Consider the following 57,671-nt stretch of genomic DNA (forward strand, 5'->3'; position numbering starts at 1 on the left):
ACTGGGCCAGGATGAACAGGCGATCACCCAAGGCCCGCGTCCTTCAGCCACTGAAGCGTTGCGGTGGGCGATAGACCTCAAGGGCGTGCGGCGGTTTCGCCGTGTCGCCACCCAGCAGAGCCTGGCGCCAGAACACGCCTAACCGGCGAAGCCACCGGCCTTGAGGAAGGCGAGTTCTTCATCGGTGCTCGCCCTGCCCAACACCCCATTACGATGGGGAAACCGCCCGAACCGCTCGATGATGTCGGCATGCTCCTTGGCCCAGTGGTAGGTGCTGGCATCCAACTGCTGGTTCAGGGCCAGGGAGCGTTGCTGGTCCTGCGGGTCTTCCGAATGTTCAAAAGGCAAATAGCAGAACGCGCGCAACTGAGGTTCAACCTGTTGATCCAATCCCGCGTCCACCATCTTTCGCGCATAAAACCGCGCCAGCGGGTCGGTGGCGAACATATGCGCCGTGCCGCGAAAGGCGTTGCGCGGGTACTGATCCAGCAGGATCAATAACGCCAGCGCGCCATCCGCCGTGGTCAACCAACCTTCGAGTTCACGCCGTGCAGCCTGCATATGAGCCGCGTTGAATCTATCGCGAAAGTCCCTATCGAACCCCTCGTCCTTGGCGAACCAACGCTTGGGCCCCGCCTGTTTCCAGAACGCGATTACAGCTTCGGCCGAGTGTGGGGTCATGCTTGTCATCAGCGCCTCGCTTAATGTTATAGAATAACGTCAATGTTTTGCCTGCGTGTGATCCTTAACTTATGACTGACGCTATGACTTTACGCAAACGCCTGCTGTCCATCGACGCCCTGCGCGGCCTGGTGATCCTGTTCATGTTGCTGGACCACGTGCGTGAAACCTTCCTGCTGCACCGCCAGGTCAGCGACCCCATGAGCATAGACAGCACCGAGCCTGCGTTGTTTTTCAGCCGCACCCTGGCTCACTTGTGTGCGCCGGTGTTTGTGCTGCTCACCGGTTTGTCGGCTTGGCTGTACGGTCAGAAATATCAAGGTCGTCGCGACGTGTCGGCATTCTTGTTCAAGCGCGGGCTGTTCCTGGTGGTGCTGGAATTCACCCTGGTCAACTTCGCGTGGACCTTCCAACTGCCGCCCAGCGTGATCTACATGCAAGTGATCTGGGCCATCGGCATCAGCATGATCGCCCTCGCCGCGTTGGTCTGGCTACCGCGTGCCTGGCTGATCGGCTTGGCGCTGGTGATTATCGCCGGGCACAACCTGCTCGATGGGCTGCACTTCGCAGCGGGTTCGATGTTGCATGTGCCGTGGGCCATCCTGCATGAACGCACCTGGATTGAAGTCTCTGAAAACCTGCGCCTGCGCACCACCTACCCGGTGCTGCCATGGATCGGTGTGATTGCCCTGGGTTACGGCCTCGGGCCATGGTTTGCCAATGCCACGCTGCCGGCTGTGCGTCAGCGTTATTTACTGGTCGCAGGGGTGGGCGCGTTGGTGGGCTTTGGGTTGTTGCGAGCGCTCAACGGCTATGGCGAGCAGCCTTGGCAGGCGTATGACAGCAGCGTGCTGACGCTGATGAGCTTTTTCAATATCACCAAGTACCCGCCTTCGCTGTTGTTCCTGGCGTTGACCCTGGGGATTGGCTTGCTGTTGCTGCTGGCGTTTGAACGCGCCGGGCATAAGCGCTGGATCGGCGTGCTGGCGGTGTTCGGCGCGGCGCCGATGTTCTTTTATCTGTTGCACCTCTATGTATTGAAAATCCTCTATGTAGCCTGCGTTGCGCTGTTTGGCCTCAACCATGGCACTTACTTTGGCTTCGACGATATCGGTGCGGTGTGGTTGGCAGCGCTGCTGTTGCCGATTGCCCTGTACTTGCCCGTGCGTTGGTTCGCCGGCCTGAAAGCACGGCGGCGGGATCTGGCGTGGCTCAAATACCTCTGACCTGATGCACGGGGCGAATATTGCCCCCTCCCCTTGTAGGAGCGAGCTTGCTCGCGAAAAACTCACAGGCGCCACGTTCATTCAGAAGCTACGCGTAATCGTTGGCGTTTTTCGCGAGCAAGCTCGCTCCTACAGTTTGACTCAGCACGCAGTTGCCGAGCGGCGGTGACCATATGAATGAGCGCCGCCTCGGTCTCCGGCCAGCCCCGCGTCTTCAAGCCGCAATCGGGGTTCACCCATAAGCGCTCTGCCGGAATCCGCTTGGCGGCCTTGCGCAGCAAGTTGGCCATTTCCGAGGCATCCGGCACCCGTGGCGAGTGGATGTCGTAGACCCCCGGGCCGATCTCATTCGGGTAGGCGAAGGCTTCGAACGCGTCGAGCAGCTCCATGTCCGAGCGTGAGGTCTCGATGGTGATCACGTCGGCATCCATGGCGGCGATGGACTCGATCACATCGTTGAACTCGCTGTAGCACATGTGGGTGTGGATCTGGGTTTCATCGCCCACGCCACTCGCGCACAAACGAAACACCTCAGTCGCCCAGTCCAGGTAGTGCTGCCACTGCGCCTGGCGCAACGGCAAGCCCTCACGAAAAGCCGCTTCGTCGATCTGCACGATCTTGATGCCGGCCGCTTCCAGGTCCACCACTTCGTCACGAATCGCCAGGGCCAGTTGCCGGGCCTGCACTTCGCGGCTCAGGTCTTCCCGTGGGAACGACCACATCAACATGGTCACCGGGCCTGTGAGCATGCCCTTCATCACCTTGTCGGTGAGGCCTTGGGCATAGCGAATCCACTCCACGGTCATGGCGTTCGGGCGGCTCAGGTCACCGACAATCACTGCGGGTTTCACACAGCGCGAACCATAGCTCTGCACCCAGCCGAACCGGGTGAACGCGTAGCCATCCAGTTGTTCGGCGAAGTACTCGACCATGTCGTTACGCTCGGCTTCACCGTGCACCAACACATCCAGGCCGAGATTTTCCTGCACCTCGACAGCGTGCTTGATCTCACTGTGCATGGCTTCGACGTATTCGGCGTGGCTCAACTTGCCCGCCCTGTACGACTGACGCGCCAGGCGGATCGACGCGGTCTGTGGGAACGAGCCGATGGTGGTGGTCGGGAACAGCGGCAAGTTAAGGCCGGCCCGTTGCTTTTCGATGCGCTGGGCAAACGGCGACTGGCGCTGGCTGTCCCGTGCAGTGATGGCCGCTACACGAGCTTGAACGGCAGGCTTGTGAATGCGTGGCGATGCAGCACGAGCTGCCTGCACCGCGCGGCTCGCAGCCAGGGCGGTGAGTACGCCAGGGGCTTCGGGCTGATCGACGGCCTTGGCCAGTAGCGCCACTTCCGCGCACTTCTGCACGGCGAAGGCCAGCCAGCTTTTCAGTTCGGCACCCAACTGATCTTCCCGCTCCAGGTCCACCGGGCTGTGCAGCAGCGAGCAGGACGGCGCGACCCACAGGCGATCGCCCAACTTCTCATGGGCATGCTGCAAGGTGGCCAGGGCTTTTTCCAGGTCGCAACGCCACACGTTTCGGCCGTTGACCACGCCCAGGGACAGCACCTTGTACGCTGGCAGGCGGTCGAGAATGGTCGGGTACTGGTCCGGCGCACGCACCAGGTCGATATGCAGGCCATCCACCGGAAGGTTGGCAGCCAGGCCAAGGTTTTCTTCCAGGCCGCCGAAGTAAGTGGCCACCAATTTTTTCAGCGGGTCGCGCTGGATCAGGTTATAGGCGCGCTCGAAAGCGTTCTTCCAATCCTGAGGCAGATCGAGCGCCAGGATTGGCTCGTCGATCTGCACCCACTCAACGCCCAATTCGGCCAGGCGCTGGAATATCTGGCCATACAGCGGCAGCAGTCGCTCGAGCAGGTCGAGCTTGTCGAAGTCAGCGCCCTTGGCCTTGCCCAGCCACAAATAGGTCAGCGGGCCGATCACCACGGGCTTGACGCTGTGCCCCAGGTCGAGGGCTTCCTGGACCTCTTCGAAGAGTTGGTCCCACGCCAGGTGGAATTGCTGATCGACGCTGAACTCCGGCACCAGGTAGTGATAGTTGGTGTCGAACCACTTGGTCATCTCCTGGGCAAGGGCACCGCCGCAGCAGCTGTCACTGACGCCACGGGCCATGGCGAACAAGGTATGCAACGTGGCCTGGCCATCCGCCGGGCGGAACCGCTCAGGGACCACACCGAACATCAACGAATGGGTCAGCACCTGGTCGTACCAGGCGAAATCACCGACCGGCAACAGTTCGATACCGGCTTGCTGTTGCAGCGCCCAGTGGGTGCTGCGCAAATCACGGCCAACGGCGCGCAGGCCGGCTTCGTCGAGCTCACCCTTCCAGAACGCTTCCTGCGCTTTTTTCAGTTCACGATCGCGTCCAATGCGCGGAAACCCGAGGGAATGAGCGACTGCCATGACTTACAACTCCGATGGTGTGATTGATGGCGGTCATTGTCGGCAGAGGGGCGTCTTGAGACAAACTCATTCTGTTCTAGATCATCACAAGATTTACTCATGTTCAGGTAAGCAGGATATTCGCGGCGCTATTGTTGATGTGTGGGGTGCCAGGGGCGCCGTCATCGCGGCCTCGCTGAGGCTCGAGCGCTCCCACAGGAGGCGGCATGATTCTTATGAACGGTCATACTTACGCCCTATGCTTAACGTGGCGCGCAAAATCCGCCGGCTAACCTTTCGATCTGTTCCAAGTGCGGGCACAATGCGTGTCCTTTTTTGGCAGGCACCGCCGCAGGCTCTCAAAAATGATCAAAACGCCGTACTACCTCATCGATAAACAGAAGCTTCTGGTCAACATGCAGAAGATTGCCTACGTGCGCGAACAGTCCGGCGCCAAGGCTCTGCTGGCGCTCAAGTGCTTTGCCACCTGGTCGGTATTCGACTTGATGCAGCAATACATGGACGGCACCACCTCGTCGTCGCTGTATGAGCTCAAGCTCGGTCGCCAGAAGTTCGAAGGCGAAGCGCACGCCTACAGCGTGGCCTGGGCCGACGATGAAATCGAAGAGATGCTGGAGAACTGCGACAAGATCATCTTCAACTCCATCAGCCAGTTGCAGCGTTTTGCCGAACGCAGCGAAGGCAAGACCCGCGGCCTGCGTGTGAACCCGCAGGTGAGCAGCTCTGACTACCTGCTGGCCGACCCGGCGCGCCCGTTCAGCCGCCTGGGCGAGTGGGACCCGGTGAAGATCGATGGCGTGATCGATCAGATCTCCGGCTTCATGTTCCACAACAACTGCGAGAACGGTGACTTCAGCCTGTTCGACAAGATGCTCGGCACCATCGAGGAACGCTTCGGTGAACTGCTGCACAAGGTCAAGTGGGTCAGCCTCGGCGGCGGCATCCATTTCACCGGTGAAGGCTATGCACTGGATGCATTCTGCGCACGGCTCAAAGCGTTCTCCGAGAAGTACGGCGTGCAGGTTTACCTGGAACCCGGCGAAGCGGCGATCACCAACAGCGCCTCCCTGGAAGTCACCGTGCTCGACACTCTCTACAACGGCAAGAGTCTCGCCGTGGTCGACAGCTCCATCGAAGCCCACCTGCTGGACCTGCTGATCTACCGCCTCAACGCCAAGCTGGCGCCGAGCGAGGGTGAACACACCTACATGGTGTGCGGCAAATCCTGCCTGGCCGGGGACATCTTCGGCGAGTATCAATTTGATCGTCCGCTGGCCATCGGCGATCGGCTGTCGTTCATCGACACCGCAGGCTACACCATGGTCAAGAAAAACTGGTTCAACGGCCTGAAAATGCCGTCCATCGTAGTGAAACAACTCGACGGTACAGTCGAGGTGGTTCGTGAATTTGGTTACGACGACTACCTGTCCAGCCTGTCCTGAGCTGGCGGATAAAGGAGAGATAAAGCAATTGAAAAAGAACGTTCTTATCATTGGTGCAGGAGGTGTCGCCAAGGTGGTGGCCCACAAGTGCGCGCAGCACAACGACGAACTCGGTCGTATTGCTATCGCGTCGCGCAACATCTCCAAATGCCAGGCCATCATCGACAGCGTCAAGGCCAAGGGTAGCCTCAAGGTTCCCGCCGATATCCAAGCCTTCGCGCTGAACGCCCTGGACGTGGAAGCGACCAAGGCCCTGATCCGCGAGACCGATTCGCAGATCGTCATCAACGTCGGCTCCGCCTTCCTCAACATGTCGGTACTGCGTGCCTGCATCGACACGGGCGTGGCTTACCTCGACACCGCCATCCACGAAGAGCCGGGCAAGGTCTGCGAGACCCCGCCGTGGTACGGCAACTACGAGTGGAACCACCTGCAAGAGTGCAAACAGAAGAACATCACCGCCATCCTTGGCGTGGGCTTCGACCCAGGTGTCGTCAACGCGTATGCCGCGCTGGCGCAGCAACAGCATTTCGACCGCATTGATTCGATCGACATTCTCGACGTCAATGCCGGCTCCCATGGCAAATACTTCGCCACCAATTTCGATCCGGAAATCAACTTCCGCGAATTCACCGGGCAGGTGTGGAGCTGGCAGAACAGCCAGTGGACCAGCAACACCATGTTCGAAGTCAAACGCACCGACGACCTGCCGGTAGTCGGTTCGCAGAACCTCTACCTCACCGGCCACGATGAAGTGCACTCGCTGTCGAAAAACCTCGACGTGCCCAACGTGCGTTTCTGGATGAGCTTCGGCGAACACTACATCAACGTGTTCACCGTGCTGAAAAACCTCGGCCTGCTTTCCGAACAGCCGGTCAAGACCGCCGAAGGCCTGGAAGTGGTGCCGTTGAAAGTGGTCAAGGCCGTGCTGCCCGACCCGTCTTCGCTCGCCCCGGGCTACACCGGCAAGACCTGCATCGGTGACCTGGTCAAAGGCACCAAGGATGGCCAACCGCGTGAGATGTTCATCTACAACGTGGCTGATCACGAAGAGGCCTATGCCGAGACCGACAGCCAGGGCATCTCCTACACCGCAGGCGTACCACCGGTAGCCGCTGCGCTGCTGGTGGCGCGTGGCGAGTGGGATGTGAAGCATATGGCCAACGTCGAGGAACTACCGGCCGAGCCGTTCCTCAAGGCGCTGGATGTGATGGGCTTACCGACTCGGATCAAAGACGAAAACGGTGATCGGGCCTGGGATGCGACGGCCTGATAGGCCATAGCTGACCGAGCAAAAGAATGCGCCCCAAGGGGCGCATTTTTTGTTTTGGCTCACCTACAGTTCGAAGAACAATGAGGATCAAAATGTGGGAGTGGGCTTGCCTGCGATGGCGGCGTGTCAGTCAAGGATTCTTCAACTGAACCACCGCTATCGCAGGCAAGCCAGCTCCCACACTGGTTGTGGGTTGCCCACAGAATCGGCACCAGGCATAGATCCCTGTGGGAGCTGGCTTGCCCGCGATGGCGACCTGTCAGTCAATGATTCTTCAACTGAACCACCGCTATCGCAGGCAAGCCAGCTCCCACACTGGTTGTGGGTTGCCCACAGAATCGGCACCACGCATAGAACCCTGTGGGAGCGGGCTTGCCCGCGATGGCGGCGTGTCAGTCAATTAATCTGTAACTGAACCACCGCTATCGCAGGCAGCCAGCTCCCACAGGGAGAACGATCTCAAAACACCGACCACCCAATCCGCTCACTCAACAATTCCAACGCCTTCATCCCCGCCAGCGAATTACCCGCTGCGTTCAGCTCCGGCGACCATACGCACACCGTGAACTGCCCCGGCACCACCGCGACGATCCCGCCGCCGACCCCGCTCTTGCCCGGCAGGCCCACGCGGTAGGCAAAATTGCCCGCCTCGTCATAAAGCCCGCTGGTGGCCATGATCGAGTTCACTTGCTTGGTCTGGCGCGCCGTCAGCACCTGCTCGCCACTGTGGGCACTCACGCCTTCATTGGCCAGGAAGCTGAACGCTCGGGCCAGGTCCAGGCAGCTCATCTGCAACGCGCAATAGTTGAAATAGCTGTGCAGCACCGCGTCCACATCGTTATGAAAGTTGCCGAACGACTTCATCAGGTAGGCCATGGCCGCATTGCGCGCACCATGCTGGGCTTCAGATTCGGCCACGACGCTGTTGACCAGGATCTGCGGGTTGCCCGACAGGCGCCGTACAAAGTCGCGCATCGACAGAATCGGCACGGCGAAGCGTGACTGGTTGATGTCGCAGATCACCAGCGCGCCAGCGTTGATAAAGGGGTTGCGCGGGCGGCCACGCTCGAATTCCAGCTGCACCATGGAGTTGAACGGCTGCCCCGAGGGCTCGTGGCCCAAGCGCTCCCAGATGGATTCGCCGCCATGGTCGATGGCCTGCACCAGGCTGAAGACCTTGGAAATGCTTTGCACCGAAAACAGCGTGTCTGAATCTCCAGCGCAGTAGGCCGTGCCGTCGTTGCCGTATACCGCGATGCCGAGTTGGTTGGCGGGCACGTCGGCCAGCGCGGGAATGTAATCGGCGACTTTGCCGAGGCCGATCAAGGGGCGCACTTCGTCGAGGATCGACTCCAGCAGCGCCTGCATAGCTTGTCCTGTCATCTTTGTTCGAATCAGTGGTAAACGAGGCGCGGAGGATACGTCAATGGGCGCGCAACACCCACACAATCTCTACCACCCGCTCGGCAATCACCACGTAGATCAGGATCAACAACAGTTGCAACGCCAAGTGATAACGCAACTTGGCCAGGCGGCGGATGCCGTCGCTGACGTTCAACAGCATCAGCACCGTGGACAGCACAATCAAGCCCCAGCCCGCGACGCTGGAGGCGAAGATACCGATCAGCAACTCGCGCGGTCCCACCAGCGCGTTGGTCCCCGCCGCAAACAACAACGCGCAGACCAACAGGTTTTTAACATTGTCGAAAATCTGCGTGCTCAGGTCGTTTTCCAGCAACGCCAGGTACCGCGTCCATAAAGTGCGCATGCTTGAGTACCGAGTGGGAAGGCTCGTCAATCAAGGTAGTTCAATTGTGGACGCTGTCGAGCTTTGGCCAGGCTCAGAAATACGCCACATCCGACACTTCTGCATCCAGCACATCCTGGGCCAACGCCCAGGCGCGATCCTTGGACTCCACCACCAGCAGCGGGTAACCCCAGGCCTTGCCGAACGTCACGGCAAAGGGCTTGAGGGCCAGGCGCTTGGCAGCGCTGGGCTCCACCTGGATCATGCCTTTGACGTAAGCGCGCAAGGCAGCCTTGTTTTTCTTCATCCAGATAGAAGCGCGCTTGCGCTCTTCGTGGGCGTGTTCGTGATTGTTCTCATCCACGGCTTTTTCGTGCAGCAGCAAGAAGGGCTGCTCACGCGCCAGCAGACGTTCGAATGTCAGGAAGGCGTCTTCCGGCGCTCCCTCGCTAGGCGCGTCGAAAAAGATTTTCACCACCGGGAAAGTTGAACTGTCGAGTCGCATGGCAAAGCTCCTTTGATGAGATTGGTTCTCATCATAGGGCGCGTGACGCTGGACAGCATTGCATAGAATAGCCAGAATATTTCGCAATCCAGCCAAGGCAGTTATCAGCATGGTTCATCACCGCCTCGACCAATACGACCCCTGCCGGGTCCGCGACGCCGCCGCGATCCCTCGCTCGATTGTTGCAGTGGGCGCCTCGAGTACGTCCGAACGCTGGGAACATACCCCTCACCACCATCAACACGGGCAATTGATCTACACCTTGCGCGGCGTGGTGCATTGTGTGATCGAGGCGGGTATCTGGATCGTGCCGCCGCAATGCGCATTGTGGATTCCCGGCGGTGTGACCCACGCGGCCCGTGGCGCTGGCGAAGCAGATGTATATTGCCTGTTGATCAGCCCGGACGCCGCCAGCGCCCTGCCCTGGCAATGTTGCACGCTGTCGGTGTCGCCATTGCTGCACGAATTGATCGGCAAGGCGGTCAGCTTCCCGCAGCTCTACGACGAAGACGGCGCCCCGGGCCGGCTGGTGGCGACGTTACTCGACGAGTTGGCCTTGGCCCCCCTCGAGGCCCTGCATTTGCCCATGCCCCAGGACCCTCGCTTGCATCGGCTGGCCACCAGCTTATTGGCCAACCCCGGCGACAAATCGACCCTGGGCGAATGGGCCGTGCGCATCGGCATGAGCGAACGCAGCATGACCCGCCTGCTGCTGGAAGAGATCGGCCTGAGCTTCGGTCGCTGGCGCCGGCAGTTGCATGTAATCCTTTCACTGCAGCGCCTGGCTAACGGCGAGAGTGTGCAGAGCGTGGCGCTGGACCTGGGTTATGAAAATGCCAGCGGGTTTATCACCATGTTCCGCAAGGCCATGGGCCAACCGCCGGCGCGTTACCTGGCAGACCGAGCCAGTACCGTCGGGCCGCACAGCAACGTGTCAACTATCGCCTTGACGTGAGGTTTTGATGATCGTTCCCACGCTCTGCGTGGGAATGCCTCGTGTGCCGCTCCGCGTCACGCTTAGGGACGCAGAGCATCCTGGGCTGTGTCCCCACGCAGAGCGTGGGAACAATCCACCCGACTCAGTTCTTGTAGTCGGTATCGGTACGCTCAAGCTGGCGCACCAGCGCATTCCAATGCCGCGCCACGCCCGGGCCTTCGCCATTGCTGAACACCTTGGCCTGCTGCTCGACCTTGGCCACCACCTCAGCCGGTGGGAAGATCAACGCGGCATTTCCCGCCGCCTGTGCCGCAATCTGGATGTTGCAGGCCCGCTCCAGGCTTTGTAGTTGCTGGAAGGCATGCTCGACGCTGACGCCGCCCGTCAACAAGCCGTGGTTACGCAGGATCATCACACTCTTGTCGCCCAAATCCGCCACCAGCCGTTCACGCTCGTCCAGGTCCAGCGCCACGCCTTCGTAACCGTGGTAAGCCACACGCCCCGAGAATGCTATAGCGTGCTGGGAGATCGGCAACAACCCCTGCTTCTGCGCCGACACCGCAATACCGTCGCGGGTGTGGGTGTGCAGCACCGCTTGCAAATCATGGCGTGCGCCGTGGATGGCGCTGTGGATCACATAGCCGGCGTAGTTGATCCCCAGGCCCGTAGGGTCATCGACAAGGGTGCCGTCCAGATCGACCTTGACCAGGTTGGAGGCGCTGATTTCGTCGAACAATAGCCCGAAAGCATTGATCAGGAAATGCGCCTCGGGCCCTGGCACCCGCGCCGAGAAATGCGTGTAGATATGATCGGTCCACTTGTACAACGCCGCCAGTCGGTAGGCCGCGGCCAACTTGACCCGCACCTCCCACTCTTGCGGTGTGACCCGCTGGCGCACATTGCTCAAGACACTGGAAATCGGCGTGACGCTACTCATGGCAAATCTTCCTGGATGACCTAAGGGACTTCCAGGCAAGACTAGGGGATGGTCATAAATAATAAAAAGCACATTTTAATCTAAGCTAATTATTATATTTTTTTATAAAAAGTAGCAGTGGCAGCTTTCAGGCCGCCACAGGATCTCGTTCCTTTTCCACCGATCAACTCAGAAGGTTCAACGCCCGTTGTTGAGTTTCTCGTTGATTGCATCCGTTTGCCGTTCAATGTCCTTGATCGAGGTCGGCGTCACGACTTTGTCGATGGTGTCAGTCTTGGGGTTCGCAGGTTCAAGCGTCTGCCCTTTGGTGGCCTGGGCATTACCTTTTTGCGCATCTTCAGAGCTGACGGGGTCGGGGGTTTTATCGGCGGTTTTACGATCAGTCACAGTGCAATCCTCCTGGCAGTGGCAGGCCCCTGAGATGGCGGCCCTATGCAGCAGAACCCTGCGAATCCGGATTGGTTCAAGTCAATTGCCTCGCCTCACCACTGGGCAAAAAAGCGCAAAAAAATTTAAACCTTTTACCCGCCTCTCGATTCAACAGTCAGGTAACGGCATCCCGCCATTTCCAAGGAGAGACACCATGAAAACTCGACTGATGAAACCGATGGGCCTTACCTTCATGCTGATTGCAGGCTCGATTTCCACCGCGATGGCGGCGACCTCCAACGACTTTGTCGACAACGCCGCCGAGGGCGGTATCACCGAGGTGGAAGCGGGCAAACTGGCCCTGGAAAAAAGCAGCTCGGCGGACGTAAAGACCTTCGCCCAGCATATGGTCACAGACCACACCAAGGCCAATCAGGAACTGATGGCCCTGGCGAAAAAACTCGATATCGAAGTACCCGATGATGCCGCGCTCACCGACCAGGCGAAGAAAGCCATCCTGGAAATGCGCGATGAATCCTTCGACAAGGCCTATGCCAACAACCAGGTAGCGGCCCATGAAAAAACCGTCGAACTGTTCAAGAAAGAAGCGGCCTCCTCGGACAATCCCGAGCTGAAAGCCTTCGCCACCAAGACCCTGCCCACCCTTGAAGCCCACCTGAAAATGGCCAAGGAACTGCAAACCAAATACGCCCATTAATCCATCCATGACCCAAGGAGACACTCGACCATGAGCTCGCAACTCAACGGCAAGCACATCCTCGTCATCACCTCCAACACCGGCATCGAGCGCGACGAGTTGCTCAAGCCTCTGGAGACGCTGCGTGGCTACGGCGCGACCGTAACGCACGCCTCCAGCAAAGGGGGCACAACCCAGACATTTGTCGGCGACACGGAAAAAGACCAGACCGTGGAATCCGACGTGCAACTGTCGGATGTTGTCAGCGCCGACTTCGATGCGCTGGTCATCCCGGGCGGTACAGTGAATGCCGATACACTGCGCCAGGATGCCGCCGCGCTGCGCTTGATCAATGAGTTCGTGCAGGCCGGCAAGACCATCGCGGCGATCTGCCACGGGCCATGGACCCTGATCGACGCTGGCGTGGTCAAGGGCAAAACCCTGACCGCCTATAAAAGCGTGCGCATCGACCTTGAAAACGCCGGCGCTGCCGGCGTGGTGGATGCCGAGGTTAAAGAGTGCCAGGCCAATGGCTGGACCTTGATCACCTCGCGCACGCCGGACGATCTACCGGCGTTCAATGAGGCGATTGCCAAGGCCGTCGGCGGCTGATCGGTTGACCGCAATGAAAACAGGCGCCCCATGGGCTAATGCCAGTCAGTTAAGAGCTCGAGCAGACAACCAGTGACTTGTGGCGAGGGAGCTTGCTCCCGCTGGACGCGTAGCAGTCCCATTTTTGGGGCCGCTTCGCGCCCCAGCGGGAGCAAGCTCCCTCGCCACAGTTACCGATTCTGTCTTAACTGACTGGCATTAGCCCCATGGGGGCCTGTTTTTTATCACTTACCGTTTCAGCTTTTACGCTGCTGCGCCATTTCACGCTTGGGTCCGAACATCGCCCACGCAATCAACCCCAGCAACGGCACGAACACCAGCACCACGACCCACAACCCCTTGGTCTCCCATCCGCCAGTGCTGCGCAAAACGATATTGATCGCCCAGAGTTCCAAGAGCAGCAGAACCACCGCCAATACGATCCAGATATATTCAATTTGCATGATTCACCTCCTGAAGTCTAAGCGTTAGGTCAAGCAGATGCCCCAAGGGTTCCATTAGAATTTTCCTGGCCACACTTTCTGGCCGCCCGTTGCGCTGGAGCGTCAGCAACCGGTTGTGCGTTGTGCAATCTCAACGCGGCCCGACCATGCAAGCTGCACGACCTCCAAGCATACAAAAAAATACAACCAACTGATTTATAAGATAATTTTTAACCATAAAAGTTGGTACGCCTGATGCAACCTTCCTCACCACGAGGCGTGCACTTCGACACGCCCGCATACCCCCCCGTGAGGTTACCTATGAATGCCATCGACCTGCTAAAAGCCGACCATGAACGCGTCAAGACCCTGCTGACCCAGTTAAGCGAATCCACTGAACGCGGGGTAAAAAAGCGTACCGAGTTGTTGGCCAAACTCGAAATGGAGATCACCCTGCATACCCAACTCGAAGAAGAGATCCTCTACCCCGCGTTCAGGAAAGCTGGTGGCAAGGAACAGGACATCATGTACCACGAAGCCAAGGAAGAGCACCGTACCGTCGACTCGCTGGTACTGCCGGACTTGAAGAAAACCGACCCCTCGTCCACCGAGTTTTCCGGTCGCGTCAAAGTGGTCAAGGAGTTGCTTGAGCACCATATCGAAGAAGAAGAAACCGAGATGTTCCCTCAGGCCAAGAAACTGCTGGGTAAAGCGCTGCTCGAAGAGCTGGGAGCCGAGATGGAAGCGATGAAGGCCGCGCACAAAAAAGCCATGGCGAAAAAACCGCTGGCGGCGTAACGGCTACCTCCTCGCAGCAAGGTTCGCGCGACAGTGACCCACAGGCCCTGTCGCGCTATCGATTTGCACCGATGATTTCTCCTCGCTCACTCAGCGATCCGGCCGACCGAGCCGGCCTGGCGCCCCATGCTAGCGTGCCATTGCCCTTGGCAGTGGCCGGGGGCTTTCAGGAGATTCATCACAATGGACACGCACTCCCCCACCTATACCCACCTGTTCAAAGAGGACTGGCCCCTGCTGTGTTCGGCCTCTTCCATGGCGGCAATCGACTCCCCGATCGCCTACCTGAAGGCGTTATACCTGTTTGCCCAAGCGCTGGAAAAAAGCGGTAAAGGCAAACAGCCCAAGATCACCCTCGACCGGCGACGCCCCGAACTCAAGACACTGCCCCTGGACGAACGCGGCCTCAGCGCTGTGATTCCTCAACTCTCGATGATCAACGAAACCCTGTCCCGCCAGATCGACGCTCATCTCAAACAAACCCGCCGTGAATACCGCGGCCGCTCCCTTGATGAGGTGCTCGGCAGGCAACGCTTCCCCTTCGTGCTGCCGTTCGAACGCGCGCATCGCCAGTGCTGGCTCGGTTTGTCCGGCGGCAAGCCACAATTGGGCGAACTCAGTTACCGCATCAGCCTCAAGCTGCCCACCAGCCAGCGCGCGCAAAACACTTACGGCGTGGTCCGGCACGAGGCCTATGAAGCGCAACGTTTGCTGTCCGGGCTGAGCCCTGCCCAGCAGGTGTTATTGACCGAGCCTTTGTTAATAAGAACGGGAGACGTACAGGCAGAAGATTTTTTTACCCAGCACTATGGTACCCAGGAGCAGCCCCTTGAGGAGTTGTCCCACTGGTTGCAGAAAACCGGACTCACCGCCGATCAGACCGAAGCGCTACTGGCCTGCGGCAAGTATGTGCCGATGCTGTCGAGCAATGTTCTGGCAAGCGCCCTGCCAACGCCGCCGGCCAAGCTGCGCCTGCACAACGGTGCCGCGTACGTGAACGGGCCGATCACCGAGGCCGGCGCGACCCAGTCGCCCCTGTCGATCAATGCGCAGGACAAGGATGGTGCGCGCCTGCTCAATACCTCATGGGAACGTTACCAGCGCCTGCACCGAATGATCCGCCTGCAACGCTGGACGCAATTGCCCTTCGACGCACTCGACGCCCTGTCGACGAGCGTGGTGCGGCGTGAACACGAGGGCGACCCGGCGCAGCCCGCCAACGACAATACCCTGCGCGCACTGGGCGTCTATCGCTATCTGGAGCGCCGCTACAGCCTGTCATTGCAAGCCTTTGCCGCCGTGCTGGATGAGATACCGGTGTGGGCACCCGGCACTCGTCTGTCGCTGTACGACCAGCTGTTCAATCCCGGCCCGTTGCCAGGCCAGGCATTGACGCTGGACAGGCCGACCCTGGCCTTGAGGGAGGAAATCCCGACAACCCTGCGCCACCAGCTCTGCACCGGCCTGCACCTGAGCGACACCCCGGCCTCGTTGCACTGGCTGATCAAGCAGGCCCGCCTGCATCTACCCGCTTCTTGCCCGACGCTTACGTTTTATAGCGCGCTGTATCGCCAAACCCGGATCGCGCGGTTGTTCGGGCTGTCAGTGCTCGACAGCTACCATGTGGCGGCGCTGCTGGGCGGTAAGGATTACACCGCACAACTGGTCAACCCGAGCCTGCGTCGCTCCGGCGTCAATGCCCCTGCCGACCTGCTCGATGTGCTGATGCAAATGGACTGGCTGGTCCGCTGGCTCAACGACACGGGTCAAACGGTTGATCAGCTTCGCCGCCAATTGCTATTGGATGCCCAATCTCCACCGCCCCACGTGCAGACGTACATCACCCAACTCGATGAGGTGGTCGAACTGACCCGGCATGGCCTGTTGGCGCAAGAAGACCTCGCTGACCTGTCATTGCCCCAGCCCGAGCCTGACACCAAAGCGGCGCCCATTGCCTGGCATGCCCTCATCGTACAAGGGCTGCTGCACAGCCAACCGCTGCTCAAGCCCGCGCCGCCCAAAGAACTGCCCAATGGGCTGGTGCAGCTTATCGAAGCCCAGACCCTGAGCCTCGACCCAGAAGGCAACACGGCTCTGCACAGCGATGCCAAACAGGCAGTGACCAAGAAGCTGGGCGCGTTCTACCAACAAATGCAGCCGCTGAAAGCAAAAATCGACACGCTGCTCAACGCTCCCTCACACCTTGCCGGTGACCCCGCCGCGTACCTGCAATGGCGCAAACTCGTGGTTCGACAAATTGCCCGAACCGCCACTGCCGAATCCACCACGGAGCTGCACAAAAATGTATTGCTGAGCCTGCCGGATGCCGAAGTGTCCTTGGGGCTGGCAGTGAGTCGTGAGGCCTTGCAGACCTTCGTGCTCCATCCGCACTGGCTGAGCCCGGACCACACCGCGGCCTCGCTGCTCAAGCTGACGCTGAGCACGCTGTACCTGCTGCAACGCTTTGCCCATTGCCTGAGCACCTACGGGCTGGCCCAGGACAGCGTGCTCGCCTATTTGCAGTGCGCCAATTCATCCTCCGTCGAAGGCTCCGCCGTAACTGACGATGGGGCTTGCACCTCGCAACTGGCCGCATTGCTCAAGTGGGATGTCGATGAAATCAACCTGCTCGTTGAATACCTGCCTGCCAAACAGGTGAAGACCCTGGCCGACCTGGACTGGCTCCTGCGTTGCCATGAAGCCGTCAGGCTCACCGGCCTTTCCGCCAGCGCCTTGCTCAAGGCTGCCGACCTGCATGCCACCTTGATGAATGAAGACTGGCAACACGTTGGCTCGGCATTGATCGCCACAACCCCCTAACCCCGTTGTATTTCGCCTGGCTCAAGGAATGACCATGTCTGACACCCTCACCCAACACCTCAACGAACACCTGCGCGACGCGATGCTGGGGTTCTACCTCAACAGCGTGCTGCCTGAAGACACGGCAGTGGCCGATACCGTCAAGACCGTAGACGATGTCTATACCTATTGGCTGCTCGACCCCCAGGTCAGCCATACGGTGCCTACCACCCGTGTCGCCAGCGCCATTGCCAGCCTGCAGCAGTACATCACAGGCATTTACCTGGGCCTGGAGCCCGGCTACGACGAACAGGGCATGAGCGCTGACGAGCAGAGCGAGTGGCGAGACCAGTTGCTGTCCTATTCACTGTGGCGTGCCCACCAGCAACTCCAGCACTACCCGGCCACCTACCTGAGCCCTGCATTGCGCCATGACAAAAGCGACAACTTCAGGCAACTGGAGAACCAGCTCAACCAATTTCGCATCGAGCCTGCGCCGCTGCAGACAGCCGTCCACAGTTACCTCAGCCGCTTCGAAGCACTTGCCAACATCAAGACCCTCAATGGTTATATCGACGGTGATAAAGACAGCTTTGCCAGCAGCACTTATTACTTCACCGGCAAGTCCAGTCCGGAAAACACCTATTACTGGCGCACGCTGAAAATGGCCTCGGGCAACGCGGCCACTCCGCCAGCCTGGTCCTCCTGGCAAAAGATCCCGCTGTCGATTGACGATAACGTCCCCGAACAGACGATTCGCCCGGTGGTGTTCAACGGGCGCCTCTTCGTGGTGTGGGCCCAATGCATCAACCCGACATCGTCGTCGAGGGACATCACCCCGATCGGGCGCGGTGATGTCGAATCGGAGAGGGAATACCAACAACGGCTGGAAACCCGGATAAAGACCACCTATCTACAGTTGCGCTTGTACTTTTCCTATAAAAAACTGGATGACAGTTGGAGCGTACCGCAGGCCTGCATCCAGGAATACAGCCTGGCACGGGGCCTTGACGACTTGAGCTCGGAAGACCTGATGAGTGCCACTGCGTCCATCGCCGTACTCGATTCAAAAAGCCAACCGCCGTCGCTGTTCCTGGGCCTGAGCGCACAGCCGAACCATCAAACGGCTTCCTCGCACAACGGCGTGCATCGGCATTTCTTTCAAGCGGTACGGCTGGATCAACATTTCAACGTCCATTGGCTGGAAACCCTGGGCAGCACCCGGCGGATGTTCTCCTGGCATAAAGAGTCTGAACTGGCCGGGCGGTACCAGGCCCTGTTCGGGCACCACAACAGGTCGAGATTTCAATTCAGGGCGCCCGAAACGGTCCAGGTCAAAGTTCACTCCCTGACCAACGACGCGCCCCATGGCACCACCCATGGCTGGAATTACGAAGACAATCAACAGCATATCCGCAGTCTTTCGGCTGAGAGCGATATCCGGTTCAACCGAACGACGTCAGTACTGGAGGTCACCACCCGCCTGGCGAAACGCTTCGAACCGCACCGCACTGTCAGGTTCAGCAAGGCAGACGCAATGGCCAATTTGACCATCACCCTCAGCAGCAGCGGTCCTGCCCAGAACGAGATGCTGGCGTTAGGCCCCACCGCCGAGATTTTCCTGGAGAGCGCCAGGCTGGCAACCTTCTCCAACGTGCGCATCGACTTGACCCTCAAGTGCAACGAGACCGGCGTCAGCTATGCCCAATTCATAAAAAATGCAGCGAATCAGCCGACGACCTTTACCCTGCCGCAGATTGAAAAAGATCAAGAAACCCCGAAAAGCGCGACATTCAATCTGCGCGACCAACGCATTAGCCAAGAAGCCTTCGATTATTTTTTCAATACGCCGGACGCCACCTATACCGTCATTCTCTCGTTCTACAACAATCAAGCGGAGTCCAGCAGCCATGCCTACGACTTGGTACTGGACAAGGTCCAGGTCCAGCAGAAACAACGCCTGTACAAACCCGTGTTGATGTATCCCAGACAGGGAGACAGCGCTTTACCGGAAAGCCCTCATCGCAATAACACGGTACTCGTCGGCCTGGCAGACGCCTCTCGGCGCACCCTGCGCGACACGTTCACTGAACTCTCCGAAACGCACACGCTTGAGGCGCAGATCGAACTCTCCCCCTCGACCTTGCACCCCTACGACGAGGACTCCACTGACACGACGGCTTCCACATTGACGCTGATTCACGGCGTGTTGCTACTGGAAAGCGATGTGCATTACCCCGACCCCATCATCCTGGGCTACGCGCTGAAAACCGCGACTTTCACCCTGCCGCCCGATAACAGCACCCCCATCATTCCACTGGCTCCGTTTATCCGGCGACTCGCTACCCCGCCCTATGGCACGGCAGAGTTCATCGACTTCAGCGGGTCCACTATCGAGTCTCTCGATAAGCCTGAAAACAAACGAGCGCCCATACGCACCAACACCTGCGTGGCCGGGCTGCTGGCAAAAACCGCGGGCGCAGGTTTGCATGAGCTGTTTGCGTTGGCGCCGGATGCCTGGCGCGAGCCGCCCTTGCTAGGCGAGAAAAAGCCCAGTCCACTGGACTTTCACGGCCCCCATGGCACCTATTACTGGGAGTTGTTTCTTTACCTGCCCTGGCTGTTGGCACAACGCCTGAACCAGGAGCAACAATACGCCGAGGCCGAAACGTGGATACGCTACGTGTTCGATCCCGTACACCCATCCGGGTTCTGGCGCCTGCCTGCGCTGCTTACCAGTGCGCCACAACGCCACGACGTCTCGTCCGTGTCCCACCCATTGGCGACAAGCAGCGCGGTACATTTTCGTCAGGCGCTGTACCTGCTGTACGTCGACATCCTGCTCAATCGCGGGGATGCGGCCTACCGGCAAATGACCCGTGACGGCCTGGCCGACGCCAAGTTGTGGTACATCCGCGTCAAGGGCTTGCTCGGGCCAAGGCCGCCGCTCAACCCGGTCGATCCCTGGGCAGCCACGACCCTGGACAAACTGCAAAACCCTTCCACGCTCGACAGCACGACAGTACCTGCGGGCACCTCGCGGCTGTGTCGGTCCCTGAGCCCTGATTTGCTGCTGCGCTGGGACAAGATCGAATCTCGCCTGCACAACCTGCGCCATCACCTGGATCTGACCGGCAAACCCTTGAGTCTGCCGCTGTACGCCGCGACCCTGACGCCTCAAACGCTGCTTGCCGCGTACCAGCAAGGGGCGGTCGGCGCCAGCCTGCGCCCGTCCCTACGCACCGCCCAGGCCGCGCACTATCGCTTCCAGGTGCTGCTGGGACACGCCTTGCAAGCGGTCGACAACCTGATCCAGTTGGGGACGACCTTATTGTCGTTGTTCGAACGCAAAGAGCAGGCCCAGTACCTGGAAACCCAGCAGCAGCAAGCCTGGGACTTGGCGAGGCTGGCCGTCGAGCAACAGGCCCAGGCCGTACAGTTCGATGCGAGGAACCAGGAGGCGCTGTTGGCAGGACGCCGCATGGTCGAAGCGCGGGTGGCGTTCTTCGAACAGCAGCTCAAGCGAGGCATCAGCCCGGCCGAGGCCCAGGCCACCCAGGAGTACCAGGACAGTGCGCGCTGGGACACCGCCGCCGCCGTGGCACAAGCCGGCGCGGGGCTGGCGATGCTGATACCGAATATTTTTGGCACCTCCAACGGCGGCGTGCGCTACGAGGGCGCTTTTCACGCCCTGCACGCGGCGTCCCAAGGCATTGCCAATGAAAAGCGCGCCAACGCTGCCCACCTGGACCGCACCGACCTGTTTGCCCGACGCGCCGCCGAGTGGGCCCATTCGCTTGAACAGGCACGCCTTGAGCTGGCCCAGGTCGACGCGCAACTGCAGGCTTATACCGAACAGCAAGCCCATACCCGCTTGCAACTGGGCCTGGCCCAGACCAGCCTGACCCAGGCACGAAGCCTGTACGACCAGCTCGGCAAACGCTTTACCAACGCCCAACTGTATCAATGGCTCAATGGCCAACTTTCCACTTTCTACTACCAAGCCTATGACTCGACCCTGTCGCTGTGCCTGGCGGCCGAGGCCTGCTGGCAGGAAGAACGGGCTCAGTGGGACAAGCACTTCATTCAAACCCAGCATTGGACCCATCAATATCGCGGCTTCAGCGCCGGCGAAGCGCTCAAGCAAAATCTACTGAGCATGAGTAACGCCTACGTCACCCACAACGAACGTTTGCTGGAGATCACTAAAACCGTGTCGCTGCGCCATCTGCACAGCCAAGACCCGATGGCCACGCGCGACATGCCCTGGGCCGCGCTTAAAGCCGACCTGGTAAAAACCGGCACCTTGACCTTTGAACTGACCCTCAAGCTGTTTGACGACGACTACCCAGGCCATTACCTGCGGCGTATCAAGCACGTCAGTGTGTCCCTGCCCGCCACGCTGGGCCCCTATGAAGACATCAAGGCCATCCTGACCCAAACCGCCAATACCACGCACGTCACCCCAGCGACCAGACACACCGAAGCCGCGGTAAAAAAAGACCTGCGCGCCAAACAGCAAATCGCCCTGTCCAGCGGGCTCAACGACAGCGGATTGTTCACCTTGAACTTCGACAGCGACGAGCGTTACCTGCCGTTCGAATACACAGGAGCGATCTCCACCTGGCAACTGACCTTTCCCAACCATGCCCGGCAAAACGCTCTGCTCGAATCCCTCACCGATATCATCGTGCACCTGCGCTACACCGCTAAAAACACCGGAGGTCAACGATGAGCGTGCAGCCGCCCGAACTCTTGGAACCGAAGATTCCGGCGCTGCCCAAGGGCGGTGGCGCCATCCAGGGCCCCGGCGCGCAATGGGGCGCCGTGGGCACACGGGGTGAGGCGTGCCTGGAGGTGCCCTTGCCCATTTCGCCGGGCCGTGGCTTCACGCCGGCCCTGAGCCTGGGTTATCGCAGCGCCCTAGGCAACGGGCCCTTCGGCCTCGGCTGGGCGATGTCGGCAGGCGCCATCAGTCGTGATACCCGCAAAGGCGTACCGGCCTACGGTGATGACGACCGTTTCATCAGCCCCCAAGGCATCGACATGATCCCTGAGCGTGATGCCGACGGCGAAATTCAGGCCACGACCTGGGACCACTATAACGGCCTGGTCCTGGACGAACCCCACCGAGTGGTGCGCTATTTTCCGGTGATAGAAGCGCGCTTCGACCGTATCGAGCATTGGTCTTGCGACAGCGACAAGGCCGGGTTCTGGTTGGTTCAGGGGGCCGACGGCTGCGTGCACCTGTTCGGCAAGACTCTGATCGCGCGCTGTGCAGACCCGAACGACGATCTACGTGTTGCCCAATGGCTGTTGCAGGAAAGCCTCAACCCCCTGGGTGAGCAGATCTATTACCACTACAAACACGACAACCAGCCGCCAAGCGCCGCCAGGGACTATCGCGCCCAGCGTTATCTGGCGCGGGTGTGCTACGGCAACCTCAAGCCCCTTGAGCACCTGGCGCTGTGGCGCGCGGACGCCCTCGCTGACAAGCAATGGCACTTCGAACTGCTGCTGGATTATGGTGAACGCCACACCGGCCTGAGCCAAGTGCCGACCTATGCCGAACAACACGCCTGGCCGGTCCGCAACGACCCGATCAGCAGTTATGCCTATGGCTTTGAACTCGGCACCCTGCGGCGGTGCCAGCAAGTGCTGATGTTTCATTACTTCCCCGACGAGCCGAGCCTGGGCGCCGAGCCGGTGCTGACGCGGCGTCTGTTGCTGGAGTACACCCATCGCCACGCCATCGGCAGTTGCCTGAACGCCGTGCACAACCAGGCCTTTGACGCCCAGGGGAACGCCAGTGCCTGGCCGCCTCTGGAACTGGCCTACAGCGCCTTCGTGCCGACGCTGGACGCCGCGCGCTACCAAGCGTTCGACGCCATGGCGGGCATCAACGACGGGCAGCATTATCAACTGGTGGACCTGTACCGCGACGGTTTGCCGGGCATCCTGCACCGCACCGATAAAAGCTGGTATTACCGCGAGCCGCTCAGGGCCCCCGGCCCGGCCAGCAGCAATGCGCTGATCTATGGCCCATGGCAGGCCCTGCCACGCATCCCCCTCGCCGATACCGTCCAAGCCACGCGCCAGGCACTGGCGGATCTTGACGGCGATGGGCATCTGGAATGGGTGGTGGCGCAACCGGGGCTGAGTGGTTTTTTCAGCCTCGACTCGCAGCGGCAATGGTCGGGTTTCGTGCCTTTTGCGGCGATGCCCCAGGAGTTTTTCCATCCCCACGGGCAACTGGCCGACCTGATGGGCAGTGGGAGGCTGGACCTGGCCTTGATCGGCAGCCGTAGCGTGCGCCTGTATGCTCAGCGCCAGGACGGCGGGTTTGATCCTGGCCAGGAGGTGCGCCATGCGCCCGACGATGAGGGGCTACCCACCCTCAGCCATTCTCCGGCTGAATTGATCGCCTTTTGCGACCCCCTGGGCAGCGGCCAACAACACCTGGTGCGTATCCGCCATAACGAAATCAAATGCTGGCCCAACCTCGGCCGTGGACGCTTCGGCAAAGGGTTTGTCTTCGCCACACTGGCGTTCGACCACGCCAGCTTCGATGCCGCCCATATTCGCCTCGCCGACCTGGATGGTTCAGGCGCGGTGGACCTGATTTACCTGGCGCCTGAACACGCACAGATCTATATGAACCGCGCCGGCAGCGGGCTGGCATCGGAGCCACTGACATTGCCTTGGCCCGAGGGCGTGCGCCATGACGCGACGTGCCAGGTCAGCTTTGCCGACCTTCAAGGCCTGGGCTGTTCCAGCCTGATCCTGAGCGTGCCGCACATGACCCCCCAGCACTGGCGGTATGACTTCGTCAGTCTCAAACCGTATTTGTTAACCGCCACGCTCAACAACCGGGGGGCCACCACCCAGCTGAGCTACCGCAGCAGCGCCCAGGAATGGCTCGACGAAAAACAGCACTGGCAAACCCTGGGAGTGCCCCAAGGCAGTAGCCTTGCGTTCCCAGTGCAGGTGGTCAAGCGGCAACAGCAAAAGGACCTGGTCAGCGGCAACCGCTCCACCCAGTATTTTCGTTACCGGCAAGCCTGCTATGACCGTGAGGAGCGCCAGTTCCTCGGCTTTGGCCTGGTGTTGCACACCGAGCAACCCCCTACGGCCGATGCGCAGCCTGGGGTGTTGACAAAACGCTGGTTCCACACCTTTGAGCCCTCGCAGGAGGCTTTTTACCCGGGCGACCCACAGGCGCCCGCGCTGGGGCCAACCCTGCTGGGCCAGTTGGAGGCCGGGCGCACAGGAGACACGCTGATCGCCACGCCCGTCGCAACCACCCGCCGCGCGATGCAGCGTGCATTGGCGGGGAGCCTGCTGCGGGAAGAGGTTTATGCCGCCGCCGATTCGCCACCACAGGCAGTGCCGTATTCGGTGCAGCAACAGCGCTATCTCATACGGCAATTAAGCCCGTCGGCCAAGGCCGGCGAACCGGCGGTGCTGCTGCCACTGTTGCTGGAGTCGCTGACCTGTCGCTACGAGCGCCAACCGGACGACCCGTGCTGCCGGCACATCCTCAATCTGCGCTGGGACCGCTACGCCGGCAATCTGCACAGCGTGGTGGTCGACTATGCCCGTCGCAGGACAGCCAGCGACTCCCCACCGCCCGGGCCAGCCCACCAGCAGCAGTGGTGGCGTGACGCACACGACTCAGCGCAGCAGACGTATTACCTCAACGAAACCCGCGCCCGCTTCATTCACCTGGACGCCGCGCAGCGCTGGCGCTTGCACTTGCCCTACCAGCAACGAAGCAACGTGCTGGTGCTGAGCAAAGAGGCGTTAGCGATTGAAAAAATAAGCTATGAACACTTCATCGCGCAGGGCCCGTCCGATCCATTGGGAACAGCGGCCGAACGCAGGCTGGGGGGGCTGTCGGTGCAGCACTACTGCGTGGCGGAGCACACCGAACCCTTGCCGGCCGGCACCGCGAGTTTTCAGGCGCTGCCTGCCTATATCGAGACGGCCGAACTCGATCAGCAAGCGCTGGAGGTATATGAGGGCCGCACTGTCACTGCTACGCTCAGTGCACAGCACTATCGGGCCATGGCCGCGTTCCTGTCACCGGACCCCGGGCAGGACGAGGCCATCACCCTGTGGTCCCTCGGCCAGGGTTACACCCGCTACGGCCAGGCCGAAATGTTCTATCGGCCTCGTCGGCATCAGGCGAGCCTGAGCCATGGGTTCACGCAGTCCGAGTACGACCGCTATGGGCTGTACATCATCAAAGTGCAATTGGCGGACGGCTGCACGACCCAGGCGCAGTACGACTACCGCCTTGGCCTGCCGGTGACGGTGACTGACGCACAGCGTACACAACGCTACGCGCACTACGACGCCCACGGGCAGCTGCTGGCGACCGGCCTCAAGGGTGAGGAGCAAGGAAAGCCCGTGGGCCATGACGCCCCTACGCCCTTCATCCGCACGCCCGATACGGGCCCGGCGCAGGCCCTGGCTGATCCGAAGGCGGCGTTGCTCAACGCTCAAAGCGCGTGCTTCTACGACGTGTTCAGTTGGATGGGGCGCATTCCACCCGCCAGCATCCAGGCGCAATGGGTAAGCAACGGTTACCTGCTGCCCAGCGGGCATATTCGTGCCTCGGCGTTGGCACGCCTGAACAGCCTGAGCGCTGCGCTCCCCCATCATCAAACCCTCAAGCGCATGATTCAGGCGGCCAGGCAAGTGCCGGTGCACGTCGTGGTACTGCACGCCGACCGTTGGCAAGGCACGTCGCAAACGGCGCAGATCCAGGTAGCCCTCGCCTTCAGCGACGGCTTTGGCCGCGTGCGGCAAACCCAGGAAAAGGCGCAACCGGGCCCGGCCTTTGCAGTCGATGACGCCGGTATGTTGAGCGCGGGTGCCGAGCCAACCGATGCCACTCGCCGTTGGCGGATCAGCGGCCGTGTGGAGTATGACAATCAGGGTTGCCTGGCGCGCACCTGGCGACCTTATTTTGCCGACCGTGCCGGCTATATCGACGATGCGGCCTTCAACACCTTGCGTCCCAGCGAGCAGCACTTTCATGACGCGTTGGGGCGCCCGGTACGCGTGCTCAATGCCAATGGCGACACGCGGCGCCAGACCTACCACGCCTGGTACAGCATCGCTGAAGACGAAAACGACACGCACGCGCCGGCCTGACAACAGAGCCGGGCCGTTACAAGGCCCGCGCTCCTTGGCCTGACGTTGCGCGTATTAACGGCGGTGAGGGTCCATCACCCTGACCGCCCGATAGTTAAGCCCACTGATGTGCTGGATCATCACCCGATAGGCGCCACGACCGCGCTGCCCGCGATAACGCGGCAAGTCAAAACTGCGGACATTCTGCCCACCCGCCATGGCATGGCCGGTATGAAAATCCAGTGTGCGGTCTTCCAGCCGATCAATCACCCTTCTGAGAATTTCACCTCCGGGGCCATGTAATTCATTCTGAATAGGTGTGACGTCAATCTGGAGGGGCTCAGGCACCAGCCCGGAGGAAGGTCCCGGGCTTACCGGCTGCGCGGCGGGCACCTCAGAAGCGGAGCCTCTGCGGCCCACGCTCGTGACCCTGGTTTGCGGTTGTACTTCGGTGTGGGTCAGCCCAGCCGCTGGCAGCGGGCTGGCGCCCACTTTGCGTGCCGGGGCGCGCAGTTCTATGCCTACAAACCCCAACCTGGCAAGCGTAAAGCTAGGGTTACGCTCCGTTCGTGAGGCTGTTTCAGCCCGGTCCCGATGCTCGGTGGGCCCAACGTACCCATAAAGACCGCCCCGCGCTGCCGGGGTCAGCCCGTAGGACAGACTCTTAGTGTCAGCGGTAGCCAGACGGTGTTCCAGGAAAAATTCCGCCAACTCGCTGACTTCATGTTCGGTAGCGCCCTGTCTGCGGCCCAGCTCTTGCGCACCGACCGTTACGGACTGCTCATAGAACGCTCTGCGCTGAACGTCAGTGGTGCCTAATCGCTGAAGCGCGTAAAGCGCCACGCCCACCACACCTGAAATCAGCCCGAAATAAGCCAGTTCAGCCCTATAGCCTATCTCTACCCCTACTCCGTGCCCGATCAACAACACCAGGAGCAGAACCGTCACCACCTCCAGCATCGAGCGGCGCTGCAAACCGTCTTCGTCTACATAACCCATGGGGTTGTTCCCCACCATCGCATACAGGTTCAACCCATCCACATCCCCCGCCGGGTCAGCGCTGATCCACCGCAACAACCACGGCGCGTAGTACCTGAAGCCGTAGTAATACAGCCCGCTGGCGTCGCGCTCCTTGCCCGAATAACGTCGGGTTTTATAGTTCGCCTCCAAGGCATTTTTTGCCGCCCACCAGGCAGTTGCGCCGAAGGGGTAATAACTTTCCTGGCTCAACAGGCCGGCTGCCTCGTCCAGCTCCAGAGTGCCGCTGCCCAAATGATCGTCGAGGCTGAACCGCAGTTGCTCGTCCTGCATCTCGTCGGGGCGCTGCTGCTCCCACTGCAGCCCTCTGACCGAATGGCGCCCGCCCGGAGCAAGCACCACGTTCAACCACTCGCCATCCGGCCCGTGGCGATGCAGCTCCAGCCCTGGCAGATAAAGCACTTCATGGGTGTGAGTCTGCGTCTTGCCATGTGCCACGCGACGCTTGATGACTCGCTGGCCGGCGCCGTCGTACAGATACACCTCATCGTCATGTTCGCCATTGTCACGCAGCACCTGCGCAACGCGAACCAACTGGTTGCGCCCATTCCAGGTCAACGCCTGACCAGGCGCCAGTGCCTGGAGATTGCCACGTTGGTCGAAGCCGTTGCCCAGGCCCGGCGCCTTTGCGCCCTCGCGGGCAATCACGCTGTGATTGCTGTGTTCGCCCACCTGCATCCGTTGGGTATAACCGCTGCCGGTGCTGGGCACATGGCGCATCTGCGTCAGGTTACTGGCCGAGTCGTAGGCATAGTGGCGGGTGTAGTTGCCCCAGAGATTGTCGTCTGTGGCGCCGAACGTGATTCGCCCCGGCAGTGCGGATGCGCCAGTATTGCGCGCGTTTTCACGACCGGTGGCCTTGATCAATCGCGACAGGCTGTCGTATTCGAATGTGCTTACTGCCTCCACCTGCACGTTGCTGGCCCAGCGGGTCGGCTGCGCCGCATCGCGGATCCGCAACACATTGCCGACCCGGTCGTAGCTGTAGAAGAGGTCTTGCAGTCGCTTGCCTGCCGAATCCTTGAGGTGGGCGCTCAAGCGTGTCAAACGTCCATCGGTGTCCGAATACTCGGCAACGCTGAGCACGCCATTACCCAAGCGTTCGCTCAACACCTGGCCCGAGGCGTTGACGCTGCGTTGATCCACCAGGGTCTTGCGCGCTCCGCTTTTGAACAGGATCTCGCTTTTCGTCAATTGGCCGTCGACACCGTATTGAGATTGCTGGCGATTGCCGCGCGCGTCGACCTGCTCCAGGCGTTGCCCCAGCGCATCGTGCTGCCAGGTGGTGGTGAAGGTCTGGGCTTGCAACTGTGCATCCCGCTCACTCACGGGCAGCGGCCAGTCGGGCGCGGTGTGCGACGTGCACAGGCGCCGGGTTTGCTCGGTGATGTTGCCTTGCACGTCGTAGCGCTCAACGAGCAACGTGCCTGCCGGGTCATCGTGACGAATCATGCGCCCACAGCGATTGCGAGCCGCCTCCGTGGACGTCATGCCCGCGTAACTCATGCGCTCGACACAGCGTTCAGCCGCCGCCTCCTCCGCGCGCTCGAATACCGCGACGGGGCGCAGCAACGGGTCGTATTCGAACCGCTGGCGCGTGCCTCGACTGTCCCACTGTTGCACGACCTGGCCGCCACTGCCGAGCAAGCGCGTCTGACGGCCCGCATCCGCGCTGTCGGTGCTCAGCACTTGCCCGCTCAAGCTATAACGATGAGACAGATTGGGCAGCACGTCGGGATCGGCAGCGTGCAACTCGAACAGCCTGGGGTCCCACTGTTGCTGCAACAGGCCGCGAGCGTCGAACACCTGCCGCGTGACCTGCGCGCTGGGTGATTGCTGCGCGGTATTGCGATGGTACGCCACGCTGCGCACGGTCAACCCTCGCGGGTCGACCACCGTCAGCGTGGGCGTGTTGTGATGCAAAGAAGACATAACCTGATGACCTGGAAACCAAAGAAGCCTAGAGCCTAGTCATCAAGCCAGTGCCAGCCTGCGGGCTCCGCACGCTGCGCAGTGTGCGGCGCTTCCGAGGGTGTCGTGAGGCTTACCGGACGCGGCGCTTCATGGCACCGGCAGCCAACCGCTGAAAGCACCTTGGGCACCCAACGGGGACCAGGCAAAATCCCAGGCGGGCGACGGCAATGCCGGTCGCGGCGCGGCTATCGAAGGGTGGCCCTTCCAGTCGAACAGGGTGCAATCGCGCCAGCTCAAGACAATGCCTGCCGCCGGGCTGTCATCCGTCAGCACCCAACGCGCAGCAGCGGCGGCCATGAAGGCCTCGATCGGTTCCTCATCGATCTGTGTGCAGTACGCCGAACTCAGCAACCAGCGGCATACGTTCAGATGGTACGTCCAGTCCAGCGGCGGCTGGTTGCGATAGGCCCAGGTCATGAAGGCGCGAAACAGGTTCAAGCCCTCCGGTGGGTCGAGCTTGAGCAACGCCGGGCAGATGTCGAACAAGGTATGCCAGTGAGGCAACAGGCGTGCATCCAGGTGCACGAAGCAGCGCGAATTACTCGGGTAATCAGACAGCGCCGGTTGCGCACGCAGGCGCCGCGACGCCTTGCTGACCAGGCGGCCGGCGCCGGCAGGCAATTGAGGGTTCATAGAGTGTTCTCACAATCGTGACGAGAGAATGCCTCCTGGTTACAGGAAGCCCAAGGCACACGTCAGGATGCGGGAGAAGCGCGGGGGTTGGCCGAGGGCCAGGAATAGCGCGGCGGCGCCTTATTGCGCCGCTCATGGTCGACACGCGGGGCTTGGGTGAGGCCGAGCAGCCAGGCCAGGCCGATCAGAAACACCAGGGCAACGGTAACCGCGTTGCACACCGGGCAGGCAAAGTAGTTCGAGATGTTGCTGGAGGACGGGTTCGCCAACCCTTTGTCGGAAATTGGCGACTGCCCGCCGTCCACCGAACAGAACAGCCCGCCGATGCCGTTGAGCTGCTGCCCCATCATCTGGCCATGCCCCAAACCGCAGGCGAACAGGTTCATCAGCACGCAGAAGTACAGGGCCCAGGCGATCAGTGAGCGGTCAGAGTGGCGCAATTTCATGGCGGCGACTCTACCACCGAAGCCATAAAAGGACGCAATGCGACGCGCCCCTGTGGCAGAACGTCGCAGATTACGCGCGCCGGCCAGGGTTGCTAGACTCTGCACCCTTCTCGTTACTCCTTTTCAAAGCCTGGCGGAGCAGCTCCACGGCCCTACAGGCGTTTCACAGGATGCACAGTTGATGAGTACGTTATTCACCCGCCGCAAAGTGCTGACCGGCATGGGCCTATTGGGCCTGGGCAGCCTGCTGGGCGGCTGTGACTACAGCCCCAAGCTGAACTTCAAGTACGGCAAGGACCTCAGTGACAAGATCATGGGCCGCACCTTCAAGCTCAAGAACACCGACGGCGAAACCGTCACCCTGAGCTCGTACCGCGGCCTGATGCCGGTGGTGTTCTTCGGCTTCACCCAGTGCCCGGCCGTCTGCCCGACAGCCCTGGCCCGCGCCGCCCAGGCCAAGAAGCTGATGGGCCGCGATGGCAAGATCATGCAGGTGGTGTTCATCACCCTGGACCCCGAGCGCGACACCCCCGAAATTCTCGACAACTACGTCAAGGCCTTCGACCCAAGCTTCGAAGCGCTCTACGGCACCCCGGAAGAAATCGCCGTGGCCGCCAAGGAGTTCGGGATCTTTTATGAAAAGATCCCCGCCGGCGACACCTATACCCTCTCCCACACCGCCACCAGTTTCGTGTTCGACACCCGTGGCAACCTGCGCCTTGGCTTGCAGGCATCCCTTACCGCTCAAGAGTGCGCAGAAGACCTGCTCACCGTCATGGAGGTCTGCTAATGACTGCCGTTCAACACCTCAAGCGTCTCACCCTCGGTCTAACCCTGCTGGGCCTCGCTGCCCACGCCAGTGCCCAGGTACAAGTCACTGACGCCTGGGTACGCGCCTCCGTAGTGGGCCAACCGTCCAGTGGCGCCTTCATGACCCTCACCGCCGACAGCGACAGCAAACTGTTGAGCGTGGCATCGCCAGTGGCCAAGGACGTGCAGATTCATGAGATGAGCATGAAGGACGATGTCATGCGCATGGGCCCGGTGGGCTCGGTGGCCCTGCCTGCCGGCAAAGCCGTCAAGCTCGACCCCAACGGCTACCACGTCATGTTGATGGGCCTGACCGGCCAGATCAAGGAAGGCGACCAGGTACCACTGACCCTTACGGTAGAAGATGCCAAGGGTGAAAAGCAGGCCGTCGAAGTGAAGGCAACGGCGCGTGGGCTGGATGGCATGGACCACAGCAAGATGGACCATAGCAAGATGCATTGATTGCGCAAACAAGCCTGCAGCTCTTGCTCTGCTCCCCGGTAACGTTGGTTGAGGGTTGCCCCTCAACCATAGAATCTCCCACAGTTTGATTGCCGGGAGTGATCAGATAGGCTGTCAGGCCGCCCTCCCCAGGAATCATCGGTAATGCTGTTTGTCGTCATGCTCGGGGGCAAGCACCCGCGGGCCAGGATCGAAGTACACGATGTGGTGTTCGCCGTGGCGGACACCCTGCAAGCCACCTACCCGCAATTACGCGACGCCTGGTTCGGCAGCCCCAAAGGCGTACACATCGATTCATGGATGGCCGTCGATGGCGTCGACGGCTGGAAGGTTGAACTGAGCCACCTGGCGCCCCACGGCGATGCACTCCGCCTGTACTTCATCAACCTGGGCGGTTACGAAGCCAATAGCTTTGGCGAGTCCCATCACTACATGCTGGTGATCGCCCGTAACAAAAAGGAGGCCATGGGCAAAGGCAAGCAGCAGATGCTCAGCCACTGGTCCCAGGCCCACACCGACGCGGTGCTGGATATCGACGACTGCCTGCCCATCGACCTGGTGGACGGCCGCTATATCCACCTGGTGCAAGCGGCGCACCGCCCGATCGTGCAGCGCAACGACTACCTTGTGCTGCCTTGAATCCTCACGGCGAAAACAGTGCCGGCTGAAACCCAGTGGAACTTTGCCGAGAAATAACCGCCTGAATCCGGTACGCTCACCGTTTTTTACTCTAGGAGTTACTCACCATGGCCAAAGCCACCGCCCGTCACATCCTCGTTGCCTCTGAAGACAAGTGCAACGAACTCAAGGCCCAAATCGAAGGCGGCGCTGATTTCGCAGAAATCGCTAAAGCCAACTCCAGCTGCCCATCCAGCCGCCAGGGCGGTGACCTCGGTTCGTTCGGCCCAGGCCAGATGGTCAAGGAATTCGACACCGTGGTATTCAGTGCCCCGGTCAACACCGTGCAAGGCCCGGTGAAGACTCAGTTCGGCTACCACCTGCTGGAAGTCACCAGCCGCCAGGATTGATTCAATCTGCGCTGATGCTATAAACAACGGCCCGCCCTTTGGTGGGCCGTTGTGCATCTGATGACTGGCGATGCCCAGGCCGTTAGCGTACAAATCCTTATGACTCTTACCCGGCGCTCAAGGCTGATAATGCGATTGGCTTTTTCATCTCTGCTCTGTTCCACCCTGGCCTTGCTAATGGCCAGCACTGCGGTGATCGCAGCCCCGCAAACCTACCTGACGGTGTACGGCGAGCCCGCCAAATACGCCGAAGGTTTCAGCCATTTCGACTATGCCAACCCCAACGCTCCCAAGGGCGGCAGCCTGCGGCGTTCCGCGCTGGAGGTGGGGCGGTTTGACCATGTGCTGCCGTATATCGACAAAGGCATCGGCGTATCCCAGGTCGACGGCTGGGTGTATGCGCCCTTGGCGTTGCGCTCGCTGGATGAGCCTTACACCGTCTACGGCCTGGTGGCGCAAAAGATGGAGCGCGCCGACGATGGCCTGTCACTGCGCTTCTACCTGAACCCCAAGGCGCGCTTTGCCGATGGCAAGCCCATCACCGCGCAAGACGTGCGCTACAGCTTTGACGTGCTGATGACCCAAGGCAGCTTGCGCTTTCGCACGCTATTTGCCGACGTGAAGCACGTCGAGGTCGAAGGTGAGCGCCAGGTGCGCTTTGACTTTTCCAGCAACGAAAACCGTACCCTGCCCCTGGATATCGCCACCTTGCCGGTGTTCCCCGAGCACTGGTGGAAGATCCGCGACTTTGCCAACGGCGGCGGCTACGAAGCGCCACTGGGCAGCGGCCCCTACAAGGTCAGCAAGATCGACTCCGGCAGCACCATCACCTTCACCCGTGACCCCGACTGGTGGGGCAAGGACTTGCCGGTCAGCCGCGGCCTGTACAACTTCGATCACCTGAGCCTGGAGTACTTCGGCGACACCGAAGTAGCGCGCCAAGTGCTACGCGGCGGCGCCTATGATTTCAACCGTGAATTCTCCGCCACCGGTTACTCCATCGGCTACAACGGCCCGGCCTTGGACGATGGCCGCCTGCAGCGCGCGCACCTGGCCAAGGAGATGCCGCAGCCGGCCCAGGGCTATGTGTTCAACGTGCAAAAACCGATATTCAAGGATCGCCGCGTGCGCCAGGCCCTGGCGATGCTGTGGGATTTTGAATGGGCCAACCGGCAGATGATGCGCAACTTGTACATCCGCCAGCAGAGCTATTTTTCCAATAGCCCGCTGGCCGCCAGCCAGTTGCCCACCCCGGAAGAACTGGCAATCCTCGAACCCCTGCGCGGGCAGATTCCCGACGAGGTGTTCACCCAGGTGTTCAAGGCCCCGGTCACCGATGGCAGTGGCATGATCCGCGACAAACAGTTGCAAGCCTTGGCCCTGCTGGAAGACGCCGGCTGGAAACCTGTGGGCGACAAACTCGTCAATGCCCAGGGCGAGCCACTGGAATTCACCTTCCTCAACGTCCAGAACGGCCTCGAACGCCTGTTGCTGCCCTACAAACGCAACCTGGCGCAGATCGGCATCACCCTGAATATTCGCCGCATCGACTCCTCGCAGTACGTCAACCGACTGATGGCCCGCGACTACGACATGATCGTCACGGGTTTCCCGGTCACCACCTCGCCCGGCATGGAGCTGTACAACTATTTCGGCTCTGCCGCCGCGTTCGATTCGGGCGCCAACAACTACATCGTGCTCAAGGACCCGGCCGTCGATACCCTGATCCATGGCCTGGTCAAGGCTGACACCCAGGCCAAGATGCTCACCTATGCCCACGCCCTGGACCGCGTACTGCAATGGAATTACCTGTGGATCCCCAACTATTACCCACCGGGCACCTCCGCCGCATGGTGGAACCGTTTCGGGCGCCCGGCCATCGAGGCGAAGAACGACGAAGCCCTGGAAACCTGGTGGGAAGTCAGCCCCACCCCGCTGACGAACGAACAAATGCAGGCTGAGTTGAAAAAACGCGGAGAGGCCCACTGATGTTTGCCTATATCGTACGGCGCCTGCTGCTGATCATCCCGACGCTGGTGATCATCCTGCTGGTGAACTTCGTGATCGTGCAGGCCGCGCCCGGCGGGCCGGTGGAACAAGCCATCGCTCACCTGCAAGGCATTGGTGGCGGTGGTGTAGCCGGCGCATCCGGCGAAGGCATCAGCGGCTCGCGAGCCAGTCGCGGCCTGGACCCGAAGCTGATCAAGGACATCGAAAAACAATACGGCTTCGACAAATCCGCGCCGGAACGCCTGTGGTTGATGTTCAAGAACTATGCCCAATTGGACTTCGGCAACAGTTTCTTCAGAGGCGCAACGGTAACTGACCTGATCCTGGAAAAGATGCCCGTCACGATTTCCCTCGGCCTGTGGGCCACGCTGATCACCTACCTGGTGTCGATACCCTTGGGCATACGCAAGGCCGTGCGCCATGGCAGCAGCTTTGATATGTGGAGCAGCACGGCCATCGTCATCGGTTACGCGATGCCGGCATTCCTGTTTGCGATGTTCCTGATCGTGGTGTTCGCCGGCGGTACCTCGCTGAACTGGTTCCCGGTACGCGGGCTGGTCTCGGAAAACTTCGCCGAACTGAGCACCGTGGGCAAAATCGCCGACTATTTTTGGCACCTGGTACTGCCAGTAACGGCGCTGGTGATCGGCGGCTTTGCCACCTTGACCATCCTGACCAAGAACTCGTTCCTCAATGAAATTACCCGCCAATACGTGGTCACCGCCCGCGCCAAGGGTTTGAGCGAACGCCGGGTGCTGTACGGTCACGTGTTCCGCAATGCGATGTTGCTGGTGATCTCGGGGATTCCCCAGGCGTTTATCAGTGTGTTTTTTGCCGGCTCGCTGCTGATCGAGGTGATCTTCTCCCTCGATGGCCTGGGCCGCATGAGCTACGAGGCGGCCGTGTCCCGCGACTACCCGGTGGTGTTCGGCTCGCTGTTTATCTTCACCCTGTTCGGCCTTCTGATAAAACTCATCGGTGACCTGTGCTACACCCTGGTGGACCCGCGTATCGACTTCGCCGCGAGGAACGCCTGATGCTCAACCTGTCTCCCGTGGCTCGCCGGCGTTTCGAACGCTTCAAGAAAAACCGCCGTGGCTGGTGGTCGCTGTGGCTGTTTATCGGCCTGTTTATCCTGACCCTGGGCGGCGAGTTGATCGCCAATGACAAGCCGCTGGTGCTCAGTTTCAAGAACGAGCTGTATTTTCCGGTGTTCAAGCGCTACACCGAGCAGCAGTTCGGTGGGCAGTTGCCGTTCCAGGCGGACTACCGCAGTGACTACGTGCAAAAGCTGATCAAGCAGGATGGCGGCTGGATGCTGTTCCCGCCGATTCCGTTCAGCGATGACACGCCCAACTACGAACTCTCCCGCCCTGCCCCGAGCCCGCCGTCGGCGGTGAACTGGCTGGGCACCGATGACCAGTCCCGCGATGTGTTGGCCCGGGTGATCTTTGGTGCACGGGTGTCGATCCTGTTTGCCCTGGCCCTGACCGCCATCAGCGCCGTCATTGGCATTGCCGCCGGGGCGTTGCAGGGGTACTACGGTGGCTGGGTGGACTTGCTCGGCCAGCGCATCCTCGAGGTGTGGTCTGGCCTGCCGGTGCTGTATCTGCTGATTATCCTGTCGGGGTTTGTGGAGCCGAACTTCTGGTGGTTGCTGGGGATCATGGCGCTGTTTTCCTGGTTGGCCCTGGTGGACGTGGTGCGCGCCGAGTTCCTGCGTGGGCGCAACCTGGAGTACGTCAAGGCCGCACGCGCCCTGGGCCTGGGCGACGGCAAGATCATTCGCCGGCACATCCTGCCCAACGCCATGACCGCGACCCTCAGCTATTTGCCATTTATCTTGACCGGGGCGATATCCACCTTGAGCGCTCTGGATTTCCTTGGCTTCGGCATGCCCGCCGGCAGCGCCTCCCTGGGCGAGCTGATCGGCCAGGGCAAGCAGAACCTGCAAGCGCCGTGGCTGGGCTTGACGGCGTTTTTCACCCTGGCGCTGATTCTGTCGTTGCTGGTGTTTATCGGCGAGGCACTGCGTGATGCCTTCGACCCCCGCTCATGAGTGACTGCGTATGAACCTGATCGAAATCCGCGACCTGTGCGTCGCCTTCAACGGCCAGACCGTCGTGCGCAACCTGAGCCTGGACGTGCGCCCTGGCGAGTGCCTGGCGTTGGTGGGCGAGTCGGGCTCGGGCAAGTCGGTGACGGCCCATTCGATCCTGCAACTGCTGCCGCAAGCCGGCACCGAAACCCTGGGTTCCATCAAGTATCGCGGCCAGGAACTGATCGGCGCCTCACCGAGTACCTTGCAAAAATTGCGCGGCAACCGCATTGCCATGATCTTCCAGGAGCCGATGACCTCCCTCAACCCGCTGCACAGCATCGAAAAGCAGATCGGCGAAACCCTGCTGCTGCACAAGGGCCTGGGCGGCAAGGCGGCGCAGGCGCGCATCCTCGAACTGCTGGAACTGGTGGGCATCCAGAAACCCCAGGAACGGCTCAAGGCCTACCCCCATCAATTGTCCGGCGGCCAGCGCCAGCGGGTGATGATCGCCATGGCCCTGGCCTGCGAGCCCGAACTGCTGATTGCCGACGAGCCCACCACGGCGCTGGACGTGACGGTGCAGCGCAAGATCCTGCTGCTGCTCAAGTCCTTGCAACAACGCCTGGGCATGTCGCTGCTGCTGATCAGCCATGACCTCAACCTGGTGCGCAGTATCGCCCAGCGGGTCTGTGTGATGCGTGCCGGCGAAATCGTCGAGCAGGCTGACTGCCAGGCCTTGTTCACCGCACCGCAGCATCCCTACAGCCGCCTGCTGCTGGACGCCGAGCCCTCGGGCGATGTGCTGTGCAGCGAGCCCCGTGAGACGGTACTGGAAGTGGATGACCTGAGCGTGCAATTCCCCCTCGGTGGCGGGCTGTTCCGGGCCAAGACCTACCTGCGCGCGGTGGACGGCATCAGCCTCAGCGTGCAGCGCGGCAAAACCCTGGGGATTGTCGGCGAGTCCGGTTCCGGCAAGTCCACCCTGGGCCAGGCGATCCTGCGCTTGCTCGACTCCAGCGGCGGCATTCGCTTCCAGGGTGAGGCCCTGGACCCGCTCAACCATCAGCAGATGCGCCCATGGCGCAAGCAGATGCAGGTGGTGTTCCAGGACCCCTATGGCAGCCTCAGCCCGCGCATGTCGGTGCAGCAGATCATCAGCGAGGGCCTGGAAGTACACGCGCCGTGCAGCCTGGCCGAGCGTGACGCGCAAGTCATACAGGTGCTCAAGGACGTGGGCCTCGACCCTGCCAGCCGACATCGCTACCCCCATGAGTTTTCCGGTGGCCAGCGCCAACGCATCGCCATTGCCCGCGCCCTTGTACTCAAGCCAGCGCTGATGCTGCTCGACGAACCGACCTCGGCCCTCGACCGTACAGTGCAGAAACAAGTGGTGGCGCTGCTGCGCGAACTGCAGGACAAATACGGCCTGACCTACCTGTTTATCAGCCATGACCTGGCGGTGGTGCGGGCCATGGCCCATGACATGATCGTGGTCAAGGATGGCAAGGTGGTGGAGCGTGGCGCGAGCCATGATGTGTTCGAATCGCCCCAACACCCGTACACCAAAGAACTGCTGGCAGCAGCGCACATCCCTTTGTGAGGTGAGATTGTTCCCACGCTCTGCGTGGGAACACAACCCGAGACGCTCCGCGTCGTGTCTTGGCCCTACGCCGAGTGACGCAGAGCGTCACGGTAGACATTCCCACGCAGAGCGTGGGAACGACCATTAACAGGATTCTGTACCCATGAGTACCAGCCTCAAGGACTACCAACAGGTTCGCGGCCTGGCCATCCAGTCGCTGTTCGAGATCATCGAGCAGTCCAGCGAGGGCACAGTCATCGTCGACCGCGATGCGAACATCGTGTGGATGAACGAGCGTTACGCCAAGCGTTTTGGCCTCAAGAGCGCCGACCAAGCCATCGGCCAGCCTTGCGAGCAGGTGATTTCCAACAGCCTGCTGCGCCAGGTGGTGCGCAACGACCGGCCGATCCTGCTGGATATCCAGGACACTCCCAAAGGCCCGCTGGTGGTGATGCGCCTGCCGATCCACGACGAGGCCGGGGCGGTGATCGGCGCGATTGGGTTTGCGCTGTTCGATGAACTGCGCAACCTGTCGCCGCTGATCGAGCGCTACCTGAGCATGCAGCAGGAGCTGGCCTCCACGCGCTCGCTGCTGCGTTCGCGGCAAAGCAAATACAACTTCGCGCACTTTATCGGCACCAGCGCCGCCAGCCTTGAGGTCAAGCGCCGGGCGCGGCGCAGTGCGAGTGCCGATTCGCCGGTATTGCTACTCGGGGAGACCGGCACCGGCAAGGAGCTGCTGGCCCAGGCCATTCACGGCGCATCGCCACGGGCGCACAAAGCCTTTGTGAGCGTCAACTGCGCGGCGATCCCCCATGATCTGCTTGAAGCCGAATTCTTCGGCACCGCACCCGGCGCCTTTACCGGTGCCGACCGCAAGGGTCGCCCCGGCAAGTTCCAGATTGCCCAGGGCGGCACGTTGTTTCTCGATGAAATCGGCGACATGCCGCTGCCACTGCAAAGCAAATTGCTGCGGGTGTTGCAGGAAAAGGAATTCGAACCGGTGGGCTCCAACGAGATGCTGCACAGCGATGTGCGGGTGATTGCCGCGACGTCCATGGACTTGGAAGCGGCGATCAAGCGTGGCGAGTTTCGCGCCGATCTGTATTACCGCCTCAACGTGCTGCCGATCCAGGTGCCGCCGCTGCGTGAACGGCTGGAGGATATTCCGGCGCTGAGCGAGGCGATCCTTGAGGAGTTGCGCAGCCAGCACGAACTGGACCGCGATGCCCTGGCGCTGTTGGCCCAACATGCCTGGCCGGGCAATATCCGCGAGCTGCGCAATGTGCTGGAGCGGGCGGCGTTGCTGAGTGATGACTTGGTGTTGAATGCCGAGGAGATACGCACAGCGATTGGCACTTTTACGCCGGTTGAACGCCGTGCGCTGGTGTCGATGGAAGAAGAGACATTCAGTGCGGCACGGGAACGGTTAGATCGGCAGGTGATCGCAGCCGCGCTCACGGCGTGTGAAGGGAATGTGGTAGAGGCAGCCAAGCGGTTGGGGCTTGGGCGGTCAACGTTGTATAAAAAAATGCTGGCTCTTGGAATAACCCAGTCTCATTAAAGAGACTAGATTCCCACTATGGAGACAATCCTGTGTGGGAGCTGGCTTGCCTGCGATAGCGTTGGTTCAGCTAGGGAATATGGCACTGTTACACCGCTATCGCAGGCAAGCCAGCTCCCACAAGGGATCTCCACTCGTCTCTCGATTGAGACTGCCTTCTGGAAAACCGTCGTTAAAAAGTAAATAAATCTATATATATCAACAAGTTATAAATCTGGCACACATCTCGCTATAGCTTCCTCCCACAGCCTCACCCACAACAATAACAATCCGATGGAGACACACCATGAGTGTGATCATTGCCCTGGCCGCGCTCGCGCTGCTGATGCTGGCCGCCTACCGTGGCTATAGCGTTATCCTGTTCGCCCCCATCGCCGCCCTTGGCGCGGTGCTGCTCACTGACCCGTCCGCCGTCGCACCTGCCTTTACCGGGGTGTTCATGGAAAAGATGGTCGGTTTTATCAAGCTGTATTTCCCGGTATTCCTGCTCGGTGCGGTGTTCGGCAAGCTCATTGAGCTGTCGGGGTTTTCGCGCTCGATCGTGGCCGCTGCGATCCGCTTGCTCGGCACGCGCCAGGCGATGCTGGTGATTGTGCTGGTCTGCGCCCTGCTCACCTACGGTGGCGTGTCGCTGTTCGTGGTGGTGTTTGCGGTGTACCCGTTTGCCGCCGAGATGTTCCGCCAGAGCAATATCCCCAAGCGCCTGATCCCGGCGACCATCGCCCTCGGTGCGTTCTCGTTCACCATGGACGCCCTGCCCGGCACTCCGCAGATCCAGAACATCATCCCCAGCACCTTCTTCAACACCACCGCCTGGGCGGCGCCGTGGCTGGGGCTGATCGGCACGATCTTCGTGTTTTGCGCCGGCATGCTCTACCTCGCACGCCAGCGCAACAAGGCCCAGCGTGCCGGTGAAGGCTATGGCACCGAGTTGCGCAATGAGCCGGAAACCGCCGACAACCTTGCCTTGCCCAACCCATGGGTCGCGCTGTCGCCGCTGATCCTGGTGGGGGTGATGAACCTGTTGTTCACCCACTGGATCCCGCAGTGGTACGGCAAGACCCACAGCCTCAGCCTGCCGGGCATGAGCGCGCCGGTGACCACCGAAATCGCCAAGCTCACCGCGATCTGGGCGGTGCAGGCGGCATTGCTGGTGGGAATTATCGTGGTGCTGGTGTTCGGCTTCTCGGCGATCAAGAGCAAGCTGGCCGAAGGCAGTAAAAGCGCGGTAAGCGGTGCATTGCTTGCGGCGATGAACACCGCCTCGGAATACGGCTTTGGCGCAGTAATCGCCTCGCTGCCAGGCTTTCTGGTACTGGCGGACTGGCTCAAGGGCATCCCCAACCCGCTGGTCAACGAAGCGATCACCGTGACCTTGCTGGCCGGTATCACCGGCTCCGCTTCCGGCGGCATGAGCATCGCCCTCGCCGCGATGTCCGAGAGCTTCATTGCAGCCGCCCACGCGGCCAATATCCCCCTTGAGGTGCTGCACCGGGTCGCGGCCATGGCCAGCGGCGGCATGGACACCCTGCCCCACAACGGCGCAGTGATCACCCTGCTGGCGGTCACCGGGTTGACCCACCGCGAAGCCTACAAGGACATTTTTGGCATTACGATCATCAAGACCCTTGCGGTGTTCGTGGTGATCGGTACTTTCTACGCCACCGGCATTGTGTGAGGTTTTCATGACAACTTTGAATGGCAAGACCGCCCTGGTCACCGGCTCCACCAGCGGCATCGGCTTGGGGATTGCCCTGAGCCTGGCCAAGGCCGGCGCCAACCTGATTCTCAACGGCTTTGGCGACGCCAGCGCGGTGATCGCCCAGGTGCAGGCGTTTGGCGGCAAGGTCGGGCATCACCCGGCAGACGTCAGCGACCCCACGCAGATCGCCGACATGCTCGCCTACGCCGAGCGCGAGTTCGGTGGCGTGGACATCCTGGTCAACAATGCCGGTATCCAGCATGTGGCAGCGGTAGAAGACTTCCCTGTGGAGCGCTGGGATTCGATCATCGCCATCAACCTGTCCTCGGTGTTCCACAGCACACGCCTGAGCTTGCCGGGCATGAAGGCCAAGGGCTGGGGGCGCATCGTCAATATCGCCTCGGTGCATGGGCAAGTCGGCTCAGTGGGCAAGGCGGCGTATGTGGCGGCCAAACATGGGGTGATCGGCCTCACCAAGGTGGTGGGCCTGGAAACCGCCACCAGCAATGTCACCTGCAACGCCATCTGCCCGGGCTGGGTGCTGACGCCGCTGGTGCAGAAGCAGATTGATGATCGCGTGGCCACTGGGGTCGACCCACAGCAAGCGCAGCAGGATCTGTTGGCAGAGAAACAGCCGTCGCTGGAGTTTGTGACGCCGTCGCAACTGGGGGAACTGGTGTTGTTCTTGTGCAGTGAAGCCGGCGCCCAGGTGCGCGGCGCGGCCTGGAACATCGACGGTGGCTGGCTGGCCCAGTAAACCCGTGATGACCGTTCCCACGCTCTGCGTGGGCACGCAGACCGGGGCGCTCCGCGCCCCAAAAGCGGACGCAGAGCGTCCAGTCAGGCATTCCCACGCGAAGCGTGGGAACGAGAAGAGGCAGCTTATGTCCGAGATCCTCTGGCAACCCTCCCCGGAACGCATCGCCACCACGCGCATGGATCAGTTCCGCCGCTTCATCAACCAACGGCACGGCGTGCAGCTCGACGACTACCCCGCCCTGCACCAATGGAGCATCGACCAGCGCCCGGATTTCTGGCAGGCGATTGTCGCGTTCTTCGACGTGCAGTTTCGCAGCCCATCCAGCGTCACGCTGATCGAAGACATCGAGATGCCCAGCGCCCAATGGTTTCCCGGCGCCACCCTGAACTTCGCCGAACACCTGTTGCGCCGGCGCGACGATCATCCTGCGGTGGTGGCTGTCAGCGAAGACGGCCAACGTGAACAATTGAGCTATGCGCAACTGGCGGAACAGGTTGCCGGCCTGCAAAAAAGCCTGCGGGCGGCCGGGGTCGGCATAGGTGACCGGGTGGCCGCGTGTATGCCCAATACCTGGCAAACCCTGGTTGGCATGCTCGCCACCACCAGCCTCGGTGCGATCTGGTCGTGCTCCTCGCCAGACTTCGGCACCCAAGGCGTCATCGACCGCTTCGGCCAGATCGAGCCCAAGGTGCTGATCACCTGCGCGGGCTACCGCTATGCCGGCAAGCGCATCGACCAGAGCGCCAAGCTCAATGAGATCCTAGAACGCCTGCCCTCCCTGCAACAGCTGATCATCGTGCCTTACGCCAAGCCCGAAGCGCAGGCTGGGGACTACACCACCCACGCCCACGTCGCGCTGTGGGACGACTTCTATCAAGCCGGCGGCGAACCGGAATTTGTCGCGGTGCCGTTCGATCACCCGTTGTATATCCTTTATTCCAGCGGCACCACCGGCATCCCCAAGTGCATCATCCACGGCACTGGCGGCGTATTGCTGACGCACCTCAAGGAACACGGCCTGCATGCCGACCTGAACCGCGAGGACTGCCTGTTCTATTACACCACCTGCGGCTGGATGATGTGGAACTGGCTGGTGTCGGTGCTGGCGATCGGCGCCACCGCGGTGCTGTACGACGGCTCGCCGTTCCACCCCGGCCCCGAACGTTTGATCGACCTGATCGATGCGGAAAAAATCAGCGTGTTCGGCACCAGCCCCAAATTCCTCGCCACCCTGGAAAAGTCCGGGTTGCAGCCGCGCCTGAGCCACGACCTGGGCAGCCTCAAGGGTCTGATTTCGACCGGCTCGCCGCTGTCGCCCCAGAGTTACGACTACGTGTACCGCGAGATCAAGGCTGAGCTGTGCCTGTCCTCGATGTCCGGTGGCACCGACATTGTCTCCTGCTTTGTGATCGGCAACCCGGTGCTGCCGGTACGGCGCGGTGAAATGCAGTGCAAGAGCCTGGCCATGGCCATCGAAGTGTGGGACGACCAGGGCCGGCCCCTGATCGGGGAGAAAGGCGAACTGGTGTGCACCCGGCACTTCCCTGCCATGCCCATCCGGCTGTGGAATGACCCGCAACAGCAAAAATTGCGCGCCTCGTATTTCAGCCAGTTCCCCGGCGTGTGGGCACAGGGTGACTATGCCGAGCAACGCGCCAACGGCAGCCTGTTGATCCACGGGCGTTCCGATGCGGTGCTCAACCCCGGCGGCGTGCGCATTGGCACCGCCGAGATTTATCGCCAGGTGGAAAAGATCCCGCAGGTGCTGGAAAGCCTCGCCATCGGTCAACGCTGGCAGGACGACGTGCGCGTGGTGCTGTTTGTGCGCCTGGATGATGGAATTGAACTGGACGAGGCGCTGCAACAGCAGATTCGCCAGGTGATTCGCGCCAACACCACACCGCGGCACGTGCCGGCGAAGATCCTCGCTGTCACGGATATCCCCCGCACCATCAGCGGCAAAATCGTCGAATTGGCGGTGCGCAATGTGGTGCATGGCGAGCCGGTGAAAAACACCGATGCCCTGGCCAACCCCCAGGCACTGGAGCAATTTCGCGACAGAGCTGAGCTGGCTTATTAGATGAAAGGTTTCAGCGCTGACGCAGCGTTTTGAAGAAAAACCCTCAAGGCATGCTATTTTTCCGGGGTAGCCACCCGTTGCCGCTCCTTGGGATAATGGGTGTTGTCATTTTTCAAAGCGTCATGCTCAGGGCTTTTTATGAATGGAACATCCACCGGTAGCGAAGCCGCTGCGTTGATCAAGCGGCTGGACTGGGCGCAAAGCCCACTCGGTGAGGCCAGTGAGTGGCCGCAAAGCCTGCGCACTGCCGTTGATATCGTCGTGCATTCGCCCATGCCGATGGTACTGCTGTGGGGCCCGCACCTCACGCAACTCTATAACGATGGCTTTGCACACCTGATTGGCAGCAAGCACCCCGGCGCCCTGGGCCAGCCGGCGCACCACACTTGGCCTGAGCTTGAAAGCTTCGCCGCGCCGGTGTACGACGCCGTGCTCGGCGGCCAGGTGCGTACCTTCAGCGAGCAACGCTTTGTGCTGCACCGCCAGGGCTGCGATACCGAAATCTGGCTGGATCTGACCTACAGCCCGGTGCGCGATGAAAGCTGCCGGGTAGCCGGCATTCTGGTCACGGCCATTGAAACCAATGAGCGACGCAGCAAAACCCTCGAACTGCAACAGCGCTCCGAAGCAAGCCTCAAGGCCCAGCACAACACCGAGCAGCGCCTGCAACTGGCACTGGCGGCCACCGACGCGGTAGGCACCTGGGACTGGGATATCGGCGAAGACCGTTTCATCGCCGACGCCCATTTCGCCTACCTGCATGGCGTCGACCCCAACGATTCGAGCCTGCTGCCCATCAGCGCCTACCTGCATGGTGTGCACCCTGAGGACCGGGGAACGGTGACGCGCAGCATCAAGCATTGCATTACCCATGGCACCGAATACGCCGAGGAGTATCGCTTGCTGCAAGCCGACGGCCAGGTGCGCTGGGTGTTCGCCCGTGGCCGCTGCTACAAGGATCAACAGGGCCGGCCGGCGCGTTTCCTCGGCGCCGCGCTGGACCTCACCGAGCGTAAAAACACCGAGCAAGCCCTGCGCCAGAGCCAGACCGAGCTGCAACTGATCATCAACGCCATGCCGGTGTTGATCGGCTACGTTGACCACGACCAGCGCTTTCGCCTCAATAACAGCGCTTACCTGGACTGGTACGGCAAGACGCCCCAGGAGCTGTACGGCAAAACCATCCGCGAAGTACTTGGCGACGAGGTGTATGCCGGGCGCGCAGACAAGATCGCCGCCGCGCTCAAGGGCAAAGCGTGCAGCTTCATGACGGTGACGCCTCATCGCGATGGCCGCCCGCGCCATGCACTGATGAAGTACCTGCCGCGCTTTAGCAGTGACGGCTCGGTGAATGGTTTCTACATCTTTGTGATCGACGAGACCGAACGCAAGCTCACCGAAGAGGCCCTGCGCCACCTCAACGAGAACCTTGAAGAACGCGTGGCCCAGCGCACCCAGGCGCTGGCCGAGGCCAACCAGCGCCTGCAGAACGAGATGTTCGAGCGCGAACGTGCAGAAGATGCCCTGCGCCATGCGCAGAAGATGGAAGCGGTCGGTCAGCTCACCGGCGGTATCGCCCATGACTTCAACAATATGCTCACCGGCATCATCGGCAGCCTGGACCTGATGCAGCGCTATATCGCCGCCGGGCGCAGCGACGATATCGGCCGTTTTGCCGATGCTGCCGTGTCCTCCGCGCACCGTGCCGCCGCCCTTACCCACCGGCTGCTGGCGTTCTCGCGGCGCCAGTCACTGGACCGTCGCCCCACCGACCCCAACCAACTGGTGGCGTCCCTGGAGGACCTGTTCCGGCGTACCAAGGGCGCGCATATCGAACTCAAGGTACAACTGGGCAAGGACATCTGGCCGGTGAACACCGACGCCAGCCAGTTGGAAAACGCCCTGCTCAACCTGGTGATCAACGCCCGCGACGCCATGCCCGACGGCGGCGAGCTGCTGATCGAAACCGCCAACAGTTACCTGGACGGCACCGACATCACCACCCTGGAACCGGTCAAGGCCGGCGACTATGTGATGCTTGGTGTGAGCGACAACGGCAGCGGCATGGCGCCGAAAATCCTCGCCAAGGCGTTCGACCCGTTCTTTACCACCAAGCCCATCGGCCAAGGCACTGGCCTTGGGTTGTCGATGATCTACGGCTTTGCCCAGCAATCCGGCGGCCACGTGACCATCCAGAGCGAACCGGGCCAGGGCACCTGCGTGCGCCTGTACCTGCCGCGTTTGTATGGCACGGCGCTGGAAAGCAGCCTGCCCGCCAGCCTGACCGAAGCGCCCGTGGCCCTGGCCGGTGAAGCGGTGGTGGTGGTCGAGGACGACCCGGCGGTGCGCATGCTGGTGGTCAATGTGCTCGACGAACTGGGCTACACCGCGCACCAGGCGGCGGATGCCCGTGCGGCGCTGCCGTTGCTGGAGTCGGATTTGCGTGTGGACTTGCTGGTGACCGACGTTGGCTTGCCCGGCATGAACGGCCGACAACTGGCGGAAATCGCCCGTCAGCATCGTCCCGGCCTGCGCGTGCTGTTCATGACCGGTTATGCCGAGAAAGCCGCCGAGCGCCAGGGGTTCCTGGAGGACGGCATGGACATGGTCGCCAAGCCTTTTTCCATTGACCTGTTGGCCAACAAAATCCGTAGCATGATCGGCGTCGAGGCCTGAGTTCAGGCATAATCGCGCGCCGTCGCACAGCTGGTAGAGCCCCATGAAAGCCCAAGCCCGTCATATCCTGGTGAAAACCAGCGAAGAAGCCGAACAACTCAAGCAGCGCATTGCCAAGGGCGAAGCCTTTGATGTGCTGGCCAAGAAGTACTCCACCTGCCCGTCGGGCAAACGCGGTGGTGACCTGGGCGAAGTGCGGCCCGGGCAGATGGTGGGGGCGATTGATGCGGTGATCTTCAAGAAACCGGTGAAGGTGGTGCACGGGCCGATCAAGAGCAAATTTGGGTATCACCTGGTGCAGGTGTTTTACCGCGATTGAGTGGATGGCTTCAGTCCGCTATCGCAGGCAAGCCAGCTCCCACATCCGATCGTTCCCACGCTCTGCGTGGGAATGCCTCACTGGACGCTCTGCGTCCGCTTCTGGGACGCGGAGCGTCCCGGGCTGCGCTCCCACGCAGAGCGTGGGAACGATCAGTGATCATCTCGGTATCAGCGCCCCGGGCACCTGAATCACCCGGCTTGCCAACCGATGCCCCGCCAGTGCGGCGTCTTGGGGCGAGCCACCCTTGAGCCGACAGGCCAAATACGCCGCACTGAACGAATCCCCCGCCGCCGTGGTGTCCACCACCTTCTCCACTTTCAACGACGGCACCGCAAAGCGCTCGCCCGCGCAACGAATCAGGCACGCTTCCGCTCCCCGCTTGAGCACCACTTCTGCAATCGACGGGTACGCCGCGAACACCTGCTCGCTATCCTCATAACCAAACAACGCGCGTTCGTCATCCTCGGTGAGCAAGGCAATGTCCACCTCGGCCACCACCCTGCGATACGCTTCACGAGCCGTTTGCACATCGGCCCACAACCGGGGCCGGTAATTGTTATCGAACACCACCCTGGCGCCGCGCCGGCGGGCTTCGATCAGCGCCTGCAGTAAACGCTCACGCCCGATGTCTCCCAGCACGGCCAAGGTAATGCCGCTGAAATACACCACATCATAGCCCGGCAGGGCCGCCAGAACCGGCTCGGCGGCAGGCGTGGTGAAGCAGTCGCGCACGGCCGCCTCGTTGCGCCAGTAGAGGAATTTACGTTCGCCCTGGGCGTCGGTCTGGATGCAATACAAGCCCGGCAGGCGCCCTGGTAGGCGCTGGACTCTATCCAGGCCAAGGCCTTCGGCGTGCCAATGCTCACACATGGCATCGCTGAAGCTGTCATCGCCCAGGGCGGTGACGTAGTCAACGCTGCCGGCATCGCCCAGCTCGCGGCGCAGGTACACCGCGGTGTTCAGGGTGTCACCGCCGAAGCTCTGGTGCAGGCTGCCGTCGGCGCGGTGTTGCAGTTCGATCATGCATTCGCCGATGAGGGCGATGCGGGGGTGGGTGTTCATGGCAAAGTTCTCAGGTGTGCTGGAGGGCCCCATCGCGGGCAAGCCCGACTCCCACATTCGACTGCATTCCTTCAGTTAAAACGCGGTCACTGTGGGAGCTGGCTTGTCGGGTCGCCGCATCGCTGCGATAGCCGCGACTCGGTCTAGAAGCAGGTACGCAGAGACTCAACCACCTGCAACTGCTCATCCACCAGGCACCCCACCTGCCACTTGTCAAAGGTCAGGCAAGGGTGGGACGTACCAAAGGAAATGATGTCGCCAATGCGCAATTCCACCTCCGGCGCCACGGTCATGAATGCATGCTGGTCCATCACCGCCGTGACCTTGCACCCGCTCACATCATCACCTTGCGCCGGCACGATCCCGGCCCTGTAGCGCTTGAGCGGCACTGGCAAACCGGCGTCGTAGGCCACGTCGCGCTTGCCCAGGGCAACCACCGCAAAACCAGGCTCCGGCAGCGACTGCACATGCGCCCAGACTTCCATTGCCGGGCGCAGGCCCTCGTTGAGGTCGCTGCGGCGTTCGAGTACGCAGCACTGCGCCTCTTTATAGATGCCATGGTCGTGGGCCACGTAACTGCCAGGGCGCAACACGCTGAGGAAACGGCCGGCGGCGTTCTGCGTTTCGAACGACTCGGCGATCAGGTCGTACCAGGCCGAGCCCGATGCGGTGATGATCGGCTTGGGCAGGTCGAACAGGCCGCTGTCTTGCAGTTCCACCGCCAGGCTCACCAGGCTGGCGGCGAAGGCGCGGATACCGCTGATGGCGTGCTCACCGTGGATCACGCCTTCGTAACCCTCGATACCGGTGAGGGCCAATGCCGGCTGGGCCTGGATCGCCTTGGCCAGGTCGCGCACTTGCTGCTCGCTGCGGCAGCCGCACCGGCCACCGACCACGCCGTACTCGATCATCACGTTGAGGCGCTGGCCACGGGCGGCGAAGAACAGGCCCAGGTCGGCGACGTTGTCCGGGTGATCGACCATGCAATGGAAGTCAAAATCCTTATCGGCCAGCAGATCTGCGATCAAGGCCATGTTCGCCGCGCCCACCAGTTGGTTGGCCATCAGCACGCGATGCACGCCGCTGGCGTAGGCGGCGCGGGTCTGCACGGCGGTAGCCAGGGTGATGCCCCAGGCACCGGCGGCGATCTGGCGCTGGAACAGCGCGGGCATCATGCTGGTCTTGCCGTGGGGCGCCAGCTCGGCGCCGCTGCTGCGGACAAAGTCCTGCATCCAGCGGATGTTATGTTCCAGGGCGTCACGGTGCAGCACCAGGGCAGGCAGGCTGACATCGCGAACCAAATGGGCACCGACGGCGGCGGCACCTTTTTCAACGGCATTGAGGGCAGACATGGAAAACTCCTATTCGTTGATGCGCCGGGCCAGGCTGTTGGCACTGTCGATCAGTACCCGGCGATAGTCGTGGTAGTTTTTGCTCGCATCAGCCCGGGGGGCGACGATGCACAGGGTCGCGATGCTGATGCCCTGGGCATCGCGCACCGGGGCGGCAAAGCAGTGGGTGAAGGTGTCGGCCACACTGTCGAAGGAGAAGAACCCATCCAGGCTGGCCTGGCGGATCTGCGCCAGGAAAGTGTCCAGCGGCAGGCGCAGGCCGTCCGGCAGAATGAAGTCGTCGGGATCGATCAGGTCGACGATCTGCTGATCGCTCAAATGCCCCAGCAACAAGCGCCCCGAGGCGGTCCAGGGAATGGGGGCGTTTTCACCGATATCCGAAGAAATACGGAAATGCCGCTGGCCCTCGCGCATCAGCGCTACCGTGTATTTGCGCCCGTTGAGCAGGCACATCTGCGCGGTTTCGTGGGTCTGGCTGACGATCTCCTGCAAGGCGTGGTCGGCCTCGCGGGTCAGGTCGAAGTGGCGCAAGTGTGCCTGGCCGAGGAAATACAGCTGGCGCCCCAGGTACACGTGGCCTTCCTTGCCCACGGTCTCCAGGATGCGCCGCTCCAGCAACGACGCCACCAGTTCGTAGACCGTGGATTTGGGGCTGCCAATGCCGCTGGCAATATCATTCGGGCGCAGGGGTTGGCCGATTTCCTTGAGAAAATCGAGGATATCGAACGCACGGTCCAGGCCTTTGGCGCGGCGTTTGATGGTGTCTTCGGTCATGGCAGTACTCGGTCCCGTTCCAGATGATCGTTCCCACGCTCTGCGTGGGAATGCATGCGGTGACGCTTTGCGTCACATGCGCGGACGCAGAGCGTCCAAGGCGGTATTCCCACGCAGAGCGTGGGAATGATCAGTTAGGCCTTTTTCTTGTAGGCCACGCAATCGATCTCGACCTTGCAATCGACCATCATATTGGCCTGAACACAGGCGCGCGCCGGTGCGTGCTCCGGGGTGAAGTATTCGCCGAATACCTTGTTGAAACTCCAGAAGTCCCGTGGGTCTTCCAACCACACGCCCACCCGCACCACATCCTTGAGCTCGTAGCCGGCTTCTTCGAGGATCGCCACCACGTTGCGCATCGTCTGGCGGGTTTGCTCGATGATGCCGCCATTGATGATTTCACCGTCCACCGCAGGCACCTGGCCCGACACGTACAGCCAGCCATCGGCTTCCACCGCGCGGGCGAACGGACGTGGCTGGCCGCCACCTGCGGTGCTGCCGGTGCCGTAACGAGTAATGCTCATAAAGTTGCTCCTTGTTAAAAACGAATGTTCTTGAGAAATTCTGCCAGGCGCGGCGACTGCGGCCGTTCGAAGATGTCCTTCGCACTGCCCTGCTCTTCAATGCGGCCCTGGTTCATGAAGACGATCTGGTCCGAGACCTCATAGGCAAAGCGCATCTCGTGGGTGACCAACAACATGGTCATGCCCTCCTCCGCCAACCCCTTGATCACGCTGAGCACTTCGCCCACCAACTCCGGGTCGAGGGCCGAGGTGACTTCGTCGAACAGCATCAGGCTGGGGTTCATGGCAATGGCCCGGGCAATGGCCACGCGTTGTTGCTGACCACCGGACAATTGGCCGGGAAAGTGGTTGCGGCGCTCCAGCAGGCCGACGCGGTCCAGCCATTTTTCGGCCAGCGCTACCGCTTCATCCTTGCCCATTTTCTTGACCTTGAGCAAGCCGAGGGTGACGTTCTGCAGCGCGGTCAGGTGCGGGAACAGGTTGAATTGCTGGAACGCCATGCCGGTCATTGCGCGGTGCTGGGCGATCACTCGCTCCGGGTGGCGTACACGCTTGCCGCCGACATCGCTGTAGCCGATGGACTCGCCATCCAGGGTGATCTGCCCGCCCTGGAACTCTTCCAGCAGGTTCACGCAGCGCAGCAAGGTGGTCTTGCCCGAGCCGCTGGAGCCGATCAACGTCACCACATTGCCGCGCTGCATGGACAGGTCGACGCCCTTGAGCACTTCCACCTGGCCGTATTGTTTACGCAGGCCACGAATGTCCAGCAGCGCTGGGTTGGTTTGAGCTTGGTTCATGGCAAGGCCACCCGTTTTTCAATGTAGCGCCCGAATAATTCGATGGCGTAGTTGATGACAAAGAACAGAAAACCGGCGAACAGGTAGAACTCCAGGGTCATGAAGGTGCGCGCGATCACCTGCTGAGTACTGAGCAGCAATTCGGCCACGCCGATCACCGACAGCAAGGTGGAAGCCTTGACAATTTCCGTGGAGGAGTTGACCCAGGTCGGCAAGATCTGCCGCAGCGCCTGGGGCAGCAGCACATAGCCCAGGGACTGAGAGAACGTCAGGCCAATCGCCTTGCCCGCTTCCATTTGCCCACGGGGAATGGCTTGCAGCGCGCCGCGCACGATTTCCGATACATGGGAGCCACAGAACAAGGTGAGCCCGACCGCACCGGCCTGGAACGCACTGATTTGCCAGCCAAGGGCCGGCAGCATGTAGAAACATGCCAATACCAGCACAAACACCGGCGTGCCACGGATCAAATCGACATACAGGCGGAACGGCGCACGCATCCAGAACTTGCCGTAGGTGAGGATCAACCCGGCGACGATGCCGATCAGGGTGCCAAAGACAATCGCCAGCGCCGAGACCGCCACGCTGGCCTGAAAGCCGGCCCAGAGGGTCTCGCGGGCGATCCACAATTCATGCAGCCAACTGGGGGATTCGTACATGAGGCCCTTCCTTAACGACGGATAGCCAAACGCTGTTCCAGGTAACGGAGCAGCATGGCAATCAGGTAACAGGCAGCCACGTAGAGCGCGGTCGTGACCAGCCAGGTTTCAATCACCCGGTAGCTTTCGACGTTGATCTTGCGGGCGTAATAGGTCAGCTCCGGCACCGCGATCGCGGCGGCCAGGGAGGTGTCCTTGAACAGCGAGATGAAGTTGTTCGAGAGTGCCGGCAACACGTTGCGCAGCATCACCGGCACGGTGATGTAAGCGCGAATCCGCCACTCCCCCAGGCCGATGGCCAGGCCGGCTTCCCGCAAGCCCTTGGGAATATTCACCAGGCCTGCGCGGAACACTTCGGTGAGATAGGCACCGGCATACAACGACAGGGTGATGATGAACGAGGGAATCTTATCCAGGCGAATACCCAGGGAGGGCAAGGCGAAGTAGATCAACAGGATCAACACCAGGATGGGGGTGTTGCGCACCACGGTGACATACACCGAGGCAAGAATACGCAACGCACGGTGCCTGGAGAGCATGGCAAACGCCATCAACAGGCCGATCACGCAGCCGATGGCGATCGACAGCAACGCCAACTGCAACCCCAGGCCGAGCCCCGCCAGCAAGGTGTCGAAATCACGCCAGACGGCGGCAAAGTTCAACTGATAGTTCATGGTCAGCAGCACCTGAAGGGGGCGTGTTCAGGCACGCCCCTGTTGTTGCGGGTCACTTGAATTCCACGGGAAAACCAATCGCCGGTTCTGGCAGTTCCACGCCGAACCACTGCTTGAACGAGGCTTTGTAGGTGGGGAATTCCACACCGGTCATGGCTTCGTGCAGCGCGGTGTTGACGAAATTCAGCCAGTCCTGGTCGCCGCGCTTGACCGCGCAGGCATAGGTTTGCGGGCTCCAGGCGTAGGTGGGGCTGCGGTAGCGGCCAGGGTTCTGCACCATCAGGTATTTGACCGAGGACTGGTCGGTGGCAGCAGCATCGGCGCGGCCTGAGTTCACGGCCTGGTACATCAGGTCAACGCTGTCGTACTGATCAACCTTGGCCTTGGGCAGTGCCTGGTGCACCAACTCTTCGGCATACACGTTCTGCAGCACGGCCACGGTGACGTCGTCGCCCGCCGCCTGCAGGTCTTCGATTTCCTTGTATTTGCTGTTATTGGGCAACAGCAGGCCGACGCCTTCCCGGTAGTACGGCAGGGTAAAGGCCACCTGCTGCGCACGGCTGGCGGTAACGGTGATGAACTGGCAGCTCATATCGACCTTGTCGGTGAGCAGGTTGGGAATACGTGCATCGGACGACTGCACCACAAACTCCACCTTGCTCGGGTCATTGAACAAGCCTTTGGCCACGATGCGGCCGATGTCGATATCAAACCCCTGCAATTTGCCATCCGCTCCCTGGAAGTGCCACGGCGCATTGGTACTGCCTGTACCTACGATCAAGTGCCCACGCTTGAGCACATCATCGAGCTTGCTGTCCGCCGCCTGCACCACGCTGGCGAGGGAAGCCGATGCAGCGACGAGAAAAACACACGCTTTGAATACGGAAGGTCGGTGATGCATGACAAGCACTCCAGGGAGGGTGTATTCCGCTATACCGGAACTTGGTATGTAACAACGGAATAGACAGCAGAAAGTGTGCCATAGGTGCTCATGGAAAGACATGCGTCCCACAAATGCCTTATGGATCAGTCAGATACGGCCTGATGGGAATACGGCGCCTGTCCGTGAGTACAAACGCTTTGCTACGCAAGACCTCAAACCCTGTTACTGCGCACCAATACCGAACGCCTGGGCTACCCTCTAAGAGCGTGCTTGCTCGCCCTTACATGGAACCTGACTGATGAAACTGCGATATATCTTGCCCGTGCTTTTGCTCGGGGTGGCTGGCAACGCCCTGGCCAGTAGCGACCGCCGTGAATGCAAGGAAGAACTGCAGAAACTCAAGGAAGCCTTCAGCACCGACTACACCGCCCAGAATCACCATGGCTATCGCCGGGCCAAGGCCTCCCGCGACAATGAGGAATACGAGAAGTGCGCGAGCCAGGCCCGCAAGGCCAGGGAGCGCATAGAGCGCGAGGCAGACCTGTGAAGGTTGACAGTAGACGGTGATAAGCCACGGGCTTAGCGTTGGCAAACACCCACGCGGCTTGAAGGGAGATCACCATGGGAATGGCCACCCGCATCATTTCCAGCGCCAAAGCGTTCGAACGCGTACTGAATACACCGCGCCCGGTGTTCCTCCTGTTTGTATCAGAGCACTGCCCCGCTTGCGCGCAGGCAGGCTCCTTGTTCGAACAGCACGCCTGGCAGCATCCCTGGGTCGTGAGCCTGGTACTCGATTGCGCCCATACGCCGAGGCACCCTGACGTGTCAGGCACCCCGACGCTGCTGATCTATCGCAAGGGCGCCCTGGTGGAACAACACAAAGGTTTGGGCCCCCTTGAAGAACAAGAGCAGTACGTGAAGGACATCTTCAGCCGTTATGACCTGAGCAAGGGTGCAAGTGCACTTGCGTCACTCGACGCTCCTCCACTTCAGCCACGGTCAAACGCCAGCCTTCATGTTCCAGGCTATCGCCCACCACCGGCAGGCGGTCAAGCAGGCTCATCACCAAACCTGCCAGGGTTTGATAATCCTCGGTCGTCACCGCCTTGAAGCCCGTGCGTTGACGCACCAGGTTGAGGTTCAAGGCGCCATTGGCACGGAAGCCATCGCCTTGCTCGACAATATCGGGCCCTTCGATTTCGCTGGCATCGGGCAATTCACCGGCGATGGACTCCAGAATATCCGTCATGCTCAATACGCCCATGAAGTCGCCGAATTCGTTGATCACGAAAGCGATGTGAGTGGACTCCTGGCGCATTTGCTCCAGGGCATTGAGGATCGAAAAACTGTCCAGCAGGTTGATCGCCCGACGCGCCAGGTGTTCCAGGTTCGGCTCGTTGCCCGCCAGGTACTCCTTGAGTAACTCCTTCTTGTGCACAAAACCCAGGGGCTCATCCACCGCACCGTTACGGATCAACGGCAGACGCGAGTAGGACGAGTGCATCAGTTTCAGACGGATCGTCTCGGGGTCATCCGCCAGGTCGATGCAATCAACCTTGGCCCTTGGCGTCATCAGGGTGCGAATCGGCCGCTCGGCCAGTTGCAGCACGCCGCTGATCATCACCCGTTCGCGTCGGTCAAACAGCGGACCCTGCGCAGCATCCGGCTCGCCCAGCAGATCAGCCACGTCTTCACCCACCTCTTCCACCGCCAGGCTGCGGCCGCCCAACAAGCGCATCACCGCATGGGCGGTACGCTCACGCACCGGCAACACGCCCTGCGCCGACTTCTTGCGACGGGCTCGGGCGATCTGGTTGAACACCTCGATCAGAATCGAGAAGCCAATGGCCGCGTACAAGTAGCCCTTGGGAATATGGAAACCCAGGCCTTCGGCGGTCAGGGCGAAACCGATCATCATCAGGAAGCCCAGGCACAGCATGATCACGGTCGGGTGCGCATTGACGAAACGGGTCAGCGGCTTGCTCGCCACGATCATCAGGCCGATGGACACGATCACGGCGATCATCATCACCGCCAGCTCGTCGACCATGCCCACGGCGGTAATCACCGCGTCGAGGGAGAACACCGCATCCAGCACCACGATCTGCGCGACGATCGGCCAGAACATGGCGTAAGCCACACTGCCCTTGTGCTGCGCCACATGGCCTTCAAGGCGCTCATGCAATTCCATGGTGGCCTTGAACAACAGGAACACACCACCAAACAGCATGATCAGGTCACGGCCGGAGAAGCTCTTGTCGAACACCTCGAACAGCGGCTGGGTCAGGGTGACCAACCAGGAAATACTCGCCAACAGGCCCAGGCGCATCAGCAGCGCCAGGGATAAACCGATCAAGCGTGCACGGTCACGCTGCTCCGGCGGCAACTTGTCCGCCAGGATCGCGATAAACACCAGGTTATCGATACCCAGCACCAGTTCCAGCACAATCAAGGTCGCAAGGCCGAGCCAGGCCGTAGGATCCGCTAACCATTCCATTTATAAATTCTCTGTCTTTAAAGTGTTCAGAACGCCGGGCACGGCAAAGTGCGGTCATGCGACCGGGACAAGGTTAGTTGACGGAATACGGGGTGCTTCAGCGGGAACAGCGACAGCGGTTGTCTTGGGGAAAGACGACTGGGAGGCTCCGAGAGGGTGTTCATGCAAGTCCTGAAATGACAAAAGGACTTGAATCCTACATTCGAAATACAAATTTCCCACAACGCAAAACTATTACAAAACCTGTAAACCCCATCAGAAGCACAGCAACTCTTGTGGGAGCTGGCCTGCGATGCCGGCACCTCGATGCATGATCGTTCCCACGCTTTGCGTGGGAATGCCGCCTTTGACGCTCCGCGTCCCACACGCGCAAGGATGACGCGGAGCGTCACAGGATGCGTTCCCACGCTGGAGCGTGGGAACAATCTGTATCAGGGTTTACGAGTGGCATCGTCCAGCGCCAGGATGGTGTGGGCATTGGTGACGGTGGTCGCCAGCGTATTGATCACCCCCGAACGCAACGCCCCCAAGGTCGCCGCCGCCTTGGTGTTCTCGCTGGCAATCGCCACCACATCCGGGATGCGAAACAGCTCCTGCACCGTCAACCCGATCACGCGCCCCTGGATGGCGTTGACCGCCGGCTGGCCGTGAATGTCGATAAAGTCATAGCCCATCATGTCGCCCACGGTGCCAGACAACCGCGCCTGGGCGATTTCCTGGGGCGAGAACCAGCCCATGCGCACCATGTTGCTGTTCTCGCTCATGTCGCCGATGCCGATCAGGGCGATATCGGCACGGCGGGCGCGGTCAAGGGTCGAACGCACCGTGTCGTTGTTGATCAGCACCCCGCGCAGTTCCGGGTTGGCCACCAGCGCCGGGGCGTACAGGCTTTCACTTTCGCCACCAAAGCGCAGGGCCAGGCGTCGGCAGATGTGGTCAGGGTTCATGTATTCGCCGGCCTTGAGCGAACCGCCGATGGCACACACGAAGGTGCAGTTGCGGGTCACCGGCAGAAACACGTTATCGGCCACCGCGCCGACGTTACGCCCCATGCCCACGGCAACGATCATCCCATCACTCAGGGTCTTGTTGAGGTAGTTGGCGACCAGGCTGGCGACCGCCGAGCGCTGGGTGTCGGGGTCGCTGTGGTCGACCGCGATCAAGGCGCGGTCGAGCTTGAAGCGCTCCACCAGCGCCCGCTCCAGCTCGTTGTTCATCGCCGGGTGCTGCAACACGCGCACCTCGACGATCCCTTCATCCCGAGCACGCTTGAGCAGGCGGCTGACTTTTGCCCGCGACAGGTCAAAGCGCT

Annotated in this window: 47 protein-coding genes and 1 pseudogene (2 of these 48 running past the window's edge); 27 read left to right on the forward strand and 21 right to left on the reverse strand. The window is 61.1% G+C overall.

Features of this window, described 5'->3' with window-relative positions:
• On the forward strand, window positions 1–142 hold the 3' end of the coding sequence (locus tag FXO12_RS06210) for a hypothetical protein (protein WP_057977481.1). Its footprint begins 1,298 nt before the window's first position; only the last 142 of its 1,440 coding nucleotides appear in the window; the start codon falls outside the window, past its left edge; its stop codon occupies window positions 140–142.
• Here the strand turns inward: FXO12_RS06210 and FXO12_RS06215 are convergent.
• Window positions 139–681 carry a DUF924 family protein gene (locus tag FXO12_RS06215; protein WP_054897772.1) on the reverse strand — a complete coding sequence of 181 codons (543 nt, stop codon included), beginning with the start codon at window positions 679–681 and terminating at the stop codon, window positions 139–141. The two genes, FXO12_RS06210 and FXO12_RS06215, sit on opposite strands and share 4 nt — an antisense overlap.
• Window positions 682–752: 71 nt before the next feature.
• Between FXO12_RS06215 and FXO12_RS06220 the strand changes: the two genes are divergently transcribed.
• On the forward strand, window positions 753–1,907 hold the full coding sequence (locus FXO12_RS06220; protein WP_054897771.1) for a DUF1624 domain-containing protein: 1,155 nt from the start codon (window positions 753–755) through the stop codon (window positions 1,905–1,907).
• Between the two features lie 77 nt (window positions 1,908–1,984).
• Here FXO12_RS06220 and metE read toward each other — a convergent pair whose 3' ends face one another.
• Window positions 1,985–4,327 carry a 5-methyltetrahydropteroyltriglutamate--homocysteine S-methyltransferase gene (gene metE, locus FXO12_RS06225; protein WP_057977478.1) on the reverse strand — a complete coding sequence of 781 codons (2,343 nt, stop codon included), beginning with the start codon at window positions 4,325–4,327 and terminating at the stop codon, window positions 1,985–1,987.
• 344 nt (window positions 4,328–4,671) lie between these two features.
• Here metE and FXO12_RS06230 point away from each other — a divergent pair, with 344 nt between their 5' ends.
• Both FXO12_RS06230 and FXO12_RS06235 read left to right on the forward strand, forming a co-directional pair.
• A complete protein-coding gene (locus FXO12_RS06230; RefSeq protein WP_057977476.1) occupies window positions 4,672–5,769 on the forward strand; it encodes a carboxynorspermidine decarboxylase in 1,098 nt (365 codons plus the stop codon).
• Between the two features lie 28 nt (window positions 5,770–5,797).
• Window positions 5,798–7,042, forward strand: a complete 1,245-nt coding sequence (locus FXO12_RS06235) for a saccharopine dehydrogenase family protein (RefSeq protein ID WP_032901677.1) — start codon at window positions 5,798–5,800, stop codon at window positions 7,040–7,042.
• Window positions 7,043–7,501: 459 nt separating this feature from the next.
• Here the strand turns inward: FXO12_RS06235 and glsB are convergent, their stop codons facing one another.
• The 3 genes from glsB to FXO12_RS06250 form a co-directional block, all read right to left on the reverse strand.
• Window positions 7,502–8,410: a glutaminase B gene (gene glsB / locus FXO12_RS06240; protein WP_057977474.1), complete on the reverse strand. Its 909-nt coding sequence runs from the start codon at window positions 8,408–8,410 to the stop codon at window positions 7,502–7,504.
• A gap of 55 nt (window positions 8,411–8,465) precedes the next feature.
• The gene (locus FXO12_RS06245; protein ID WP_014718790.1) at window positions 8,466–8,810 is read right to left on the reverse strand and encodes a hypothetical protein; all 345 of its coding nucleotides are present in this window, start codon (window positions 8,808–8,810) and stop codon (window positions 8,466–8,468) included.
• Between the two features lie 73 nt (window positions 8,811–8,883).
• Window positions 8,884–9,294, reverse strand: a complete 411-nt coding sequence (locus tag FXO12_RS06250) for a hypothetical protein (RefSeq protein WP_034125714.1) — start codon at window positions 9,292–9,294, stop codon at window positions 8,884–8,886.
• A gap of 109 nt (window positions 9,295–9,403) precedes the next feature.
• Between FXO12_RS06250 and FXO12_RS06255 the strand changes: the two genes are divergently transcribed.
• Window positions 9,404–10,249 (forward strand): helix-turn-helix domain-containing protein, encoded by an 846-nt coding sequence (locus FXO12_RS06255; RefSeq protein ID WP_057977473.1) that lies wholly within the window; start codon window positions 9,404–9,406, stop codon window positions 10,247–10,249.
• A gap of 124 nt (window positions 10,250–10,373) precedes the next feature.
• On the opposite strand, the gene FXO12_RS06260 is transcribed toward FXO12_RS06255, so the two are convergent.
• Both FXO12_RS06260 and FXO12_RS06265 read right to left on the reverse strand, forming a co-directional pair.
• A complete protein-coding gene (locus FXO12_RS06260) occupies window positions 10,374–11,168 on the reverse strand; it encodes a class II aldolase/adducin family protein (RefSeq protein WP_057977471.1) in 795 nt (264 codons plus the stop codon).
• Window positions 11,169–11,345: 177 nt separating this feature from the next.
• Entirely contained in the window at window positions 11,346–11,555 is a 210-nt protein-coding gene (locus FXO12_RS06265) for a hypothetical protein (RefSeq protein WP_057977469.1), read from the reverse strand.
• 196 nt (window positions 11,556–11,751) lie between these two features.
• On the opposite strand from FXO12_RS06265, the gene FXO12_RS06270 reads away from it, so the two are divergent.
• Together FXO12_RS06270 and FXO12_RS06275 are read left to right on the forward strand one after the other, a co-directional pair.
• Entirely contained in the window at window positions 11,752–12,255 is a 504-nt protein-coding gene (locus FXO12_RS06270; protein ID WP_020303039.1) for a DUF4142 domain-containing protein, read from the forward strand.
• A gap of 30 nt (window positions 12,256–12,285) precedes the next feature.
• On the forward strand, window positions 12,286–12,846 hold the full coding sequence (locus FXO12_RS06275) for a type 1 glutamine amidotransferase domain-containing protein (protein WP_003191729.1): 561 nt from the start codon (window positions 12,286–12,288) through the stop codon (window positions 12,844–12,846).
• Between the two features lie 236 nt (window positions 12,847–13,082).
• Here the strand turns inward: FXO12_RS06275 and FXO12_RS06280 are convergent, their stop codons facing one another.
• Complete coding sequence (locus FXO12_RS06280; RefSeq protein WP_003191730.1) at window positions 13,083–13,289, reverse strand: hypothetical protein; 207 nt, start codon at window positions 13,287–13,289, stop codon at window positions 13,083–13,085.
• Between the two features lie 300 nt (window positions 13,290–13,589).
• Between FXO12_RS06280 and FXO12_RS06285 the strand changes: the two genes are divergently transcribed.
• From FXO12_RS06285 to FXO12_RS06300, 4 genes are all read left to right on the forward strand, one after another.
• On the forward strand, window positions 13,590–14,066 hold the full coding sequence (locus FXO12_RS06285) for a hemerythrin domain-containing protein (protein WP_003191732.1): 477 nt from the start codon (window positions 13,590–13,592) through the stop codon (window positions 14,064–14,066).
• 183 nt (window positions 14,067–14,249) lie between these two features.
• The gene (locus FXO12_RS06290) at window positions 14,250–16,886 is read left to right on the forward strand and encodes a Tc toxin subunit A (protein WP_057977467.1); all 2,637 of its coding nucleotides are present in this window, start codon (window positions 14,250–14,252) and stop codon (window positions 16,884–16,886) included.
• 34 nt (window positions 16,887–16,920) lie between these two features.
• Window positions 16,921–21,600 carry a neuraminidase-like domain-containing protein gene (locus tag FXO12_RS06295; protein ID WP_057977465.1) on the forward strand — a complete coding sequence of 1,560 codons (4,680 nt, stop codon included), beginning with the start codon at window positions 16,921–16,923 and terminating at the stop codon, window positions 21,598–21,600.
• Window positions 21,597–26,027 carry a SpvB/TcaC N-terminal domain-containing protein gene (locus FXO12_RS06300; RefSeq protein ID WP_057977463.1) on the forward strand — a complete coding sequence of 1,477 codons (4,431 nt, stop codon included), beginning with the start codon at window positions 21,597–21,599 and terminating at the stop codon, window positions 26,025–26,027. The genes FXO12_RS06295 and FXO12_RS06300 overlap by 4 nt, the downstream gene beginning before the upstream one ends.
• A gap of 54 nt (window positions 26,028–26,081) precedes the next feature.
• Here the strand turns inward: FXO12_RS06300 and FXO12_RS06305 are convergent, their stop codons facing one another.
• The 3 genes from FXO12_RS06305 to FXO12_RS06315 all read right to left on the reverse strand — a co-directional run bounded on the left by FXO12_RS06305 (window position 26,082) and on the right by FXO12_RS06315 (window position 30,097).
• Window positions 26,082–28,976, reverse strand: coding sequence for an RHS repeat-associated core domain-containing protein (locus FXO12_RS06305; protein ID WP_057977461.1), 2,895 nt, complete (start codon window positions 28,974–28,976; stop codon window positions 26,082–26,084).
• 129 nt (window positions 28,977–29,105) lie between these two features.
• On the reverse strand, window positions 29,106–29,651 hold the full coding sequence (locus FXO12_RS06310) for a putative natural product biosynthesis protein (protein WP_057977459.1): 546 nt from the start codon (window positions 29,649–29,651) through the stop codon (window positions 29,106–29,108).
• Window positions 29,652–29,713: 62 nt separating this feature from the next.
• Entirely contained in the window at window positions 29,714–30,097 is a 384-nt protein-coding gene (locus FXO12_RS06315; protein ID WP_057977457.1) for a DUF2946 domain-containing protein, read from the reverse strand.
• Between the two features lie 181 nt (window positions 30,098–30,278).
• Here FXO12_RS06315 and FXO12_RS06320 point away from each other — a divergent pair, with 181 nt between their 5' ends.
• The 14 genes from FXO12_RS06320 to FXO12_RS06385 all read left to right on the forward strand — a co-directional run bounded on the left by FXO12_RS06320 (window position 30,279) and on the right by FXO12_RS06385 (window position 47,131).
• Window positions 30,279–30,887: an SCO family protein gene (locus FXO12_RS06320; protein WP_034125726.1), complete on the forward strand. Its 609-nt coding sequence runs from the start codon at window positions 30,279–30,281 to the stop codon at window positions 30,885–30,887.
• Entirely contained in the window at window positions 30,887–31,369 is a 483-nt protein-coding gene (locus FXO12_RS06325; protein WP_054896538.1) for a copper chaperone PCu(A)C, read from the forward strand. The genes FXO12_RS06320 and FXO12_RS06325 overlap by 1 nt, the downstream gene beginning before the upstream one ends.
• 144 nt (window positions 31,370–31,513) lie before the next feature.
• Window positions 31,514–32,008, forward strand: coding sequence for a DUF1543 domain-containing protein (locus FXO12_RS06330; protein WP_057977455.1), 495 nt, complete (start codon window positions 31,514–31,516; stop codon window positions 32,006–32,008).
• A gap of 107 nt (window positions 32,009–32,115) precedes the next feature.
• On the forward strand, window positions 32,116–32,397 hold the full coding sequence (locus FXO12_RS06335; RefSeq protein ID WP_034125729.1) for a peptidylprolyl isomerase: 282 nt from the start codon (window positions 32,116–32,118) through the stop codon (window positions 32,395–32,397).
• A 129-nt stretch (window positions 32,398–32,526) separates the two neighbouring features.
• A complete protein-coding gene (locus FXO12_RS06340) occupies window positions 32,527–34,386 on the forward strand; it encodes an extracellular solute-binding protein (protein WP_057977453.1) in 1,860 nt (619 codons plus the stop codon).
• The gene (locus FXO12_RS06345; RefSeq protein ID WP_057977451.1) at window positions 34,386–35,444 is read left to right on the forward strand and encodes a microcin C ABC transporter permease YejB; all 1,059 of its coding nucleotides are present in this window, start codon (window positions 34,386–34,388) and stop codon (window positions 35,442–35,444) included. Before FXO12_RS06340 ends, FXO12_RS06345 begins: the two co-directional genes overlap by 1 nt.
• Window positions 35,444–36,466, forward strand: a complete 1,023-nt coding sequence (locus FXO12_RS06350) for an ABC transporter permease (RefSeq protein ID WP_034125731.1) — start codon at window positions 35,444–35,446, stop codon at window positions 36,464–36,466. The genes FXO12_RS06345 and FXO12_RS06350 overlap by 1 nt, the downstream gene beginning before the upstream one ends.
• Before the next feature lie 10 nt (window positions 36,467–36,476).
• A complete protein-coding gene (locus FXO12_RS06355; RefSeq protein WP_054896540.1) occupies window positions 36,477–38,048 on the forward strand; it encodes an ABC transporter ATP-binding protein in 1,572 nt (523 codons plus the stop codon).
• 145 nt (window positions 38,049–38,193) lie between these two features.
• Window positions 38,194–39,594: a sigma-54-dependent Fis family transcriptional regulator gene (locus FXO12_RS06360; RefSeq protein ID WP_057977449.1), complete on the forward strand. Its 1,401-nt coding sequence runs from the start codon at window positions 38,194–38,196 to the stop codon at window positions 39,592–39,594.
• Between the two features lie 286 nt (window positions 39,595–39,880).
• Window positions 39,881–41,272, forward strand: a complete 1,392-nt coding sequence (locus FXO12_RS06365) for a GntP family permease (RefSeq protein ID WP_054896542.1) — start codon at window positions 39,881–39,883, stop codon at window positions 41,270–41,272.
• A 7-nt stretch (window positions 41,273–41,279) separates the two neighbouring features.
• Window positions 41,280–42,053, forward strand: coding sequence for a 3-hydroxybutyrate dehydrogenase (locus tag FXO12_RS06370; RefSeq protein WP_054896543.1), 774 nt, complete (start codon window positions 41,280–41,282; stop codon window positions 42,051–42,053).
• A 127-nt stretch (window positions 42,054–42,180) separates the two neighbouring features.
• Window positions 42,181–44,136, forward strand: a complete 1,956-nt coding sequence (locus FXO12_RS06375) for an acetoacetate--CoA ligase (protein ID WP_057977447.1) — start codon at window positions 42,181–42,183, stop codon at window positions 44,134–44,136.
• Window positions 44,137–44,274: 138 nt separating this feature from the next.
• Entirely contained in the window at window positions 44,275–46,812 is a 2,538-nt protein-coding gene (locus FXO12_RS06380) for a PAS domain-containing sensor histidine kinase (protein WP_057977445.1), read from the forward strand.
• A 43-nt stretch (window positions 46,813–46,855) separates the two neighbouring features.
• Entirely contained in the window at window positions 46,856–47,131 is a 276-nt protein-coding gene (locus FXO12_RS06385) for a peptidylprolyl isomerase (protein ID WP_003174397.1), read from the forward strand.
• A 159-nt stretch (window positions 47,132–47,290) separates the two neighbouring features.
• Here FXO12_RS06385 and FXO12_RS06390 read toward each other — a convergent pair whose 3' ends face one another.
• The 8 genes from FXO12_RS06390 to FXO12_RS06425 form a co-directional block, all read right to left on the reverse strand.
• Window positions 47,291–48,196, reverse strand: a complete 906-nt coding sequence (locus FXO12_RS06390) for a sugar kinase (protein WP_057977533.1) — start codon at window positions 48,194–48,196, stop codon at window positions 47,291–47,293.
• A 143-nt stretch (window positions 48,197–48,339) separates the two neighbouring features.
• Window positions 48,340–49,548: an amino acid deaminase gene (locus FXO12_RS06395; protein WP_060772658.1), complete on the reverse strand. Its 1,209-nt coding sequence runs from the start codon at window positions 49,546–49,548 to the stop codon at window positions 48,340–48,342.
• A 9-nt stretch (window positions 49,549–49,557) separates the two neighbouring features.
• The gene (locus FXO12_RS06400; protein WP_014718201.1) at window positions 49,558–50,322 is read right to left on the reverse strand and encodes an IclR family transcriptional regulator; all 765 of its coding nucleotides are present in this window, start codon (window positions 50,320–50,322) and stop codon (window positions 49,558–49,560) included.
• A 134-nt stretch (window positions 50,323–50,456) separates the two neighbouring features.
• Window positions 50,457–50,846, reverse strand: a complete 390-nt coding sequence (locus tag FXO12_RS06405; protein WP_003191822.1) for a RidA family protein — start codon at window positions 50,844–50,846, stop codon at window positions 50,457–50,459.
• Window positions 50,847–50,860: 14 nt separating this feature from the next.
• Window positions 50,861–51,643: an amino acid ABC transporter ATP-binding protein gene (locus tag FXO12_RS06410; RefSeq protein WP_020301585.1), complete on the reverse strand. Its 783-nt coding sequence runs from the start codon at window positions 51,641–51,643 to the stop codon at window positions 50,861–50,863.
• Window positions 51,640–52,302, reverse strand: coding sequence for an amino acid ABC transporter permease (locus FXO12_RS06415; protein WP_057977441.1), 663 nt, complete (start codon window positions 52,300–52,302; stop codon window positions 51,640–51,642). The genes FXO12_RS06410 and FXO12_RS06415 overlap by 4 nt, the downstream gene beginning before the upstream one ends.
• An 11-nt stretch (window positions 52,303–52,313) precedes the next feature.
• Entirely contained in the window at window positions 52,314–52,976 is a 663-nt protein-coding gene (locus FXO12_RS06420; protein ID WP_019817612.1) for an amino acid ABC transporter permease, read from the reverse strand.
• A 52-nt stretch (window positions 52,977–53,028) separates the two neighbouring features.
• A complete protein-coding gene (locus FXO12_RS06425; RefSeq protein WP_054896548.1) occupies window positions 53,029–53,877 on the reverse strand; it encodes a transporter substrate-binding domain-containing protein in 849 nt (282 codons plus the stop codon).
• A gap of 280 nt (window positions 53,878–54,157) precedes the next feature.
• Between FXO12_RS06425 and FXO12_RS06430 the strand changes: the two genes are divergently transcribed.
• Entirely contained in the window at window positions 54,158–54,406 is a 249-nt protein-coding gene (locus FXO12_RS06430; RefSeq protein ID WP_034125743.1) for a hypothetical protein, read from the forward strand.
• A gap of 80 nt (window positions 54,407–54,486) precedes the next feature.
• A pseudogene (locus FXO12_RS06435) lies at window positions 54,487–54,720 on the forward strand (thioredoxin); the annotation flags it as partial.
• A gap of 70 nt (window positions 54,721–54,790) precedes the next feature.
• Here the strand turns inward: FXO12_RS06435 and FXO12_RS06440 are convergent.
• Together FXO12_RS06440 and FXO12_RS06450 are read right to left on the reverse strand one after the other, a co-directional pair.
• Window positions 54,791–56,359 (reverse strand): TerC family protein, encoded by a 1,569-nt coding sequence (locus tag FXO12_RS06440; protein ID WP_034125744.1) that lies wholly within the window; start codon window positions 56,357–56,359, stop codon window positions 54,791–54,793.
• 431 nt (window positions 56,360–56,790) lie between these two features.
• On the reverse strand, window positions 56,791–57,671 hold the 3' portion of the coding sequence (locus FXO12_RS06450) for a sugar-binding transcriptional regulator (RefSeq protein ID WP_054918572.1). The gene runs 100 nt beyond the window's last position; the window shows 881 of its 981 coding nt (coding positions 101–981); its start codon lies off the right edge, out of view; its stop codon occupies window positions 56,791–56,793.

Origin of the sequence: Pseudomonas sp. J380, assembly GCF_009827115.1 — a bacterium.
Lineage (GTDB): Bacteria > Pseudomonadota > Gammaproteobacteria > Pseudomonadales > Pseudomonadaceae > Aquipseudomonas > Aquipseudomonas paracarnis.

Excerpts from the sequence above, each read along its gene's own strand:
- FXO12_RS06215 (WP_054897772.1), bottom strand. The coding sequence starts at position 681 with ATGACCCCACACTCGGCCGAAGCTGTAATCGCGTTCTGGAAACAGGCG.
- FXO12_RS06220 (WP_054897771.1), top strand. The coding sequence starts at position 753 with ATGACTGACGCTATGACTTTACGCAAACGCCTGCTGTCCATCGACGCC.
- metE (WP_057977478.1), bottom strand. The coding sequence starts at position 4,327 with ATGGCAGTCGCTCATTCCCTCGGGTTTCCGCGCATTGGACGCGATCGT.
- FXO12_RS06230 (WP_057977476.1), top strand. The coding sequence starts at position 4,672 with ATGATCAAAACGCCGTACTACCTCATCGATAAACAGAAGCTTCTGGTC.
- glsB (WP_057977474.1), bottom strand. The coding sequence starts at position 8,410 with ATGCAGGCGCTGCTGGAGTCGATCCTCGACGAAGTGCGCCCCTTGATC.
- FXO12_RS06245 (WP_014718790.1), bottom strand. The coding sequence starts at position 8,810 with ATGCGCACTTTATGGACGCGGTACCTGGCGTTGCTGGAAAACGACCTG.
- FXO12_RS06250 (WP_034125714.1), bottom strand. The coding sequence starts at position 9,294 with ATGCGACTCGACAGTTCAACTTTCCCGGTGGTGAAAATCTTTTTCGAC.
- FXO12_RS06255 (WP_057977473.1), top strand. The coding sequence starts at position 9,404 with ATGGTTCATCACCGCCTCGACCAATACGACCCCTGCCGGGTCCGCGAC.
- FXO12_RS06260 (WP_057977471.1), bottom strand. The coding sequence starts at position 11,168 with ATGAGTAGCGTCACGCCGATTTCCAGTGTCTTGAGCAATGTGCGCCAG.
- FXO12_RS06270 (WP_020303039.1), top strand. The coding sequence starts at position 11,752 with ATGAAAACTCGACTGATGAAACCGATGGGCCTTACCTTCATGCTGATT.
- FXO12_RS06275 (WP_003191729.1), top strand. The coding sequence starts at position 12,286 with ATGAGCTCGCAACTCAACGGCAAGCACATCCTCGTCATCACCTCCAAC.
- FXO12_RS06280 (WP_003191730.1), bottom strand. The coding sequence starts at position 13,289 with ATGCAAATTGAATATATCTGGATCGTATTGGCGGTGGTTCTGCTGCTC.
- FXO12_RS06285 (WP_003191732.1), top strand. The coding sequence starts at position 13,590 with ATGAATGCCATCGACCTGCTAAAAGCCGACCATGAACGCGTCAAGACC.
- FXO12_RS06290 (WP_057977467.1), top strand. The coding sequence starts at position 14,250 with ATGGACACGCACTCCCCCACCTATACCCACCTGTTCAAAGAGGACTGG.
- FXO12_RS06295 (WP_057977465.1), top strand. The coding sequence starts at position 16,921 with ATGTCTGACACCCTCACCCAACACCTCAACGAACACCTGCGCGACGCG.
- FXO12_RS06300 (WP_057977463.1), top strand. The coding sequence starts at position 21,597 with ATGAGCGTGCAGCCGCCCGAACTCTTGGAACCGAAGATTCCGGCGCTG.
- FXO12_RS06305 (WP_057977461.1), bottom strand. The coding sequence starts at position 28,976 with ATGTCTTCTTTGCATCACAACACGCCCACGCTGACGGTGGTCGACCCG.
- FXO12_RS06310 (WP_057977459.1), bottom strand. The coding sequence starts at position 29,651 with ATGAACCCTCAATTGCCTGCCGGCGCCGGCCGCCTGGTCAGCAAGGCG.
- FXO12_RS06315 (WP_057977457.1), bottom strand. The coding sequence starts at position 30,097 with ATGAAATTGCGCCACTCTGACCGCTCACTGATCGCCTGGGCCCTGTAC.
- FXO12_RS06320 (WP_034125726.1), top strand. The coding sequence starts at position 30,279 with ATGAGTACGTTATTCACCCGCCGCAAAGTGCTGACCGGCATGGGCCTA.
- FXO12_RS06325 (WP_054896538.1), top strand. The coding sequence starts at position 30,887 with ATGACTGCCGTTCAACACCTCAAGCGTCTCACCCTCGGTCTAACCCTG.
- FXO12_RS06330 (WP_057977455.1), top strand. The coding sequence starts at position 31,514 with ATGCTGTTTGTCGTCATGCTCGGGGGCAAGCACCCGCGGGCCAGGATC.
- FXO12_RS06335 (WP_034125729.1), top strand. The coding sequence starts at position 32,116 with ATGGCCAAAGCCACCGCCCGTCACATCCTCGTTGCCTCTGAAGACAAG.
- FXO12_RS06340 (WP_057977453.1), top strand. The coding sequence starts at position 32,527 with ATGCGATTGGCTTTTTCATCTCTGCTCTGTTCCACCCTGGCCTTGCTA.
- FXO12_RS06345 (WP_057977451.1), top strand. The coding sequence starts at position 34,386 with ATGTTTGCCTATATCGTACGGCGCCTGCTGCTGATCATCCCGACGCTG.
- FXO12_RS06350 (WP_034125731.1), top strand. The coding sequence starts at position 35,444 with ATGCTCAACCTGTCTCCCGTGGCTCGCCGGCGTTTCGAACGCTTCAAG.
- FXO12_RS06355 (WP_054896540.1), top strand. The coding sequence starts at position 36,477 with ATGAACCTGATCGAAATCCGCGACCTGTGCGTCGCCTTCAACGGCCAG.
- FXO12_RS06360 (WP_057977449.1), top strand. The coding sequence starts at position 38,194 with ATGAGTACCAGCCTCAAGGACTACCAACAGGTTCGCGGCCTGGCCATC.
- FXO12_RS06365 (WP_054896542.1), top strand. The coding sequence starts at position 39,881 with ATGAGTGTGATCATTGCCCTGGCCGCGCTCGCGCTGCTGATGCTGGCC.
- FXO12_RS06370 (WP_054896543.1), top strand. The coding sequence starts at position 41,280 with ATGACAACTTTGAATGGCAAGACCGCCCTGGTCACCGGCTCCACCAGC.
- FXO12_RS06375 (WP_057977447.1), top strand. The coding sequence starts at position 42,181 with ATGTCCGAGATCCTCTGGCAACCCTCCCCGGAACGCATCGCCACCACG.
- FXO12_RS06380 (WP_057977445.1), top strand. The coding sequence starts at position 44,275 with ATGAATGGAACATCCACCGGTAGCGAAGCCGCTGCGTTGATCAAGCGG.
- FXO12_RS06385 (WP_003174397.1), top strand. The coding sequence starts at position 46,856 with ATGAAAGCCCAAGCCCGTCATATCCTGGTGAAAACCAGCGAAGAAGCC.
- FXO12_RS06390 (WP_057977533.1), bottom strand. The coding sequence starts at position 48,196 with ATGAACACCCACCCCCGCATCGCCCTCATCGGCGAATGCATGATCGAA.
- FXO12_RS06395 (WP_060772658.1), bottom strand. The coding sequence starts at position 49,548 with ATGTCTGCCCTCAATGCCGTTGAAAAAGGTGCCGCCGCCGTCGGTGCC.
- FXO12_RS06400 (WP_014718201.1), bottom strand. The coding sequence starts at position 50,322 with ATGACCGAAGACACCATCAAACGCCGCGCCAAAGGCCTGGACCGTGCG.
- FXO12_RS06405 (WP_003191822.1), bottom strand. The coding sequence starts at position 50,846 with ATGAGCATTACTCGTTACGGCACCGGCAGCACCGCAGGTGGCGGCCAG.
- FXO12_RS06410 (WP_020301585.1), bottom strand. The coding sequence starts at position 51,643 with ATGAACCAAGCTCAAACCAACCCAGCGCTGCTGGACATTCGTGGCCTG.
- FXO12_RS06415 (WP_057977441.1), bottom strand. The coding sequence starts at position 52,302 with ATGTACGAATCCCCCAGTTGGCTGCATGAATTGTGGATCGCCCGCGAG.
- FXO12_RS06420 (WP_019817612.1), bottom strand. The coding sequence starts at position 52,976 with ATGAACTATCAGTTGAACTTTGCCGCCGTCTGGCGTGATTTCGACACC.
- FXO12_RS06425 (WP_054896548.1), bottom strand. The coding sequence starts at position 53,877 with ATGCATCACCGACCTTCCGTATTCAAAGCGTGTGTTTTTCTCGTCGCT.
- FXO12_RS06430 (WP_034125743.1), top strand. The coding sequence starts at position 54,158 with ATGAAACTGCGATATATCTTGCCCGTGCTTTTGCTCGGGGTGGCTGGC.
- FXO12_RS06440 (WP_034125744.1), bottom strand. The coding sequence starts at position 56,359 with ATGGAATGGTTAGCGGATCCTACGGCCTGGCTCGGCCTTGCGACCTTG.